The following is a 57671-nucleotide window of genomic DNA, read 5'->3' as shown; positions in this document are numbered from 1 at the left end:
GGACTCGGCGAGCGCGGTGACCTTCATGCGTGCGTGCCGACCGGGCTCCACCTCCACCGCGAGGAACGAGAATCCGGTGTAACGCACCCGCGACCACTCCACGGTCTCGACGGCCCTGCCGCCGCCCTTGACCACCTGGTACGTGTCCACGCTCTCCCGGTCCGCGACGTGCCCCTCGTAGCTGTCGGGTGCCGGGAAGTCGTACAGCGCCTTGCCCGCGCCGCCCGCCGTGACGTACACGATGCCGTCCCGCGTCGGATCGGTGCGCTCGCCGATCCGCACCTTGCGCCGGACCGCGTTCTTCAGGATCGCGTCGGTGCGCTCGTAGACGTGGTTGTGCCCGTTGATGACCAGGTCCACCTGGTGCTTCTCGAAGAGCGGCACCCAGGCCTCGCGCACCCCGCCGTCCGAGGCGTGGGCGTTCGTCGTCGAGAAGGCGCAGTGGTGGAAGAAGACCACCAGGAAGTCGATGTCGTGGCGTGCCCGCAGCTCGCCCAGGCGCCGGTCGAGCCAGCGGGTCTGCTTGCCGCCGCTGATGCCGAAGTTGGCGGGGATCTCGTACGAGACGTCGTTGGCGTCGAGCGCGATGACGCCGACGTTGCCGTGCACGAAGGAGTACGCCCCGGGCTGGTTCACCGGGTCCGGGCCGTTGTCCGGCAGGGTCCAGCGGGCGTTCTGGCCGCCGTAGCCGTCCGGCGAGTACCAGGCCTCCATGTCGTGGTTGCCGGTCGTCACCATCCACGGCACGGTCTTGGAGACCGTCTCGGTCTGCGCCAGGAACTGGTCCCAGGTGCGCGCGTCGTACGTGTCGCTCGGCCGGCCGGAGCCCGACGGGTCGGCGTAGCAGATGTCGCCGGCGTGCAGGTGGAAGGCGGGGTTCTGGCCCAGGATCAGCTGGTCGTTGCCGAGGGCGTGGTAGCTGACGCCCTGGTCGCCGAAGGCGGTGAAGGTGAACTTCGCGGCGCGCGCGGGCGCCGTGGTGAAGGTGCCGAGCGTGCCGAGGTTGCGGGTGTCGGCCGGGTCGAAGCCGTCGTGGCCGACACCGTAGTAGTACGTCGTGCCGGGCTTCAGCCGCTCCAGGGCCGCGTGCACGTAGAACTGCTCGGCCGCCGCGATCTTTCCGCCGTTCAGCAGCGGCGTGGTGAGGTGGCGCACCTCGGCGTCGATCTTCCGGCTCAGCGCCCACGGCTCGAGGCCGATCCGGATGTACGGGCGGCGCACCGCGAACGGGACCTGCCAGGAGACCGTCATCTGCGTCTTCGGGTCGGCGCCGTAGGCCAGGTGCCGACCGAACGGTGCGACCAGTGAACCGTCCACCCGGGTGGAGCTGTGCGAGGTGGTCACCGAGGGTGCGGCGTACGCGGGGGAGGAGGTGAGCGAGGTGCCGAGGCCCGCGCCGGCCACGGCCGCGGTCGCCACGCCCGTACGCAGCGCACCGCGTCGCGTCAGCCGGGTGCGGAGGTAGTCGTGCTGCTCGGCCATGCTCATGCGGTCGGCGAGCTTCTCGGGGATACCGAAACGAGGGATGTCCATGGGCGACAACCTCCACCCGTTCCCTGACGGCACTCCGTCGGGTAGATGAACGGTACACGTACAGCTGTCCATATGTCCGTATGGTGGACACGACATGTCATGGGGTGGGACGCGCAGTATCGTGCCGGACATGGCACCCAGCATCAATCTCGCAGTGATCCCCGGTGACGGCATCGGCCAGGAGGTCGTGGCCCAGGGACTCAAGGTCCTCAACGCTGTCCTCCCGCAGGACGTGAAGCTGGAGACCAAGCAGTACGACCTCGGCGCCCAGCGCTGGCACCGCACCGGTGAGACCCTCCCGGACGCGGAGCTGGAGGCCCTCAAGGGCCACGACGCCATCCTGCTCGGCGCGATCGGTGACCCGTCCGTGCCCTCCGGCGTTCTGGAGCGCGGGCTGCTGCTCAAGCTGCGGTTCGCCTTCGACCACTACATCAACCTGCGGCCGTCGAAGCTGTTCCCGAACACCGCGACCCCGCTGGCCGGCCGGCCGGACATCGACTTCGTCGTCGTCCGCGAGGGCACCGAGGGCCCGTACACCGGCAACGGCGGTTCGCTGCGCACCGGCACGGAGCACGAGGTCGCCACCGAGGTCAGCCTCAACACCGCCTTCGGTGTCGAGCGCGTCGTCCGTGACGCCTTCGAGCGGGCCGCCGCCCGCCCGCGCAAGAAGCTGACGCTGGTCCACAAGAACAACGTCCTCGTCTACGCGGGCCACCTGTGGAAGAACACCTTCGACAAGGTCGCGGCCGAGTACCCCCAGGTCACCACCGACTACCTGCACGTCGACGCCGCGACGATCTTCTTCGTCACCCAGCCCGAGCGCTTCGACGTCATCGTCACCGACAACCTCTTCGGCGACATCCTCACCGACCTCGCCGCGGCCGTCTCCGGCGGCATCGGCCTGGCCGCCTCCGGCAACATCAACCCGACGGGTGCCTTCCCGTCGATGTTCGAGCCGGTCCACGGCTCCGCCCCCGACATCGCGGGCCAGGGCAAGGCCGACCCGACCGCCACGATCCTCTCCGTCGCCCTCCTGCTGCGCCACCTCGGCTACGAGGCCCAGGCCGTGCGCATCGAGGACGCCGTCTCCGCCGACCTCGCGGAGCGCGACGGCAGTGCCCGTACGACCGACGAGATCGGCGACGCGCTCGCGGTACGCGTAGCGGGCTGATCCGACGACTTGCTCAGAAGCCGCCGGGTCGCACACGCACCCGGCGGCTTCTCCTGTGCGGCCCCGGGTGTCACCATCGAACCCTGGACCGCATTCACGTCATTTCGTGCACGGCCTCCCACGAGAGATAATCGAACGGGACCGTGGCTTGCCGCGAAGCTCGGACGTCCTGGCACCTGTCCGGCAGGAGCCGGCGTGGGCGTGGTCCTACACATACAAAACCGGTGAAGGACACGCACTCATGACGACGCCCACGATCGAGCTCAAGCCCTCCTCGAACCCGCTGTCCGACGCGGAGCGCGAGGCGATCCTGGTCAAGCCCGGATTCGGCCGCCACTTCACCGACCACATGGTGACGATCAAGTGGACCGAAGGCCGCGGCTGGCACGACGCCCAGCTCGTCCCGTACGCGCCGCTGTCGATCGACCCCGCCAACATGACCCTGCACTACGGCCAGGAGATCTTCGAGGGCCTCAAGGCCTACCGCCAGCCCGACGGCACGGTCGCCACCTTCCGCCCCGAGGCCAACGCCGAGCGCTTCCAGCGCTCCGCGAACCGGCTGGCCATGCCGGAGCTGCCCGTCGAGACGTTCGTCGCGGCCTGCGACGCGCTCGTCCAGCAGGACGCGGCCTGGGTGCCGGCCCACGGCGGCGAGGAGTCGCTGTACCTGCGACCCTTCATGATCGCGACCGAGGTCGGGCTCGGTGTCCGCCCCGCCAACGAGTACCTCTTCCTCGTCATCGCCTCGCCGGCCGGCGCGTACTTCCCCGGCGGTGTGAAGCCCGTCTCCATCTGGCTCTCCGAGGACCGTGTCCGCGCCGTCCCCGGCGGCATGGGCGACGCCAAGACCGGCGGGAACTACGCCGCCTCCCTCCTGGCCCAGGCCGAGGCCGCGGCCAAGGGCTGCGACCAGGTCGCCTACCTCGACGCCGTCGAGCACAAGTGGGTCGAGGAGCTCGGCGGGATGAACCTGTACTTCGTGTACGGGAACAAGATCGTCACCCCGGCCCTGACCGGCTCCCTGCTCGCGGGCATCACGCGCGACTCGCTGCTCAGGCTCGCCGCGGACCTCGGCTACGAGCCCGAGGAGAGCCGCGTCTCCATCGACCAGTGGCGCGACGACACCGCCGACGGCACCCTCACCGAGGTCTTCGCCTGCGGTACCGCCGCCGTCATCACCCCCGTCGGCACCGTGAAGAGCGCGGGCGGCGAGTGGACCCAGGGCGACGGCACGCCGGGCCCGGTCACCCTCCGGCTGCGCGAGCGCCTGCTGGACATCCAGCGCGGCGTCGCCGAGGACACGCACGGCTGGATGCACCCGCTCGGCTAAGGGCTGTCCCGCATCGCCTGTGGACGAAAGGCCGCACCCTCCGGTGCGGCCTTTCGTGCTGCCTGCACTTAGAGCGTCGCTCAAATGGGAGGGGGTTGAGGGTTCCTACTTCCCCGCCCAATGATTAGAGTGCTGCTCTAACACTGCTGAGTGCTGCTCTCGCACTGCTCGACCAGGAGGTGCCACGACGTGCGACTGACCCCGACCGAGCGCGACCGGCTGCTGCTCTTCGGCGCCGCCGAGCTGGCCCGGGCCCGCCGGGCCCGCGGCCTGAAGCTGAACGTGCCCGAGGCCACCGCCCTGATCGCGGACACCGTCTGCGAGGCCGCCCGCGACGGACTCCGGCTCAGCGAGGCGATCGAGGCCGCACACGGGGTGCTGAGCCCGGACGACGTGCTGCCCGGGGTCGCCGATGTCGTCACCGAGGTCCATGTGGAGGCCGTCTTCGACGACGGATCGCGGCTCGCCGTGGTCACCCGGCCGCTGGGCGCTGGTCTCGGCGACGCGGCACCCGGCGCGGTCGTGCCCGGCCCCGCCGCCCCGGAGCCCGAGCCCGCCGTGCGCCTGGGCGTCCACAACACCGCGACCGTCCCCGTCTCCGTGACCTCGCACTTCCACTTCTTCGAGGCCAACCCCCGGCTCGACTTCGACCGGGCGACGGCCTACGGGATGCGGCTGTCCGTGCCTGCGGGATCGTCGGTCCGCTTCGGGCCCGGCGAACGGGTCGAGGTGGGTCTTGTGCCCATCGGCGGCGACCGCGTCGCCATCGGGTTCGCCGGACTGGTCGACGGCCCCCTCGACGCGCCCGGCGCGCGCGAGGAGGCGCTGCGGCGGGCTGCCGCCTGCGGATACCTGGGAGCCGCACGATGAGCATCGACCCCCACGAGTACGCCTCCGTGCACGGCCCGCGCGCCGGCGACCGCGTCAGGCTCGGCGACTCCGGGCTCATCGTCAGGGTCGAGTCCGATGCCCAGAAGGCCGGCGAGGAGTTCCTCGCCGGATTCGGCAAGACCGCCCGTGACGGCCTGCACCTGAAGGCCGCCGCCGTCCGGGAGACCTGCGACGTGGTGATCAGCAACGTGTTGGTCATCGACGCCGTGCAGGGAATTCGGAAGGTGTCGGTCGGTATCCGCGAGGGCCGGATCTCCGCGATCGGCCGGGCCGGGAACCCGGACACCCTCGACGGGGTGGACGTCGTCGTCGGCACGGGAACCTCCATCGTGTCCGGAGAGGGCCTGATCGCGACCGCGGGGGCCGTCGACACCCACGTCCACCTGCTCTCACCGCGGATCATGGAGGCCTCCCTCGCCTCGGGGGTCACCACGGTCATCGGCCAGGAGTTCGGACCGGTCTGGGGTGTCGGCGTCAACTCGCCGTGGGCCCTGCGCCACGCGTTCAACGCGTTCGACGCCTGGCCGGTCAACATCGGCTTCCTGGGCCGCGGTTCCTCCTCGCACGAGGCGCCACTCGTCGAGGCGCTCGCCGAGGGCGGGGCCTGCGGCTTCAAGGTCCACGAGGACATGGGCGCCCACACCCGCGCCCTGGACACGGCTTTGCGTGTCGCCGAGGAGTACGACGTGCAGGTGGCCCTGCACAGCGACGGGCTGAACGAGTGCCTGTCGGTCGAGGACACCCTGCGCGTCCTGGAGGGGCGCACCATCCACGCCTTCCACATCGAGGGCTGCGGCGGCGGGCACGTCCCCAACGTCCTCAAGATGGCCGGTGTGCCGAACGTCATCGGCTCCTCCACCAACCCGACCCTCCCCTTCGGCCGGGACGCGGTCGCCGAGCACTACGGGATGATCGTCTCCGTCCACGACCTGAAGACGGACCTGCCCGGGGACGCCGCCATGGCACGCGACCGGATCCGCGCCGGCACGATGGGCGCCGAGGACGTGCTGCACGACCTGGGCGCCATCGGGATCACCTCCTCCGACGCCCAGGGCATGGGGCGGGCCGGTGAGACCGTCCGCCGCACCTTCGCCATGGCCGGGAAGATGAAGGCCGAACTCGGCCCGATGGAGGGCGACGGGCCCGCCGACGACAACGCCAGGGTGCTGCGCTACATCGCCAAGCTCACCATCAACCCGGCCATCGCCCACGGCCTCGCGCACGAGATCGGCTCCATCGAGACGGGGAAGCTCGCCGACATCGTGCTGTGGCGGCCCGAGTTCTTCGGCGCGAAGCCCCAACTGGTGCTGAAGTCGGGCTTTCCCGCCTACGGCGTCACCGGTGACCCGAACGCCGCCACCGACACGTGCGAACCCCTGGTCCTCGGCCCGCAGTTCGGCGCGTACGGTGCCACCGCCGCCGATCTCTCGGTCGCCTTCGTCTCGCAGGCCGCCACCCAGCTGGGGGCGGACGCCATGCCGACCCGCCGACGACGCGTCGGCGTCCGGGGCACACGCGGCATCGGCCCCGCGGACCTCCGCCTCAACTCCCGTACCGGCGCGGTCGACGTGGACGCGCGCAGCGGCCTCGTCACCCTGGACGGCGACCCGCTCAGCTCGGAGCCCGCCGACTCGGTCTCCCTCAACCGGCTCTACTTCCTGTAAGGACCTCCGCTCCCGTGACCTTCCGTATGCCGCCCGAATGGGCCCCGCACGAACGCACCTGGATGGCCTGGCCCGGCCCCAACCCCACCTTCGGCACCGCGGACGAACTCGACGAGGCCCGCCGCGCCTGGGCCGCCGTCGCCCATGCGGTCCGCCGTTTCGAACCCGTCACGATGCTCGTCGGCCCCGGCCAGGAGGACAGTGCCCGCGCCCTGCTCGGTGCGGACGTCGAGCTCGCCGTGCGCCCGCTCGACGACGCGTGGATGCGTGACATCGGCCCCACCTTCGTGACCGACGGAAGCGAACTGGCCGCAGTCGACTGGACGTTCAACGGCTGGGGCGCCCAGGGCTGGGCCCGCTGGGAACGCGACCGGCACATCGCCCGCTCCGTGGCCGAACTCGCCGAAGTCCCCGTGCACAGCTCGCCCCTGGTCAACGAGGGCGGCGCGATCCACGTGGACGGCGAGGGCACCGTCCTGCTCACGGAGACCGTTCAGCTCGGCAAGGAACGCAACCCCGGCTGGACCCGCGCGGACGTCGAGGCCGAGGTCCACGCCCGTCTGGGCACCCGGAAGGCGATCTGGCTGCCCCGCGGCCTGTCCGGCGACTACGGGACGTACGGCACGCTCGGCCATGTCGACATCGTCGCCGCCTTCGCCGGCCCCGGCACCGTCGTCGCCCACGTCCAGCCGGACCCGGCCCACCCCGACCACGAGATCACCCGGGAGACCGTCCGCGTCCTGCGAGCCGCCACCGACGCGAAGGGGCGGCAGCTGGAGGTTGTGGAAGTCCTGGCGCCCACCGTGCTGCGGGCAGGCGGGGAGTGGGTCGACTACTCCTACATCAACCACTACCTCTGCAACGGCGGCGTCGTCCTGTGCGCCTTCGGCGACCCGCGCGACGAGCTCGCCGCCGGGATCTTCCGCCGCCTCTTCCCCACCCGTACGGTGACACTCGTCGATGCCCGCGCGATCTTCGCCGGGGGCGGCGGCATCCACTGCATCACCCAGCAGCAGCCGAAGGTCTGAATCGTGCCCCCCGCCCCGCGCAGCCGTAACGCCGCCCCGCCCCGCGAGGACCTGCTCGCGGCCGTCATGGCCACCGTCGCCGAGCGCGGCCTCGACGGGCTCACCATGGCCGCCCTCGGCCGGGAGGTCGGCATGAGCAGCGGCCACCTCCTCTACTACTTCCGCACCAAGGACGAACTGCTGCTCCAGACCTTGGAGTGGAGCGAGAACCGGCTCGGGGCCGAGCGGCGCCGTCTGCTGTCCGGGCCGGGGACCGTCCGGGAACGGCTCGACGCATATGTCGCCCTCTACCTCCCCGACGGCCACCGCGACCCGCACTGGACGCTCTGGCTGGAGGTCTGGAACCGCTCGCGCGACGCCGACGACGACGCACGCGCCCGACAGGCCGCGATCGAGGGGGCCTGGCACCGCGACCTGGTGGCACTGCTCGCCGAGGGCGGTTCGCGCGGAGAGTTCCGCCGGGTCGACGCCGACCGCGCCGCCACCCGGCTGAGGGCCCTGCTGGACGGCTTCAGCGTCCATGTGGCGGTCGGCCTTCCCGGCACATCCCGGAACCAGGTCCTGGAACGAGTGACGGAGTTCATCGACGAAACGCTGACCGGCCCCCACTGACGTCACCCGGTCGTGAACGCAACGCACGTAAGTACGCGCGATCGTTGCGCCCTGCACCCTTGTTGGGGTCCCGGCTGTTCCGGCACGGTGGCCAACCATGGGACGAGAGCAATGGAAGAAAATCTGGGTCGGCTCGGCCGGCAACATGGTCGAGTGGTTCGACTGGTTCGTGTACGCGACCTTCGCGGTGTACTTCGCGGACTCGTTCTTCCCCGAAGGCAACGAGACCGCCAACCTCATGAACACCATGGGCATCTTCGCCGTCGGCTTCTTCATGCGGCCGGTCGGCGGCTGGCTCCTCGGCCGGATCGGTGACCGCAGAGGCCGCAAGGCCGCGCTCACCCTCACCGTCACGCTCATGTCGGCCTCCGCGGTCCTGATCGCGATCGCGCCGACCTACGACGTCGCCGGGTACGGGGGCGTCGCCGTGCTGATGGTGGCCCGGCTGCTCCAGGGGCTGTCCGTCGGCGGTGAGTACGCGGCCAGCGCCACCTATCTCACCGAGGCCTCCGCACCCGAGAAGCGCGGCTTCGCCTCCAGCTTCCAGTACGTGTCCATGACCGCCGGCCAGCTCGTCGGCCTCGGCCTCCAGATCCTCCTGCAGCGCAACATGTCCGAGGCGGCGCTGCACAGCTGGGGCTGGCGCATCCCGTTCGTCGTCGGCGCACTCGGGGCGGGCATCGTCTTCTACCTGCGCCGCTCCATGCTGGAGACCGAGGTGTACGCCGACTCCGGAGCCGCCGAGCAGCAGGACCGCGGCACGCTGAAGGTGCTGTGGCAGCACCGGCGCGAGGCGTTCCTCGTGATGGCGCTCACCATGGGCGGGACCGTCGCCTACTACACGTACACGACCTACCTCACGAAGTTCCTCTCCAAGAGCGCCGGCATGGAGAAGTCCACCGCCTCCCTCGTCAGCTTCTGCGCACTGTTCGTCTTCATGTGCATCCAGCCGCTGGCCGGGATGCTGTCCGACCGGATCGGGCGACGCCCGCTGCTGATCACCTTCGCGGTCGGTTCGACCTTCCTGACCGTGCCGATCATGACGATGCTCAAGCACGCGGACACCTTCTGGCCCGCCCTGGGCCTCGCGCTCCTCGCGCTGCTCGTGATCACCGGCTACACCTCCATCAACGCCTGCGTGAAGGCCGAGCTCTTCCCGACCGGCATCCGCGCCCTGGGCGTCGGCCTCTCGTACGCCGTCGCCAACGCGCTGTTCGGCGGCACCGCCGAGTACGTGGCGCTGTGGTTCAAGAACGCCGGCGCCGAGTCGGGCTTCTACTGGTACGTGGCCGGGTGCGCCGCGGTCTCGCTCGTCGTCTACCTGACCATGCGCGAGACCCGGGACATCGATCTGAACCGGGTCGCCGCCGTGCGGGCCGGGGAGGAGGCGTCGCCGGCCGGGGCGACGAGCGTCACGCCCGCATCCTGAGACGGGCCGGGCACGGAGGCGGTCCTGTGTCAGACTGCTTCCGTGTCCTCGTTCGTCATGATTATCGGCAACAGGCGCGCCGGTCCGCAGTGATCGTCCCGTACCACCATGTACGGCACGGCCACCGTGCCCCAGACCCGCGCGCAGACCTCTCGCACCCGCGAGGGGTTTTTTGTTTTCCGGCCCTCACCACCGGCCGGGACGAGGCACGCGGGATGATGGGGGCAAGTGGAGTCAGATCGTCCGGATCCACTCATCCGACAGGAGTCAGACCAGCATGACCACCAAGGCCAAGCCCACCGACGACAGTTTCCATGTCTTCGACACCACGCTGCGCGACGGTGCCCAGCGTGAAGGCATCAACCTGACGGTCGCGGACAAGCTGACCATCGCCCGGCACCTGGACGATTTCGGCGTCGGCTTCATCGAGGGCGGCTGGCCGGGCGCCAACCCCCGCGACACCGAGTTCTTCGCCCGCGCGCGCCAGGAGATCGACTTCAAGAACGCCGAGCTGGTCGCCTTCGGTGCGACCCGCAGGGCCGGCGGCAAGGCGGCGGAGGACCCGCAGGTCAAGGCGCTGCTGGAGTCGGGTGCCCCGGTGATCACGCTGGTCGCCAAGTCGCACGACCGCCATGTGGAACTCGCCCTGCGCACCACGCTGGAGGAGAACCTGGAGATGGTGCGCGACACCGTCTCCCACCTGGTCGCCCAGGGACGCAGGGTCTTCGTCGACTGCGAGCACTTCTTCGACGGGTACCGCGCCAACGCCGCGTACGCCAAGGCCGTCGTCCGGGCCGCCTCCGAGGCCGGCGCCGACGTCGTCATCCTCTGCGACACCAACGGCGGGATGCTCCCGGCCCAGGTCCAGGCCGTCGTCGCCACCGTCCTGGCCGACACCGGTGCCCGACTCGGCATCCACGCCCAGGACGACACCGGCTGCGCCGTCGCCAACACCCTGGCCGCCGTCGACGCGGGCGCCACGCACGTCCAGTGCACCGCCAACGGCTACGGCGAGAGGGTCGGCAACGCCAACCTCTTCCCCGTCGTCGCCGCGCTGGAGCTCAAGTACGGCAAGACCGTCCTGCCCGAGGGCGCGCTGGCCGACATGACCCGTGTCTCGCACGCCATCGCCGAGGTCGTCAACCTCACGCCCTCCACCCACCAGCCCTACGTCGGCGTCTCGGCCTTCGCGCACAAGGCCGGGCTGCACGCCTCCGCGATCAAGGTCGACCCGGACCTGTACCAGCACATCGATCCCGCGCTGGTCGGCAACACCATGAGGATGCTCGTCTCCGACATGGCGGGCCGCGCTTCCATCGAGCTCAAGAGCGTGGAGCTCGGCATCGACCTCGGCGGCGACCGCGAGCTCATCGGCCGCGTCGTCGAGCGGGTCAAGGAGCGCGAGCTGCGGGGCTACACCTACGAGGCGGCCGATGCCTCCTTCGAGCTGCTGCTGCGCGCCGAGGCCGAGGGCCGGGTACGCCGCTACTTCCGGGTGGAGTCCTGGCGGGCCATCGTCGAGGACCGCCCCGACGGGACGCACGCCAACGAGGCGACCGTGAAGCTGTGGTCCAAGGGCGAGCGGATCGTCGCCACGGCCGAGGGCAACGGCCCGGTCAACGCGCTGGACCGGGCGCTGCGCGTCGCCCTGGAGCGGATCTACCCGCAGCTCGCCAAGCTGGAGCTGATGGACTACAAGGTCCGCATCCTGGAGGGCCGCACCGGCACCGACTCCACCACCCGCGTCCTGATCACCACGGGCGACGGCACCGGCGACTGGGCGACCGTGGGGGTGGCCGAGAACGTCATCGCCGCGTCCTGGCAGGCGCTGGAGGACGCGTACACCTTCGGGCTGCTGCGGGCCGGGATCGAGCCGACGGAGTAGTAGCGCGGACGCGCCAGGACCGCGGGCCGGAGAGCCTGCCCGCGGTCCTGGCGCGTGCGGTCCCTATTGGAGGTGCCACTTCTGGTTGGCCGCACCCGTGCACGTCCAGATCTGTGTGCGGGCCCCGTTCGCCGTCGACCGGTCGGTCACGTCCAGGCACTTGTCCGCAGCCGTGTTGACGATGTCGCCGGTCGCGGAGTCGTACGTCCAGCGCTGCGCCGAGGTGCCGTTGCAGGTGTACAGCTGGACCTTCGCGCCGTTCGCCGTCGAGCCCGAGGTCACGTCCAGGCAGGCGCCGAGCGTACGGATGGTGCCGTCGGTCTGCACCGTCCAGCGCTGGTTGGCGCTGCCCGTGCAGTCCCAGAGCTGGACGGGCGTGCCGTCGGCGCCGGTGTTGCCCGTCGCGTCGAGGCACCTGCCGCCGGGTCCGGACAGGGATCCCGAGGTGGCCTCCGCGCCCGACTGCGTCCCGGACCAGGTGAAGGTCGCCGAGGTGCGCGCGGGCAGGGAGTAGGTGAACTTCTGGCCACCCCAGTTGACCGTCACCTGCTGGGCGGAGCCGCCGCCGTTGTACGCGATCAGTGCCTTGGAGCCGTCCGGGTTGCGCCAGGCGACGTTGGGCACGGTGGAGCTGGCCGTGGAGGAGATCCGGGAGGCGCCCGGACGGACGAACTTGGTCAGGTGGCCCATCGTGTAGTACTCGATGGTGTAGTCGACCTGTCCGCTTCTGCTGTCCCCGTTGTGCACGGTGATCAGCCCGTCGCAGGTGCCGCAGCCGCCGTTGTGCGGGCCGCGGTTCTGGTCCACCGCCAGGGACCACTTGGTCACCGACTTCGCCCAGTTGCGGGTGTAATCGATGATGTTCATCATGTCTTCGCGCTGCTGGTCGGCGATCCAGGTGCCGCCCGAGTGTTCGGTCTGGAACGCGTCCATCGACGGGTACTGGTTGTGCACCGTCGTCTGCTTGGCGATGTCACCGCCGTACCCGTGCCAGGCCACTCCGCCGAAGTTGGGGTGGTTGCGCACCGCCGCGTCGTCCACGGTGGCCGCGGCGTACGCGTCGTATGTGTCCCAGTTCCAGTCGTGCGCGAGCACCTTGGTGGCGAGCCCCGCCGATGCCAGCTTCGGCAGCAGCTCGCTCTTGGTGAAGTAGGCCAGTCCGGACCCGTTCCAGCTCATCGAGGGATAGCCGCCGCAGCACGTCGGCTCGTTCTGCGCGGTGACGTAGTCGACCGGAACGCCCTGGTCCCGGTAAGCCTGGAGGTACTTCACGAAATAGCCGGCGTAGGCGCCGTAGTTCTCCGCCTTCAGCCAGCCGCCGTCGAGCTGCCCGTTGTCCTTCATCCAGGCCGGGGCGGTCCAGGGGGAAGCCACCGTCGTCAGCGCCGGGTTGAGCTGCTTGGCCTGTTTCGTCAGCGGCAGCACGTCCTCCAGGTCGTGTGCGATCGAGAAGTTCGACAGCGACGGGTCGGTCTGTCCGGCCGGCATGTCGTCGTACGTGTAGCCGTAGCGCGCGAGGTCCGAACCGCCCATCGGATTGCGTACGAACGAGAGCCCGATCCCCTCCGTGGGGGAGAACAGCTTCTTCATCGTGGCATCCCGGGTCGCCTGGCTCAGGGCTCCGCTGCTCTTCATCAGGTACGCGGCGGTGTCGGTGAACGAGGCTCCGCCGCCGGTGAAGGTCTGGTAGCGGGTGTTCTCGTCGACGGTGATGTTCGTACCGCCGCCCCCGTTCCCGGCACCGAACGCGACCGGGGTCTGCGCCTGCAGTCCCCGGGTGACATGACGGCCGCCCGAGTCGTCGGTGGTGGTCAGGGCGATGTTCACCGTCTCGCCCGCGGCCTGCGCGGTGCCGGACGAGAGTCCGGTGAGGCCGGCGGTGGCGAGCACTGCGGCAAGCAGCGCTCTGGCCGCCCTTCCTGATCGGATCATGGCTGATGCCTTCCTCGGCGGGAGCGTGGGGGACGTGCCGTCGGACGAGACGGGAGTGAACTGCTCTTACGTGCCCACGTCAAGACTCTGTGCGTTCAGGACTTGAACGCACAGGTCGATTCGCGCCGCTCCGGAGATGGGTACGGACCAATCTCGGCGTGAAGTATTGACGGCCTTGTTCCAGCGGGGTTAACTCACGCCACCAACGCCGGTACCGGTTCCGGAACCGGTTGCGGTACCGGTTCCGTTGCCGGCCGCCCGCTCTGTCCTGCTGTGTCCTGGAGGCCCCCGATGCGTGTCACCATCGCTGATGTCGCCCGCGAGGCCGGCGTCAGCAAGACGACCGTCTCCCGGGTCATCAACACCAAGGGCGAAGTGGACAGTTCGACGGCCGCCCGTGTTCGTGAAGTGATCGCACAGCTCGGTTACGTACCCAGTTCGGGCGCCGTCGGTCTGGCCCGCGGCAGCAGCCGTACGGTCGGCATGCTGGTGCCCTCGCTGACCTGGCCGTGGATGGGCGAGGTGCTTCAGGGCGTCGTCGACACCGTCGAGGCCGCCGACTACGGGCTGTTGCTCTTCACCTGCAACCGCGGGGCCGAGTCCGTGGAGCGCTTCACCAGCCAGGTGTCGGCGCGCGCCTTCGACGGGCTGGTCGTGGTCGAACCCGAGAACACCCTCGACCACCTCACCGCACTGCACCACGCCGGCCTGCCGATCGTGTTGATCGACGATCGCGGCCACCACCCCGAATTCCCCTCCGTCGTGACCACCAACCACGAAGGAGGTGCGTCGGCCGCCCGTCATCTGCGGGACGCCGGCCGCACCAGGCCCCTGGTCATCACAGGCCCCCAGGACTTCGGCTGCGTACGTGACCGGCTGGAGGGATTCGTCTCCGTCCTGCCCACCGATCTCGTCTACGGCGGAGACTTCACCGAGCGCTGCGGCCGACTGGCGGTGGAGGAACTCCTCGCCGCCGGCACGGAGTTCGACTCGGTCTTCGCGCACAACGACATCACCGCAGCAGGTGTGCTGCGGGCGCTGCGTGCCGCGGGGCGGACTGTGCCCGGAGACATCGCGGTGGTCGGTTTCGACGACATCCCGATGGCCGAGCACACCGAGCCACCCCTGACCACCGTGCGCCAGCCCACCCGGCAGATGGGTGAGACGGCCGCACGGATGCTGCTCTCCCACCTCGGCGGCACGCCCGTGCCCGACGCACCACTCGTGCTGCCCACCGAACTGGTCGTGCGCCACTCGGCGCCCTAGCGCTGCGGCCCCCGGCCCGCACGCACCCGCACCACCCGCACCGCCCGTACGTACGTACCCGCACCGCCCGTACCCGGCGCGCCGAGCGCTGCCCGTTTCCGGATCTCCCAGACCCGCCAGTCCCTCCTGGAGTCGCCATGTCCGCACGCCGTCACCACACGCTCAGAGCGGTCGCGCTCGCCACCGCGGTGGTCGCGCTCGCCGCCGGATGCTCGTCAGCCAACTCGAACCGCAACAAGGGCGGCGGCGGCTCCGCCGCCTCGGGCGTGCTGAACCTGGGCAAGCCCGACGGGCCGCAGACGAACAACAGCAACCCGTTCCTGAACACCTCGGCGGGCGCCACCCTCGGCTACCGCTGGATGATCTACGAGCCGCTGGCGATGACGAGCCAGATCCGGCCCTCCGCGAAGGCCGACCCGTGGCTGGCGACCGACTGGAAGTGGGACCTCAACTTCACCAAGGTCACCTTCACCCTTGACGCCCGGGCCAAGTGGGCCGACGGCAAGGCGCTGACCGCCGAGGACGTCGCGTTCACCTTCGACATGCTGAAGAAGCACCCGGCGCTCAACGCCGACGGCATCGCGTGGGGCGGGGTCGAGGTGCAGGGCAAGAAGGTCGTCCTGACCTTCGACGAGTCGCAGTACGTCAACCAGAACAAGATCATCCAGCAGTACATCGTGCCCAAGCACATCTGGGAGAAGGTCAAGAACCCGGAGACCTGGCCCAACCGCACGCCCGTCGGCTCGGGCCCGTACAAGCTGAAGACGTTCACCCCGCAGACCACCACGCTGACCGCCACGCCCACCTACTGGAAGGGCGCGACGAAGGTCAAGGAGCTGCGCTACAGCACCTACAACGACAACAGCGCCGCCACCACCGCGCTGGCCAGCGGCAAGCTGGAGTGGTCGTTCGTCTTCATGCCGAACTACAAGCAGCTGTTCATCTCCAAGGACCCGAAGAACCACAAGCTGTGGTTCCCCTCCGGCCTCGGCATCCACGGCCTGTGGTTCAACACCGCCCGCAAGCCGTTCGACAACCCGGCGCTGCGCAAGGCCATGGCGATGGTCGTCGACCGCAACGCGATCTACACCCAGGCCGAGGCGACCCTCTACCCGGAGATCACCAACCCGACCGGCATCCCGCTGCCCGCCGGCAAGGCGTTCATCGCCCCCGAGTACCAGAGCGCCACCACCAAGCCGGACGTCGAGGGCGCCAAGAAGGTCCTGGAGAAGGCCGGCTTCACGCTCAGCGGTGGTGTGCTCAAGGACCCGAGCGGCAAGCCGGTGAAGCTGACCTTCACCGACCCGGCCGGCTGGAACGACTACATCACCGGTCTCGCGATCATCAAGGACAACATCAAGAAGATCGGCATCGAGGCCAAGGTCAAGACGCAGACGGCCGAGGCCTGGGGCGCGGACGTGGCCAACGGCAACTTCGACGCCACCCTGCACTGGACCAACAGTGGCGCCACTCCGTACGACATGTACCAGAACATCATGGACGGCGCGCTGCTCCAGCCCATCGGCAAGCCCTCCCAGCAGGGCAACTTCGGCCGCTTCAAGAGCACCGAGGCGACCGAGGCGCTGAAGGACTTCGCCGGCGCCACGACCGACACCGCTCGCACCGCGGCGATGAACACCCTGCAGAAGATCATGGTCGAGCAGGCGCCGATGATCCCGACCGCGGCCGCACCCATCGGGGCCGAGTACTCCACCAAGAACTGGGTGGGCTGGCCCACCGAGGCCGACCCGTACGCCGACCCGCAGCACACCCAGCGCTCGGCGCTGGAGATCGTGCTGAAGCTCAAGCCGTCCAAGTAGGACCAGGGATCCAGGTACCGGCCATGTCTGAACAGTTCGAAAAGAACCACGTCGTGCTCGAAGCACGCGGAGTCACCAAACACTTCGCCGTGCGGCGCACCGGCCGCGATCTCCTCGCGGGCAAGCGCCGCAGCGTCCACGCCGTCGACGACGTCTCGCTGCAACTGCGGCGCGGCACCGTCACGGCACTGGTGGGGGAGTCGGGCTCCGGGAAGTCCACCGTCGCCAGACTGCTCGCCCAGCTGTATCCGCTCACCGAGGGCGAGATCCACTTGGGCGGCCAGGAGGTGAAGGCCGGACGTGGCCGGTCCTTCCGCAGTTACGTACGCAGGGTCCAGCTCATCTTCCAGGACCCGTTCGCCTCGCTGAACCCGGTGCACACCGTGCGCTACCACCTCACCCGGTCACTGAAGATCCACGACCGGGCGGGCAGCGGCGACGCGGAACTGGAACAGAACCTGACCGCTCTGCTGAACCGCGTCCAGCTGACTCCTCCTCATCAGTATCTGGACAAGTTTCCGCACGAGCTGTCGGGAGGTCAGCGCCAGCGCGTGGCCATCGCCCGCGCGCTCGGCGCCGACCCCCAGGTCCTCCTCGCCGACGAGCCCGTCTCGATGCTGGACGTCTCGATCCGGCTCGGGGTGCTCAACCTGCTCAAGGACCTCAAGGACCGCATGCACCTCGCGATCCTCTACATCACCCACGACATCGCGTCGGCCCGCTACTTCGCGGACACCACGCTCGTGATGTACGCGGGCCGGATCGTCGAGGGGGGTGACAGCGAGACCGTCACCCAGCACCCCGCCCACCCGTACACCCAGCTGCTGATCGCCTCGGCGCCCGACCCGGACCGGGTGGTCGACGAGGAGGAGCAGGAGGAGACCGGCAGCGGCGAACCCCCCTCGCTCATCGACCCGCCGGCCGGCTGCCGGTTCCACCCCCGCTGCCCGAAGGCGATGGAGCGCTGCCGCACCGAGCTGCCGCCCCGCTTCGACCTGGCCGACGGCCAGTGGGCCGCCTGCTGGCTGTACGACGGCTCCGCCGGCGCGGCCCCCACCGACGACCACGAGAAGGAGGCTGCGAAGTGAAGTACCTGCTCCAACGGCTCGCCTTCTACCTGGTCACCGCCTGGGCCGCCATCACCATCAACTTCCTCATCCCGCGCATGATGCCCGGCGACCCGGTGCAGGCCCTCATAGCCCGCTTCCAGGGCCAGCTGGACACCAACGCCATCGCCTCGCTCAAGGCCCTGTTCGGCCTCGACAAGAAGCAGTCGATCTGGGAGCAGTACACCGACTACTGGTCGCACCTGTTCCACGGCGACCTCGGGCTCTCCTTCACCTTCTTCCCCACCCCGGTGAGCGAGGTCATCGCCCAGTCGCTGCCGTGGACGCTCGCGCTCGTCGGCATCACCACGCTGATCAGCTTCGTGCTCGGCACCGGCATCGGCGTCTTCACGGGCTGGCGGCGCGGCTCGTGGATGGACAGCCTGCTGCCCGTCACCACGTTCATCTCCGCGATCCCGTACTTCTGGCTCGGCCTCATCGCCATCTCGCTGTTCGCCGTGAAGTGGCCGCTCTTCCCAGCCGCCGGCGGCTACGACAACTCGCTGGTGCCCGCATTCGACTGGCCGTTCATCTCCAGCGCGATCTACCACGGGGCGCTGCCCGGCCTCACGATCGTGCTCAGCGCGGTGGCCGGCTGGATCCTCGGCATGCGCAACATGATGGTGACGGTCTCCTCCGAGGACTACGTCATGGTCGCCCAGGCCAAGGGACTCTCCGAGCGCCGGGTGATGTTCGGGTACGCGGCCCGCAATGCGATCCTCCCCAACATCTCCGGCTTCGCCCTCTCCCTCGGCTTCATCGTCGGCGGCACGCTCCTGGTGGAGATGGTCTTCTCCTACCCGGGCATCGGCTACCAGCTCTTCCAGGGCGTGGGCGCCAAGGACTACCCCCTCATGCAGGGCGTCTTCCTGATCATCACGCTCTCCGTCCTCGCGGCGAACCTCCTCGCCGACGTGCTCTACATGCTCCTCGACCCCCGTACCCGAAGGGAGGCCTAGGACAGATGGCCGTCACCGCCACCGAGGTCGCCGTGCTCGACGCGACCGAGACGCCCGCAGCGAGCAAGCGCAAGTTCCGCTTCCTGCGAGGCCGCAAGACCGTCGTCGGACTCTGCATCCTGCTCTTCTTCGTACTGATCGCCGTCATCGGCCCCTGGATCGCCCCGTACGACCCCGACACGATGAGCAACGCCCTGCTCCAGCCGCCGTCCGGGTCGCACTGGTTCGGCACCACCCAGACCGGTCAGGACGTCCTCTCGCAGATCCTCGTCGGCACCCGCGGCGTCCTGGTCGTCGGATTCATCGCCGGGATCATCGCCACGATCCTGTCCGTGCTGATCGGCGTCAGTGCCGGATTCCTCGGCGGCACCGCCGACGAGGTGCTCTCGCTGCTGTCCAACGTCTTCCTGGTCATCCCCGGACTGCCGCTGATCATCATCATCGCGAGCTTCGTCTCCGACACCGGCGACCTGCTGATCGCCTTCGTCATCGCCCTGACCTCCTGGGCCTGGGGCGCCAGGGTGCTGCGCGCCCAGACACTGTCGCTGCGCCGCCGGGACTACGTCGAGGCAGCCCGCGCCACCGGCGAGTCGACGTGGCGGATCATCTTCTTCGAGGTGCTCCCCAACCTGACGGCCGTCATCGCCTCCGGCTTCGTCGGCACGGTCATCTTCGCGATCCTCTCCGAGATCACCCTCGCCTTCATCGGCGTCGCCGACATCTCCAACTGGAACTGGGGCACCGTCCTGTTCTGGGCCCAGTCCAACCAGGCCCTGGCCCAGGGCGCCTGGTGGTGGTTCGTCCCGGCCGGCCTCTGCATCGCCCTGCTCGGCATGTCGCTCGCCCTGATCAACTTCGGCATCGACGAATTCGTCAACCCGCGCCTGCGCACCGAGACCGGCGGCTCCCGCAAGGTCCGGATGCGCGTCGGCTTCACCCCCGTGGCACGTACCGCCGCGGCCCCGCCCGAGCGCGGCCGGCACCACCGCACGCACGACAAGGAGTCCCGCTCATGAGCGAGCCCGTCCTCACCATCAGCGGCCTCAACGTGGACTACGGGACCGGCGCTGACGCCGTGCACGCGCTGCGCGACATCGACCTCACCCTGCACCGCGGTGAAGTCCTCGGCCTGGCGGGCGAGTCCGGCTCCGGCAAGTCCACCCTGGCCTACGCCGTCACCCGGCTGCTCTCCCCGCCCGGCGTGATCACCGGTGGCGAGGTCCACTACCACCGGCGCGACGGCGAGGCGCTCGACCTGCTGACCCTGTCGCCGCCCGAACTGCGCGCCTTCCGCTGGCAGGAGCTGTCGATCGTCTTCCAGGGCGCGATGAACTCGCTCAACCCGGTGCACACGGTCCACAGCCAGCTCACCGACGTGCTCCAGGCCCACCGCCCGGAGATGCGCAAGGCCGAGCGGACCGCGCGGGCCAGGGAACTGCTCGGCCTGGTCGGCATCTCCGCCGACCGGCTCGGCGCCTACCCGCACCAGCTCTCCGGCGGCATGCGCCAGCGCGTGATGATCGCGATGGCCCTCGCCCTGGAGCCCGAGATCGTCATCATGGACGAGCCCACGACGGCGCTCGACGTCGTCATGCAGCGCCAGATCCTGCGCCAGCTGGTCAAGCTCCGCGAGGAACTCGGCTTCTCCGTCGTCTTCATCACGCACGACATCTCCCTCCTCATCGAGTTCTCCGACCGGATCGCGATCATGTACGGCGGCCGGATCGTCGAGGAGGCCGGCGCGTCGGAGATCTACCGCGACCCCCACCACCCGTACAGCGACGGGCTGCTGCACTCCTTCCCCGCGCTGCACGGCCCCCGTCGCGAGCTCAGTGGCATCCCGGGCTCGCCCCCGCACCTGTCCGCGATGCCGGCCGGCTGTGCCTTCCACCCCCGCTGCGCCAAGAAGGTCGAGGGCTGCGACACCCACGTGCCGGTGCTCGCCGCGCCGGGCGGGGGCGACGGGTCCCGTTCGGTGGCCTGCTGGCTCCACAAGGAAGCCCCGGCGGCGGCGGTCGCCGCCCGCTCGTAGCGCCGTACGCCACGCACACCACAGGAGAACCATGAACCTCGTCACCCCCCAGGCCTACGCCCGCGAGCTCGCCGCCCAGGCCGTACCCGGTCTGCCCGCCGACTTCCGCTGGGGCGTCGCCACAGCCGCCTACCAGATCGAGGGAGCGGCGGCCGAGGACGGCAGAACGCCGTCGATCTGGGACACGTACTGCAGGGTGCCGGGCATGGTCGTCCGCGGTGAGAACGGCGACGTGGCCTGCGACCACTACCACCGGATGCCCGAGGACGTGCAGCTGATCGCGGACCTCGGCGTCGACACGTACCGCTTCTCGCTGGCGTGGCCCCGCATCCAGCCCGGCGGCCGGGGCCCCGTCAACGCGAAGGGCCTGGACTTCTACAAGCGCCTGGTCGACGAGCTGGAGGCCAAGGGCGTCACCCCGTGGATCACCCTCTACCACTGGGACCTCCCGCAGGAGCTGGAGGACGCGGGCGGCTGGCCGGCCCGTGACACCGCCTACCGCTTCGCCGAGTACGCCGCCCTCGCCTACGACGCCCTGGGCGACCGGGTGAAGCACTGGACCACGCTGAACGAGCCGTGGTGCTCGGCGATGCTCGGGTACGCGTACGGCAACCAGGCCCCCGGCCGGAAGAACTTCGGCGAGGCGATCCACGCCGTCCACCACCTGCTCCTGGGCCACGGCCTCGCCTCGCAGTACCTGCGGGAGCAGGCGGCCGCCCGCGGCAACGAGCTCGAGCTCGGCATCACCCTCAACCTGGGCACCGCCACCCCCGAGACGGGCAGCCACGAGGACGCCGAGGCCTGCCGCCGCGCCGACGGACTCGGCGCGCGGATCTACCTGGACCCGGTCGTCAAGGGCTTCTACCCGCAGGACATCGTCACCGACCTCGCCGCCCAGGGCATCGAGCTCCCCGTCCAGGAAGGCGACCTGGAGGTCATCTCCACCCCGCTGGACGTCCTCGGCGTCAACTTCTACCGCGGCTCGCTCTTCTCCGGCGTCACCGAGGAAGGTGCGACGACGGACGCCGACGGCCTGCCCGTCACCCGGGTCGTGGAGCGTGACCTGCCGCGGACCGACATGGACTGGGAGATCACCCCCACCGCCCTCACCGACCTGCTCGTCCGGCTGGAGAAGGACTACGGCCTGCCGACGGTCATCACCGAGAACGGCGCCGCCTTCGACGACACCGTCTCCGAGGACGGCGGGATCCATGACGCCGACCGCACCACCTATCTCGCCGACCACATCGCCGCCGTGGCCGCGGCCCGCGCACAAGGGGCCGACGTCCGGGGGTACTTCGCCTGGTCGCTGATGGACAACTTCGAGTGGTCCTACGGCTACGACAAGCGATTCGGCATCGTCCGCGTCCACTACGACACGCAGGTGCGGACGCTCAAGGACAGCGCCAAGTGGTACCGCGACACCATCCGCCTCACCCGCAACGCGTAGGGCGTGCCCGGCCGCGCCCCCGCGCCCCCATGGATACGAACGGGAGCCCCACCGTGACCTCTCGTACGACTCTGGCAGCCACCACCGCCGCTCTGATCGCCCTCGCCGCCCCCATGGCCTTCGCCGCCCCCGCCCCGCGGGCGGCGGCGCAGGCCGCGGCATGGGACACCGACCGGGCGGCCGCCGCCCACGCCGCCGACCCCGGATCCGTCACCGCCTCCGGCTCCGAGAACGGTGCCACCGGACCGGGAGCCGCCGCCGACGGCGACGGTGGCACCCGCTGGTCCAGCGACTTCGCCGACAACGCCTGGATCCGTGTCGACCTCGGCTCCGTGATCCGGATCAGCCGGGTCACCCTGGACTGGGAGGCCGCCTACGGCAAGAAGTACGTCCTGGAGGTGTCATCGAACGGCACCGACTGGACCACCTTCTACACCGAGGACGACGGCACCGGCGGCAGTGTCACCGCGCACACCTACCCGCAGGAGGTCACCGGCCGCTACGTCCGGATGCGCGGCATCCAGCGCGCCACCGCATGGGGCTACTCCCTCTACTCCTTCAAGGTGTACGGAGGGGAGCGGGCCCCCGCCTCCACGACGCGCGCCAACCTGGCCCTGAACCATCCCGCGTACGGCAACCTGTACCAGCACGCGGGCAATTCACCGGCCTTCGTCACCGACGGCGGCTGGCCGGCCGACCTGAAGGCGGACCAGTCGCGCTGGTCGAGCGACTGGAACGCGGACCGCTGGGTCGGCGTCGACCTCGGAGCCACCTCCAGGATCGACACGGTCGACCTGTACTGGGAGGCGGCGTACGCCGTCGACTACCGGATCCAGGTCTCCGACGACAACCGCACCTGGCGCACCGTGTACCAGCCCTCCGCCGCCGAGGTCACCGCCCGCCGCGCCGATGTGAAGGCGCCCGGCGAGGCCGCCGGACGCCACGACACCGTCACCCTGCCCACCCCGGCGACCGGCCGCTACGTCCGGATGCTCGGCACCGAACGCCGCTCCTTCCACAACCCCGCACCCACCACCGCCCAGTTCGGCTACTCCCTCTACGAGTTCCAGGTCTGGGGCACCGGAGGCAGCGCGAACGCGGCCTACCCCGCCCTGCCCAAGAACCCCGGTGGCGCCTACAGCACCACCTTCTTCGACGACTTCACCGGCTCGGGCCTGGACCGCTCCAAGTGGCGGGTGGTGCGCACGGGGACGGAGATGGGCCCCGTCAACGGCGAATCGCAGGCCTACGTCGACTCGACGGACAACATCCGCACCGAGAACGGTGCCCTCGTCCTGGAGTCCAAGTACTGCAAGGGCTGCACCCCCACGCCCAACGGCACCTTCGACTTCACCTCCGGCCGGGTCGACACCAACACCAAGTTCGACTTCACCTACGGCAAGGTCAGCGCCCGCATGAAGCTGCCGGTCGGCGACGGCTTCTGGCCCGCGTTCTGGATGCTCGGCAGCAACGTCGACGACCCGTCCGTCTCCTGGCCCGGTTCGGGAGAGACGGACATCATGGAGAACATCGGATACGGCGACTGGACCAGCTCCGCCCTGCACGGCCCCGGCTACTCGGCCGACGGCAACATCGGCAGGCAGCAGACCTACCCCAACGGCGGCCGCGCCGACGCGTGGCACACCTACGGCGTCGAGTGGGCACCCGAGGGCATGACGTTCACCGTCGACGACCGGGTCGTCCAGACGACCTCCCGCCAGAAGCTGGAGTCCACCCGCGGCCAGTGGGTCTTCGACCACAACCAGTACGTGATCCTCAACCTTGCCCTCGGCGGCGCGTATCCCGCCGGATGGAACAAGGTCACCCAGCCCTACTGGGGCCTTCCGCAGTCCAGCGTCGACCGAGTCGCCCAGGGCGGCGTCAAGGCCGAGATCGACTGGGTGCGGGTCGAGCAGAAGAAGTAGCGCCCCCCGCCCGCTCCGAGGCCCCCGTCCGCACCAGCGCCACCCCCCGCCCAGCAACGTCACCCCCCGGTCCCACCCGCACCCCCGCGCGCGGCACAGCACCGCACCCGTCGTGCCGCGCGCGGTCACCGTACGAAGGAGCCGCACATGCCACCACGCACCCGTCACCGGGCGAGACCCGCGACCGCCGCACTGGCCGCCGCCACCGTCCTGGCCGGCCTGCTCGCCGGGGCCGTCCCCAGCGCGGCGGCGCCCGCAGCGGCCGACGAACCGGCGCCTGTCGCCGTCGACCGGTTCGAGGGCGAGGTCCCCTTCGCGAACCAGCCCGCCGAAGGCATCTTCACCTGGGGCGGCGACGCGGACGACCCGCCCACCCTGGCGCTGAAGGAGCGCGCGGACGCGCCCGAGGGCGCCAAGGTCCTCGAAGGCACCTTCGACATCAGCGGCTACGGCGGCCTCAGCCACGACTACGCCGCCGACCAGCCCGCCCACGACTGGTCCGCACACAAGGGCATCCGCTTCTGGTGGTACGGCCAGAACACCGCGCCCCTGCCGCCGGGCTCGGGCAAGAAGATCAGCTTCGAGGTCAAGGACGGCGGCGCCAACGGCGAGGCCTCCGAGCTCTGGACCACCTCCTTCACCGACGACTGGGAGGGCTGGCACCAGGTCGAGATCCCGTTCGCCGACTTCACCTACCGCGGCGACTACCAGCCCGTCGGCGGCATCGACCAGGTCCTCGGCCTGAACGAGATGTGGGGCTACGCGCTCACCCTGCCGCCCGGTGCGCCCGGCAAGTTCGCCATGGACGGCGTGGAGCTCTACGGCAAGGCCGACGCGGCGCTGAAGGCGAGCGTCGTCACCGACGCGGCCGTGCACCCCGTCAAGCAGGGAGAGACCGCCGGCATCGACCTCTCCGTCTCCACCACCGGGTCGCTCCCGCTGGACGAGCCCGTCACCGTGGCGTACGAGACCAAGGGCGGCAGCGCCGCCTCCGGCACCGACTACGCGCCGGTCAACGGCACGTACACCTTCCCCGCGGGCACCGCCTCCGGCACCACGCACCACGTCGCGGTCACCACGAAGAAGATCACGGGAGCCGCCTCCGCGAAGACGGTCCCGCTCGAACTCACCGTCACCGGCGCCAGGCCGCCGAAGGAGAACCCGCAGGTCGTCATCGACGCCCACGGGCTGCCCTACCAGAACCCGAAACTGCCGGTGAAGCAGCGCGTCGCCGACCTGCTCGCCCGGATGTCGCCCGCCGAGAAGGCCGGCCAGATGACGCAGGCCGAGCGCAACGCGCTCTCCTCGCAGGGCGACATCGCCGCGTACGACCTCGGCTCGCTGCTCTCCGGCGGCGGCTCGGTACCCACGCCCAACACCGCCGCGGCCTGGGCCAAGATGGTCGACGCCTACCAGCTGCGCGCCCAGGCGACCCGCTTCCAGATCCCGCTGATCTACGGCGTGGACGCGGTGCACGGCCACAACAACGTGATCGGCTCGACGATCATGCCGCACAACGTCGGCCTCGGCGCGACCCGCGACCCGCGGACCGTCGAGAAGACCGGCGCCGTCACCGCGAACGAGGTGCGCGCCACCGGCATCCCGTGGGACTTCGCCCCCTGCCTCTGCGTCTCGCGCGACGACCGCTGGGGCCGCGCCTACGAGGCGTACGGCGAGGACCCGGCACTCGTCGAGTCCCTGGAGACGGTCATCCAGGGCATGCAGGGCGCCGCGTCCGGCAAGGACCTGGACCGTAACGACAAGGTGCTGGCCAGCGCCAAGCACTACGTCGGCGACGGCGGTACGGAGTACGGCTCCTCGACCACCGGTTCGTACCCCATCGACCAGGGCGTCACCAAGGTCACCCGGCAGGAGCTCGAGGCCGTCCACCTCGCCCCGTTCGAGGAGGCCGTCAGGCGCGGCGTCGGCACGGTCATGCCCTCGTACTCCTCGCTCGACATCCTCGGGGACGACGAGGGTCCGGTGAAGATGCACGCCAACGCCGAGATGATCAACGGTGTGCTGAAGGACCGGATGGGCTTCGACGGCTTCGTCATCAGTGACTGGCAGGCGATCGACCAGATCCCCGGTGACTACGCGAGCGACGTCCGCACCTCGATCAACGCCGGACTCGACATGATCATGGTGCCGACGGCGTACAAGGACTTCACGAAGACGCTCCAGGCGGAGGTCACCGCCGGCCGTATCACCCAGGCCCGGATCGATGACGCCGTCTCCCGCATCCTGACGCAGAAGTTCAAGCTGGGCCTCTTCGAGAAGCCCTACGCCGACACGTCCAACCTCGACAAGGTCGGCTCGGCCGAGCACCGCGCCGTGGCCCGCGAGGCCGCGGCCAAGTCCCAGGTGCTGCTGAAGAACGACGGCGGCGTGCTGCCGCTGAAGTCCTCGCAGAAGGTGTACGTCGCCGGCTCCAACGCCGACGACATCGGCAACCAGGCCGGCGGCTGGACCGTCAGCTGGCAGGGCTCGTCCGGCAACATCACCCCGGGCACCACGATCCTGTCCGCCATGAAGAAGGACGCCGCGTCGGTCACGTACTCCAAGGACGCCTCGGCCGCCACGGACGGCTACGACGTCGGGGTGGTGGTCGTCGGTGAGACCCCGTACGCGGAGGGCATCGGCGACGTCGGCAACGGCCACGACCTGGAGCTGTCCGCCGCGGACAAGGCTGCGGTCGACAAGGTCTGCGCCGCGATGAAGTGCGCCGTCCTGATCGTCTCGGGCCGCCCGCAGCTCATCGGCGACCGGATCGGCGACATCGACGCCCTGGTGGCGTCCTGGCTGCCGGGCACCGAGGGCGACGGCGTGGCCGACGTGCTCTTCGGCAAGCGGGCCTTCACCGGTCAGCTGCCGGTGACGTGGCCGAAGTCCGAGGCACAGCTGCCGATCAACGTGGGCGACGCGGCGTACGACCCGCAGTTCCCCTACGGCTGGGGACTCACCACGCTGAAGAAGCCCCCGGCCGGTGGCGAGCTCACGCTCGGCGCACTCGCGCTGGCCGCACAGGTCGCGGAGCGGACCGGCCTCGGCCGGACGGACGTGGGCCGGACCATCGTCGGGCAGGCACGTCTGCTGGTCCAGCAGAAGATCGGCGGAAAGCTGACGGAAGCGGTTTCGAAGCCGTTCGCCGACGCCGACCACCTGCTGCTCACCGGTGACCTGACCGGCGCGGTGGCGAAGCTGAGGGCGGCGTACCGGGCCGCCTGACCTACGGTGCGGGCGGGCGGACGGCGCAGGAGCCGGCCGTCCGTCCGCAACGCATTTCTCACCCGCCTGGGTTAACTTCGAAGTATGCGGAACAGGGCGTTCCCGAGCTTGGTGGTCCCGGCCTTCCTGGCGGGGCTGCTGCTCCTGCTGTCGGCGGCCGCCCTGCTCCTCGCCCCCGCCGCACCGGCCGCGACCGGCGCCTCCACCGTCGACGAGGTGGCCCAGGCGCTGCGCAAGGGCCCGGTGTACGTCGATCCGGCGGCGGCCGGTCAGCTGTCGCGGGGCCAGGCCGACGCCCTGACGAAGAAGATCAAGGACGCCGGCAAACCGGTCTTCGTGGCCGTGCTCCCGCAGAGCTCCGCCTTCCCCGAGGACAGCGTGCTGCGCAGCCTGCGCACCGACACGGGGATCACCGGCGTCTACGCGATCCGTCTCGGCGACGGATTCAACGCGGGCGCCGACCCGCAGGTGATGTCGCAGCAGGCCGTCCGGAACCTCACCGCCGCCGTGAAGGCTCCCGGCGCGGACACCAGTGCCGCGACCCAGCTGAACGCGTTCGTCGACCGGGCCGTCGAGCAGGCCCGGGGCAACGCCCCCGGCTCCTGGTCCGGCTCCTCGTCCGACAGCCGTCCGGCAGGGGCGGGGCTGATCGTCCTCGGCGCGGTGGTGGTCCTCGGCGGCGCGGCGGCGTACACGGTCGTGCGCCGCAACCGGAAGCGCAAGGAGGCCGAGGAGCAGGCCGCCCTGGACAAGCTCCGGGTCGTCGTCGACGAGGACATCACGGCCTACGGGGAGACCCTGGACCGCCTCGACTTCCACCCCGCGGAGCCGGGCGCCGACGACACGATGCGCGCCGACTACGAACGCGCCCTCGACTCCTACGAGAGTGCCAAGTCCCGGATGGAACAGGCCCGGCACCCCTCGGACGTGCGCGGGGTGACCCAGGCCCTGGAGGACGGGCGCTACTCCCTCGCCGTTCTCGACGCCCGCCGCGCCGGCGGCGAACTCCCCGCCCGCCGCCCGCCCTGCTTCTTCGACCCGCGCCACGGCCCCTCGGTGGCCGACGTCCGCTGGGCCCCGTCGGGCGGCGCGGCCCGCGAGGTCCCGGTCTGCGGCGCCGACGAGGTACGGCTGCGCAGCGGCGAGGACCCGATGAGCCGCACGGTCGACGTGGGCGACGGCAGCCGGCGCCCGTACTGGGAGGCCGGCCCTGCCTACGGTCCCTGGGCGGGCGGCTACTTCGGCGGCGGCCTGCTCCCGGGCCTGCTGGTCGGCACCATGCTCGGCTCGATGCTCTCCACCCCGGCGTACGCGGCGGAGTACGGCGGCGGCGACTTCGGCGGTGGTGACTTCTCCGGCGGCGACTTCTCCGGCGGCGACTTCTCCGGCTCCGACTTCGACTCGTCCGGCTTCGGCGGGGGCGGGTTCGGCGACGGGGGAGGCGGCGGGTTCGGTGACGGCGGCGGCTTCGGCGGGGGCGGTGACTTCGGGGGCGGGAGTTTCTAGCGCCTTCGTCCGGGTCACCGCGATTACTTCCGGGTGGCGTGGCAGTCTCTCCTCCCGTACATCTGATCCGCCGCACGAGGAGTGGGACATGCGCATCGTCATCAGCGAGTTCATCAGCCTGGACGGCGTCGTACAGGCGCCGGGCGGTGCCGAGGAGGACACGGACGGCGGCTTCGCCCACGGCGGCTGGTCGCACGCGTTCTTCGACGCCGAGGTGGTCGGCGGTTCCTTCAGCGCTTCGCTGAACGGGGCCGAAGCCCTGCTCTTCGGCCGCCGCACCTGGCAGACGATGGCCGCGGCATGGCCCGAGCGGGCCGGCGACCCCTTCGCCGACCGGATGAACGCGATCGAGAAGTACGTCGTGACCGACACCCTCGGCGACGACGAGCTGGCGTGGAACAACAGCGAGCGCATTCCCGGTGACAAGCTCGCGCCCCGCATCCAGCAGCTGCGCGAGAAGGACGGCGGTGATGTGCTGGTCATGGGCAGCCCCACCCTCGTACGCGGGCTGCTGGCCGAGGGCCTCGTCGACGAACTCCGGCTCGTGATCATGCCGGTACTGCTCGGTGGCGGGAAGTCGATCTTCCCGGAGGACGGCGGCCTTCGGACGCTGGAACTGGTCTCGCACGCCACGAGCGACGCGGGCGTGCAGGTGTGCACGTACCGGCCGGCGGCGAAGGGGTAGCGGGTGCGGGGCCATGGCCCCGCACCCCGTTCAGCGGTGTGCCCTGTCTCAGCGCCGACCGTCGTGGGCGCGTTCGAAGGCGGCGAAGGCCGCCTCCTGACGCCACTGAGTGGCGGCCTTCGGGCTGCCGTCGAGGTAGCGGGCGCAGCGCGGGCCCGGGCGGCCGACGCCGGGCCGGCTGCCCGCGCAGGCGGGGACCGGGCGGTAGCCCACCGGGGCCGAGCCCGCGGTCCACAGGCTGCGTCCGTCCCGGAAGGCGTACTCCAGCGAGGCGCGGGCCAGATCCTTCAGCGTGGTGTAGCCGAGGCCGTACGTCTTGGCCGCGTACTGGTACTCGTGGCTGATGTCGATCCGGGAGACACCCGGGTCGTCGGTGGACAGGACCACGGGGACGCCGTAGCGGCGGTAGGCGTTGAACGGGTGGTCGGCGCCCGCGATGCCGAGGATCTGCTTGTTGCTGGAGAACGGCACCTCGACCGCGACCTCGCGCCGCGCCATCGTCCGGGCGAGCTGCCGCCAGTCGTCCTCGTGGACCAGGTCCACGCCGTGTCCGATGCGTTCGGCGCCGGCGACGGAGACGGCCTCGTTGATGTGGAAGGTCAGGTCCTCGGGCTTGACCAGGCCGGGGGCCAGCTCACCGGCGTGCAGGGTGAGGTGGGCGTCGGGGTACTGGCCGCGCAGGTACTTCAGCATCCGCATCTGGAGGCTGTAGTTGCTCAGTGAACTGTCCCAGTCCTCGGGCTGTACGAGGTTGACCGCGACGAACCTCGGGTCGCGTTCCGCCAGCCGCATGCCGACCGCCATCTGCGTGAACACCCGCGCCGGGGAACTGCCCCGGGAGACCTGGGAGATCCAGCGGACGGGCAGCCGGCAGCCCGGGTCGGGACGGTTCGTGTCGCAGTGCGCGGTCGCCCGGAAGTCGGCGTCGCCGTCGTCGGCCTCCTTGACCGCCTCGTCCACGACCCGGTCGAGCTGCCCACCGGCCAGGAGCTTGCGGTGGAAGGCGGCCAGGTCGGCGTCGTAACCCACCTTCTCCGCAAGCGCCCTGGCGCTGTCCGAGGCGGGCGTGACCATGGTCTCCAGGTAGAACTGGTTCTGCTTCACCACGGTGTTGGCCACGTTGGCCAGGAGCTTGCCCCGGTCCCACGTCGCCAGGCCGAACTTGCCGAACGTGTCGAAGAAGTGGTCGTGCCCCGACTGGTCGGCCGGGAAGTCCTGCATGGACCAGGCCCGGATGATCTGCTGCCGGAAATCCGCGTCCGTCCGTGCGTCGGAGGCGGGCCGCGTGCCCGTGCCGCAGGGGGGCGCGACAGCCGTCATCGTCGCGTCGATGCACAGGCCCTTGTCGATCGCGAGCTTGATCAGGTACTCCGTCGAGGCCGCGCCCGACAGGTGGTTGTGGAGGTCGCCGCCCTTGGGCAGCTCCTTGAAGAAGGCCTTCAGCTGCTGGGGCCTGTTCTGCAGCGCATCGAGATAAGCGGCGGTCCTGCGTTCGGCCGCGGTCACCGCACGGGGCGAGGCGAACCCGGCGGCCTGCGGCGACGCGTCGTTCGCCGGTGCGGCCTCGGCGGGGAGCGCGGGGAGCAGCGTCAGTGCCGCGAGCGAGCCGAGCCCGGCCAGGAACGGGTACTTGGGACGGCGTGCCGTCCGGAAGGTTGAGATCACCGCCGAATGATCGCGCCCGGACCAGGTGGATATCGCCTGAACTGCACCTGTGGCCAGGCGTGTCCACTCGATCGAGTGGGGACCGCATGACGTTCGCCTGCTCCGCGCTGCCCCTTGACGTGATGTACTGCCAGAGTCCTATAGTGCTAGGACCCTAGATGAATAGAGGCGACGGTGATCGAGTTTCACCTCGATGCCCGGTCCGGCGTCGCGCCGTACCTGCAACTGGTGCACCAGGTCCGACAGGCCATGCGCCTGGGGCTGTTGTTCGAGGGGGATCGCCTGCCCACGGTCAAGGACGTCGCGGCGAAGGTGGCGATCAACCCCAACACCGTGCTCAAGGCGTACCGAGAGCTCGAGTACGAGGGGCTGGTGACCAAGAAGCCCGGCGTCGGCACCTTCGTGTCGAGCACCCTCAGCGACGCCTCACTGTCCCAACACGAGCCTCTGCGGCAGGAATTGCGCGGATGGCTGGCGCGGGCCCGGGCCGCCGGTCTGGACGAGGAAAGCATCGAGGCCCTGTTCCTGAGCACGTTCCGTACGGCCACCGAAGAGGAGCAATGACCGCCATTCTGGAAGCCATCGGCCTGGGCAAGCGATACGGCCGCCGCCAGGCACTCTCCGACTGCACGCTCAGCGTGCCCGCCGGCCGGGTGGTCGGCCTGGTCGGCCCCAACGGCGCGGGGAAGTCGACGCTCCTGCAACTCGCCTGCGGGCTGATCACCCCGACCTCGGGCACCATCGCAGTCGTCGGCGGACGCCCCGCTGCCGATGCGGCCCAGCTGGCCAAGGTCGGCTTCGTCGCCCAGGACACCCCCACGTACACCGGGCTGTCCATCGCCGACCATCTGCACCTGGGCGCCCGCCTCAACCCCACCTGGGACAAAGGGCTGGCGGAGGGCCGGATCCGGGACCTCGGCCTCGACCCCGCCCAGCGGGTCGGCGGGCTCTCCGGCGGTCAGCGGGCCCAGGTCGCGCTGACGCTCGCCGTCGCCAAGCGCCCCGAACTGCTGATCCTGGACGAACCCGTCGCCGCCCTCGACCCGCTGGCACGCCGCGAGTTCCTCCAGGGGCTCATGGAACACGTCGCCGAGCACGGCACCACCGTCATCCTCTCCTCGCACCTCGTCTCCGACCTGGAGCGGGTCTGTGACCACCTGATCTCCCTGGTCGCCTCCCGGGTCCAGCTCGCCGGAGACGTCGACGACCTGATCGCCACCCACTTCCGGCTGACCACGGCCCGCCGTGACGCGGAGAGCCTCCCGGAGGAGATGCGGGTGCTCCAGGCCACCCACACCGAACGCCAGAGCACCTTCGTGGTGCGTGCCGACACCGCCCTCCACGACCCCGCCTGGGTCCTGGAACCCCTCGATCTGGAGGACCTGGTCCTCACCTACATGGCCGAAGGCAGAACCGCCGCCGCCACGACGACCCCGGAGGTACGGCGATGATCTGGCTGACCTGGCGCCAGTACCGCGTGCAGACCCTCGTGGCCCTGGCGGCGCTGGCCGCCGTCGGGATCGCCCTCGCGATCACGGGGACGCAGATGCGGACCGCGTACGACGGCGATGTGGCCGGCTGCTCCACCACGTGCGAAGCGGCCAAGAACGCGTTCGTCCACGAGTACGAGACCCTGGCCGCCCTCGTCACGGGACTGCTCGTCGTCGTGCCGGGCGTCATAGGGATCTTCTGGGGAGCGCCGCTCATCGCCCGGGAGCTGGAGACGGGCACGCACCGGCTGATCTGGAACCAGAGCATCAGCCGCGGCCACTGGCTCGCCGTGAAGCTCACGGCCGTGGGCCTGTCGTCCGTCGCCGTCACCGGTCTGCTCAGCCTCATGGTGACCTGGTGGGCCCGGCCGCTCGACGAGATCACCAGCAACCGCTTCGATCCGCTGCTGTTCGACGGCCGGGGCGTCGCACCGCTCGGCTACGCCGCCTTCGCCTTCACCGTCGGAGTCTGCGCCGGCCTGCTGATCCGCCGGACGGTCCCGGCGATGGCGGTCACCCTCGGCCTCTTCGCCGCGGTCCAGATTCTCGTGCCGTACGCGATCCGGCCGCTGTTCATGGAGCCGGTGCGGGCGGAGGTGGCACTGGCAGGCCTTGGTATGGCGGCGCAGGAGGGGAGGCCGGCGGAGGATGCCGCCTGGAGCGCCACCGACATCATGCTGTCGGGCGACGGGGACAACGCCCAGGTGAAGGTCGGCCTGTCCAGGCCCGGGGCCTGGGTCCTGTCCGGCCTCGGACCCGTACTGAACTCCGACGGCCAGGAGATGCGCGGCAGCGCGGGCTGTGCCGCACGAGAGACGGACCCGGTGCGCTGCTTCGCGAAGTCGGACTTCCACGTGGCGGTGGAGTACCAGCCCGGGGACCGCTACTGGACCTTCCAGTGGATCGAGACGGGCATCTTCGTCGGGCTCGCGGGCATCCTTTCCGGCTTCAGTGCCTGGTGGCTGCGCCGGCGTCTGGACTGAGCGGGCACCTCAGGGGCCCCGGGCCCGACAGGTGGTGGCCACCAGCAGACGGTGGCCACCGGCCGCAGTCCGGTCCCGCCCTCGATGACGTGGGGTGTCGCGTCGCCTGTACGAGCAGCGCCCGCCACGGCTCCGGCCCGTACCGCGGAGCTGTCCGGAACCTCGTGCTGTCCGTCCGTCAGGGGAAACACCCGCTCGGCCGGACGCCACCTCACTACCATGTGACCATGCCGGACGAGCCCCCGCCCGCGCCGGAGCCCGGCAGCGCCGCCGACGTCATCCGCACATGGGACGCACGCGCCGACCACTACCTCCGGCTCTTCCGCCACGAGCTGGACGGCAAGCCGTTCGACCTGGCGGCCCTCCACGCGTTCGCCGGGCGGGTCACCGAGGGCGGCACGGTGTACGACGCCGGCTGCGGACCCTGCGGTCATGTCACGGAGTTGCTGGCCGCACGCGGTCTCGACGTGCTGGGAATCGATCTCTCGCCGCGCTGCGTCGCCCTCGCGCGGGAGGAGAAGCCGGGGTGCCGGTTCGCCGTCATGGATCAGCGGGAGATCGCGGGGGCACGACTGGACGGGCTGGTCTCGTACTACTCGCTCCACGACCAGCCCAAGCGCGAGCTCCCCGCCGCACTTGCGGCGTGGGCTGCGGCGCTCCGCCCCGGCGGGCAGCTCCTGATCGTGGCCAAGGAGGGGACCGGTGACCACGTGATCGACGACCCCCTGGGCAGCGGTCTCCGCGTGTACTGGGCGGAGTTCACGCAGGACGAGCTCCGCGCGGCGGCCGTGGCCGCCGCGTTCCGCGTCGACGACTGCACGGTCCGCGAGGCCTACGAGGGCGAGATCCCGACGCGACGCATCCACCTCGCGGCCACGCGGGCCTGAGCCCCCGTAGGTTCCGCGGCTCCGGCGGCGCACGCCGCGGTGAACGGTTCGGCGGCCGCCGCGCCGCGAGGACGCGCGCGGCCGGCCCCGGCTCTCCGCCGGCTGCGTCCGACGGGCCGAACCGCTGAGGGCCGTGACGGAGGGGCTCTTGCGTGGTCCATGCCACAGCCCATAAGTTACCGACAGGTAGTTCGTTGGGGGTGCCCTGTGATCGCATCAGGAGGGTCATCGCAAGGTCCGGCCCGCCCTCAGTCCGTGATCTGCCTGCCCACCCCCTGACCAGCCCGTACTGAGGGAGCCGGTATGCCCACGCTCGACCGCCAGGACAACGTCTTCGTTCTCGATCTCGGGGACGGCGAGAACCGGTTCCACCCCGACTGGCTCGCTGCCGTCGCCGCGGCGCTGGACGAGGTGGAGAAGGCCGAAGGGCCCCGCGCCCTGGTGACGGCCGCGACGGGGAAGTTCTACTCCAACGGCCTCGACCTGGACTGGCTGTTCGCCCATGCCGACCAGCACCGGGACTACGTCGTGTCCGTCCATGAACTCCTGGCCCGGACGCTGTCCCTGCCGCTCGTCACGGTTGCCGCGCTGCAGGGGCACACCTTCGCGGCCGGTGCGATGTTCTCCCTGGCCCACGACTTCCGTGTGATGCGGGCGGACCGCGGCTACTGGTGCCTGCCCGAGGCCGACATCAACATCCCCTTCACCCCGGGCATGTCCGCCCTCATCCAGGCGCGACTGGCCCCTCAGACCGCCCACCGGGCCATGCTCACCGCCCACCGTTACGGCGGCACCGCCGCGGAAGCCGCCGGCATCGTCGACCGTGCGGTCGCCGAGGACGCGGTCCGTACGGCCGCCATCGAGCTCGCCCAGGCGCAGGTGAACAAGGCGGGCGACACCCTCGGCACCATCAAGGCCCGCATGTACGCCCCCGCCCTGGCCGTCCTGCGCGACACGGCCGACCCGCTGGGCTGATCCAACCGCCCCGCCCGGGCGGCAGTGCGGGGTGGGGGAGCGGCATCCCGTCAAAGTCATCCCCGCGAGTTTGCCGCTTCGGCAAGGATCTTTGCCGAATTCAGGCGCGACGCGCACCATCTCCGTCAGATGGAGGTGTTTCGCATGAGCGACATGACGCAGACGTACGACGTGGTGGTCATCGGCGGCGGGGCCGCCGGCCTGAGCGGGGCTCTGGCCCTGGCACGGGCCAGGCGTTCGGTGCTGGTGATCGACGCGGGAAACCCGCGCAACGCACCCGCGTCCCACGTGCACAACTACCTCGGCCGGGAGGGCACCCCGCCCTCGGAGCTGGTGGCGACCGGCCGCAAGGAGGTGGCCGCGTACGGTGCCGAGATCGTCGAGGGTGAGGTCGTCTCGGCCGAGAAGCTGCCGGCCGGCGCCGGGTTCCGGGTCGTGCGGGGGGACGGGACCGCGGTCACGGCCCGGCGCCTTCTCGTCACCACCGGGCTCGTCGACGAGCTGCCGCCGATCCCCGGTCTGGCCGAGCGCTGGGGGCAGGACGTGCTGCACTGCCCGTACTGCCACGGCTGGGAGGTCCGGGACATGGCGATCGGCGTCGTGGCACTGACGCCGATGGCCGTCCACCAGGCGCTGCTGTGGCGGCAGTGGAGCGCCGACGTCACTCTCTTCCTCCACCACGCGCCCGAGCCGAGCGACGAGGAGTACGAGCAGCTGGCCGCGCGGGGCATCGCCGTCGTGGACGGGGAGGTGACCGGGCTGGAGGCCGGCGGCGACCGTCTCACCGGGGTGCGGCTGGCGGGCGGCCGGGTCGTTCCGCGCGAGGCCGTCGTGGTCCAGCCGCGGTTCACGGCGCGCTCCGGGGTACTCGACGGCCTCGGCCTGCACGCCATCCCGCTGGAGATGGGCGGGCACACGCTCGGCACGTACATCGCCGCCGACCCGACCGGGGCGACCGAGGTGCCCGGCGTGTGGGCGGCCGGTAACGTCGCCAGTCTGATGGAGCAGGTCATCGGTTCCGCCGCGGCGGGGCTCAAGGCCGGCGCCGCCCTCAACGCCGACCTCGTCACCGAGGACACCCGCCGCGCGGTCGAGGCCCGCCGCGCGCCCTTCTCGGCGGAGGCCGAGCGCCAGGTCTGCGAGAAGACCCTCGGAAACCGCCGGCACGGACTGCAGGAGACACGATGACGACCGACAGCACCGCCTCCGACGCGGCCGAGGTCTCCGACGCGGAACTCTGGGACGAGCGCTACCGCGAGAGCCACCGGATCTGGAGCGGGAACCCCAACACCGCTCTCGTCCGGGAAGTGGAGGGCCTGACCCCCGGGCGCGCCCTGGACCTCGGGTGCGGCGAAGGGGCCGACGCGGTGTGGCTCGCCCGCTGGGGCTGGCAGGTCACCGCCACCGACATCTCGCGCGTGGCCCTGGGCCGGGCCGCCGAGCACGCCGCCGAGGCGGGGGTCGCGGACCGGATCGACTGGCAGTTCCACGACCTCGGGGCCTCCTTCCCCGAGGGGGAGTACGACCTCGTCTCCGCACAGTTCCTGCACTCGATGGGCGACCTGCCGCGCGAGCAGATCCTGCGCCGGGCCGCGGCGGCGGTGGCTCCCGGCGGCGTACTCCTGATCGTCGGTCACGCCGGCTTCCCGCCCTGGGAGCACGACCACGCGGACATGGAGCTCCCGACCACGGACGAGGTGCTCGCCGCCCTCGAACTGCCCGACGGTGAATGGGACGTGCTGCTCAGCGCGGAGCACGAGCGGGTCCAGCACGACCCGGACGGCAACCCGGTCACCCGTACGGACAACGCGCTGAAGGTGCGGCGACGCTGAATTGGGGGTGAGCTCCGCCGGGGCCGGGTGACGCAAGCCGTCCGGGTCGTTCTCCGGTGCGCGGCGGCAGTCGGCGTCGCGCACCGGGGAGGCCCTCCGGCCGGACAGCACGGTGCGAAGGACGTGTGGTGCGCGGAACGGCGGAGCCGCACAGCGGCATCGACGCGGAGGCCCTGGACGACCGGATCGATGAACTGGCCGGGCTCGTGAGCAGGACGCGATGGGCCGGCGCCATCATCTGCACCGGCATCCGGAGCCGTCCAACGGCACGGTCGATCACCTGTCGGGCAGGATCTCCGGTCAAGGGTGGGGCGCTCCGCCGCTCGTCGGCACGCCCCAGCCACGACGCATGCCGGTCGTGACCGGAGGCACGCGCGGTGTCCGGCTCCCGCGAGCCGAATCCCGGTCTGTGAGGGGCGATTCGAGATGCCCCGCCCGGTCCGCGAGCAGCTCCCGGAAGGCGACGCATTCAGGTCGGGATCTGGCCTATATGGCTTCTAACGTGTTCCTTGACCGGCTGAGCAGGAACGACAGAAGGCAGCGATCATGACCGTCAGCGAGACGACCACCCGCGACGTGGCCGAGGCCCCGGCCCTCACCGGCGAGCGCGCCGATCTGCTGGAGATGCTGGCCAAGCACCGGCATTTCCTCCGCTTCACCACCCGTGACCTCACCGACGAGCAGGCCGGGCTGCGCACCACGGTGAGCGAGCTGTGTCTGGGCGGTCTCATCAAGCACGTCACCGGGGCCGAACGGAGCTGGGCGAACTTCATCGTGGAAGGCCCGTCGGCCATGCCGGACTTCACCGCGATGACCGAGGCCGACTGGGCGCGGCGGGCCGACGAGATGCGCATGCTGCCCGGCGAGACGCTGGCCGGCGTGCTGGGCGCCTACGCGGACGCCGCCCGCCGGACCGACGAGCTGATCGCCACCCTGCCCGACCTGGACGCCACCCAGCCGCTGCCCAAGGCTCCGTGGTTCGAGGGCACCGCGCACTGGTCGGCGCGCCGGGTGCTGATGCACATCATGACCGAGACCGCTCAGCACGCCGGCCACGCCGACATCATCCGGGAGTCGATCGACGGCGCCAAGACCATGGGCTGACCCCGGACCCGGCCGCGCCGTGCGCACACTCCGAGCGCCCGCCGTCCGCCCCGGAAGGGGTGGAAGGCGGGCGCTCGGCGCGGGGTGCTGCGGGGGATCAGGCCTGCGGGGCGGCGGCCTTGATCGCGGAGATGTCGAAGTTCAGCTTGACCTTGTCGCTGACCATCACGCCGCCGGTCTCCAGCGCCGCGTTCCACGTCAGACCCCAGTCGGAGCGCAGGATGTCCGCGCTGCCTTCGAAGCCGACGCGCTCGTTGCCGTAGACATCGGTCGCGGAGCCGTTGAACTCCAGGTCGATGGCGAGCGGGCGGGTGACGTCCTTGATCGTGAGGTCGCCGGTGACGCGGTACTTGTCGCCGCCGAGCTGCTCGGCGGCCGTCGAGCGGAAGGTCATGAGGGGGAACTTCTCGGCATCGAAGAAGTCGCCGCTGACCAGGTGGCCGTCGCGGTCGGCGATGCCGGTGTCCACGCTGGCGATCTTGACGTCGATCGAGGCCGCGGAGTTGGCCGGGTCGCTGCCGTCCAGCTTCAGGCTGCCCTCGTGCTCACCGAAGGAGCCGCGCACGTTGGTGACCATCGCGTGACGGACGGTGAAGCCGATGCTGCTGTGGGCCGGGTCGATGGCGTAGTCACCGGTGAGGGCGGCCAGGGCGGGGTCGACGGCGACAGTGGCGGCGGGGGCGTCGTTGTTCTTGCGGTTGAACAGAGCCATGGCTCCTCCTCGGGGACGTGATCGAGCGGGGCTCGAAGTAGTTGTTTAACCTTCAACGAGATTCACTCTAGACCCATCTTGTTCAAAGTTCAACATCCAGGGTTCCGACTGTTACGGAACGAGGCCCCGGCGCGGTCGCGTGTTCACGCGACCGTCACTGCGGGCCCTCTGGCGGACGCGCGTAGAACTGGGGCACTATCCTCTCTGTCTCATTGTCATGCACAGGAGGAGTCCCCCCATGGTGTCCCGTATGACGCTGCGCCCCGTCCTGACCGCTCTCGCCCTCGTCCTCGGAGTCCTCTTCGCCCCCGGAATCGGTGTCGTCGCCGGTGCGACGGACGCCTACGCCGTCACCAAGCTCACCCACAGCCAGGCGACCGCCAGATTCAGCTCGTCCGGCATCACCTGGTCCTCCTCCGGCGGCTGCTCCAACCGCAACGTCTCCACCTGCACCTCGTTCGACCAGCTCAACCTGCCGACCGCCCAGGGTGCCCAGACCCTCAAGAGCGCCACGGGCTGCGCGCTCAACATCACCGGCGGTACCGAGACCGGGCACGCCAGTGGCACGTACTCGCACTGGAACGGCTACAAGCTCGACTTCGGCAAGACCACCTGTCTCACCAACTACGTCCACGGCGTGTTCAGTTACATCGGTCTGCGCGGTGACGGCGCTCCCCAGTACAAGTCCGGCTCCGGCAACATCTACGCGGACGAGGGCAACCACTGGGACGTGACGTACTACAACTGCGGCGGCTGCTGATCGCTCCGGCCGCCCCGGACGCACGTGTGCCCCCGTCCGCCGGGACGGGGGCACACGTGCGTCGCGGCTCAGGACCCCACGGTCACCGTGAAGCGCCTCGGGTTGCCGTCGTTGGCCGCGCCCGAGACGTCGGGCTGGCCCTCGGGGCGCACGTCGTCGTAGGGGAAGGCGTAGCCGATCGGGCTGTTGGCGTGGACGATGCGCGACCAGTGGTTGGTCACCGCGCCCTGGTAGTAGTCGGCCACCGTGGTGCCGTTGGGCTGGTCGGGGTGGCTGAGCATGATGGAACGGTTGAAGCCGGCCGCGAGACGGGCCAGCAGGCCCTTCTTGTCGTCGGAGTCCGCCGGGTTGTTGGTGAACGGCCCGTGGTTGCAGGTGAAGATGTCCTTGGACACGGGCTTGGTGAACGTGTGCCCGCCGTTGAACGTCAGGGTGTCGCCGCTGACCCGCCCGGTGAAGACCCCGCGTCCGCCCTGCAGGTCGATCCGCAGGTCGGTCGAGCGGTACTTCTCCCAGACCTCGTCGATCTGCGCGGTGAAGAGATCGCGGAAGGGCATCTGGTCCGGCCGGTCGAAGAACGGGGCCATCAGGTTCTGCGGCGAGATGACCCGCAGCACGCTGCCGTCCGAGCCGCGCGTGACCAGCTTGTCCCACGGCTGCCCGTCGGCGGCGGCCTGCGCGGTGAGGCCGTCGGCGATCCGCTGTACGGCGCCGTCGGGGAGCGGGGCCACCGTGTGCGTGGTGTCGCCCTCCAGCTTCAGGCCGATGGGCAGGGCCGTCACCAGGTCGACGTAGCTGATGTTCGCGTACAGCTGCTGCGGGTTGAACGTGAACTCGCAGAACGACCAGGTGCGCCCGTAGTTCGCGTCCGTGGACGTGGCGAAGGCCGGCTCGACCAGCGCCGGGCCCGGGTTGAGATAGAAGTCGAGGGTGTCATCCCGGACGAAGTAGACCCGGGCGCCGTACATCTGCGGAAGTGTCAGGACGACCGGGGCGCCACCCGCCGCGTTCAGCGGGATGGCGCAGTCGACCGGCAGCGGGGTCTGCGGCGCGGCGGGGGAGTCGGGCCGGTAGACACTGCCGTCCGGCCGCAGCAGCACCCAGCGGTCGGTGCCCTGTTCGTGACCGGTGACGTAGGCGTTGACCCGGCCGGGCAGCGAGCGGTTCTCCAGGGCCAGTTCGCAGGTCGCGGCGGAGGCCGACGCGCTCGGACTCAGCGCGCTTCCCCAGAGGGGATAGGTGAGCGCGGTCGCGGAGGCGGCGACGCCGCCGGAGAGGAACATTCTGCGCGAAATCATCAGACGACTCCGGGTGTGTGGGGGGCCGCGGACGGGGTGATCGTGCGGGGAGACGGAGTGGGGGCGTCCGCGGTGCGCACCACTCTCGCGATGCTCGGGACAGTCGTCAAGACTTGTGACTGAGAGCGCTCTCAAAAGAAAGAAGTCTTCACAACTCGACGCAGGTAAACAGTATTTGGCGGGGTGACGGAGGGGCGGGTCGAGTGTTCGTGACCAGGAACTGAACACGGCGGCCGCGATGACCCGCGCACCCGCACTTGGACTAACGCGGCACGGTTGTTGGACTGGAGAGGCCCTCGGAGCCGCACCTCGTTGACGGTGTCACGACACGGCGACTACGCAGAGCACATGTCGCCAAGATTTACTTCGGTGGGCGCCGCAGCCGCCGCCTCAGCAGCCGTCCTGGCTCTGGTCGGGACCGCCCTGCCCGCCTCAGCCGCCGCCCCCGCCCCGGCCGGATCCGCCGCCCCGGCGGACGCCCCCGTCATCGGATCGGCGCAGCTCGCCGTCGCCGTCGCCGACGACTTCCCGCGCGTCCTCACGTACACCGACCGTGCCACCGGAGCCCAACTGTCCGGCAGTACCAGGCCGGTCGCCGCCGTCACCCTCAACGGCACCGCCCACCCCGTGCAGCTCAAGGGCGCCCCGGAGATCACCGCGTCGGCCGCGCGCTACACCCTCGTCTTCGCCGAACTGCCCGGCGTCGAGATCGACGCCTCGCTCTCCGTCTCCGGACGCGCCACCACCTTCGAGGTGACCGCGGTCCGCGACACCGAGGCGTTCCGGGTCGGCACGATCGACATCCCCGGCCACGACCTCGTCTCCGTCGCGAGCACCGATGCCGGAGCCGCCACCGCCTTCACGAAGCTCGACCCCGACTCGACGAGGACCGCCGACGTCTTCGCGAAGGTCACCGACGCCACCAAGGCCGACGCGGCGCCGGTCGGCGGCACCTACGCGATCGTCAACACCGGCTCCCTCGCGGCCGCCGTCGAGTCCAACTCCTCGTACGACAAGCCCTCGGGCGCCACGGGCGGCGACGACGCCCGATTCTGGCACCAGGCCCGCAAGGACGGCGACGGCGCCACCCGCGTCGGCGTCTGGTCCGGTCAGTGGACCTACCGCGGCGCCGGCGCACCGAAGCCGGAGAGCGGGGAGGGCCTGCCCTGGGCGAAGGTCGTCGTCACCCCCGACGCCAACGGCGACAGGACCGTCGACTGGCAGGACGGTGCCGTCGCCTTCCGCTCCATCGGCGTGGTCGCACCGGGCAGCGAGGACACCGCGGACCGAGTGGTCACCCACATCCCGTTCAACTTCGCCAGCCAGGCCACCCACCCCTTCCTGCGCACGCTCGACGACGTCAAGCGGATATCCCTCGCCACGGACGGCCTCGGCCAGCTCGCGCTGCTCAAGGGGTACGCCTCCGAGGGCCACGACTCGGCCCACCCCGACTACGGCGGCAACTACAACAAGCGCGCCGGCGGACTGAAGGACCTCAACGAGCTCCTCGAGGACGGCAAGAAGTGGGGCGCCACCTTCGGCGTCCACGTCAACGCCACCGAGGCCTACCCCGAGGCGAAGGCCTTCGACGAGAACCTCGTCGACAAGACCGCGCCCGGCTGGAACTGGCTCAACCAGAGCTACTACATCGACCAGCGCCGCGACATCAACAGCGGTGACCTGGCCAAGCGCTTCCAGCAGCTGCGGGACGAGACCGACCGCAACCTCAGCATGCTGTACATCGACGTCTACTACACGCACGGCTGGATCGCCGACAAGACCCTCCGGACCCTGCAGGCGCAGGGCTGGAACGTCTCCAGCGAATGGGCCGACAAGTTCGAGCGCGGCTCGCTCTGGTCGCACTGGGCCAATGACCTCGACTACGGCGGCGCGACGAACAAGGGCCTCAACTCGCAGATCATCCGGTTCATCCGCAACGGCGAGAAGGACGTCTGGAACAACCACCCGGTGCTCGGCCAGAGCGCCATCGACGAGTTCGAGGGCTGGACGGGCGAGACCGACTGGAACGCCTTCTACGACAACATCTGGCAGCGCAACCTGCCCGCCAAGTACCTCCAGCAGCAGAAGATCACGCGCTGGGACGGCAACGACATCACGTTCACCGGCGGGGTGAGCGGCACGGTCGAGGACGGGAAGCGGACCTTCTACGACCACGGCCGCAAGGTGCTCAGCGGCACCGACTACCTGCTGCCGTGGGACGGCGGCAAGAAGCTCTACCACTACAGCGAGTCCGGCGGCACGAGCACCTGGGCGGTCCCCGCCACGGGCGCGTACACGGTCTACGAGCTCACCGACAACGGCCGGGTCAGGACCGGTACGGTCCGTCCCGTCGGCGGGAAGATCACGCTGAAGGCGAAGGCCGGGCAGCCGTACGTCCTCTACCCGGCCAAGGCGCCGAAGGCCGCCGACCCCCGGTGGGGCCAGGGCACGCCCGTCGCCGACCCCGGCTTCAACGACAGCGGGCTGGGGGACTGGTCGAAGACCGGCACCGCCGCCCGCGACACCGACGACCAGGGCCGCAACAGCGCGAAGCTCTCCGGCACCGGCGCCGCCGCGGTCTCCCAGCGCATCGCCGGACTGACGCCCGGCGCGCGCTACACCGCGTCCGCTCTCATCGAGGTCCAGCCCGGCAGGACCCGGCACACCACGCTGACGGCCGGCGGGAAGTCCGTCGCCGTGGACCGCTCCACCGCTAAGGACTACGTCGCCGCGTCCGACTGGCACGGCACGTACTTCCAGCGGGCGAAGGTGAACTTCACCGCCCCGGCGAACGGGCGCACCACCCTGCGCATCGAGGCCGCCGACGGCAGCGCGGCGACCGTCCGCGCCGATGACGTACGCGTCGTCGCGAACGCCCCCGCCACGAAGAAGAACACCGTCGTCCACGAGGACTTCGAGGACGTCGACCAGGGCTGGGGCCCCTTCCTCAAGGGCGACGCGGGCGGCTCCACCGACCCTCGCACCAGCGTCTCCCAGCTGCACGCCCCGTACACCCAGGCCGGCTGGAACGGAAAGCTCGTCGACGACGTGCTAGGCGGCAAGGAGTCCCTCAAGGCCCACGAGGAGAACACCGGACTCGTCTACCGGACCGCCCCCTGGACCGTCCCGATGACCGGCGGCCACCGCTACAAGGTGGAGTACGACTACCAGTCCAGCCACGCCGGGGCCTACGCATGGGTCGACGGATACGACCGGATCACCGCGGACGGCACCCCCGACTCCGTCGAGACCCGGACCACCGCGATCGGCGCCCAGCACACCACCGGGCACTTCACCGAGACCGTCACGGCGGGCTGCGGCGACACCTGGACCGGGCTGCGCAAGCGTGGCGACGCCCCCGACGGCGCCGACTTCGTCCTCGACGGCTTCACCGTGACCGACCTGGGCGCGGCCCCCGCCGGTGAGCAGGCCGCCTGCGGCACACTCACCCTCGACCCGGTCGCCGAGACCCTGGAGCCGGGCACGGCCAACACCGTGACGGCTGACTTCACCAACTACGAGGACACCGCGGCCACCGGCGTATCGGTGCAGCTCACCCTCCCCGAGGGCTGGACGGCCGAGCCCGCGGAAGCCGTCACCTTCGACGCGGTCGCGCCCGGCGCCGAGGTCACCGCGAGCTGGCAGGTGACCCCGCCGGTGGACGCCGAGTACCGCACGTACCCGATGAGTTCCGAGGCCTCGTACACGGTGGGCGGCGCGCAGCGGACCCTCGGTGCGCAGACGTCCGTACGGACCCTGCCGCCGCCGCCCACCACCGACAGCTGGGCCAGTGACGTGGACTGGACCGCCACCTCGAACGGCTGGGGCCCGGTCGAGCGCGACCTCTCCAACGGCGAGACCGGCACCGGCGACGGCACCGCGCTGACCATCGGCGGCACGGTGTACGAGAAGGGCATCGGCAGCCACGCGCCGGCGAGCATCCGCTACTACCTGGGCGGGAAATGCACGTCCTTCACCGCCGAGGTCGGGGTGGACGACGTCCAGAAGAGCGCCGGCAGCGTGCAGTTCTCCGTACAGGCAGACGGTACGGAGAAGGTGAAGTCGCCGGTCCTCAAGGCCGCCGACGCCGCGTGGTCGCTGTCGGCGGACGTCACCGGCGCCAAGTACGTCGAGCTGATCGCCGGTGACGGCGGCGACGGCAACGGCAACGACCACGCCGACTGGGGCAACGCCCGCTTCCACTGCGGAGGCTGAACGGCTCCACGACGCGGGGGCGGGTCCGGCAGCGGACCCGCCCCCTTCCCGCACACGCAACCCCGTGTTAGACCAACCACCGCCAGGTCTGTACCACTTGCCCACCGGAGGTAGCCCCGTGTCACTCCTGCCCGCCTGGTCCCGCCGTGCCTTTCTCGCCACCGGCGGTGCCACCGCACTCGGACTGGCGCTCGCCCCGACGGCCCGTGCGGCACAGGACGAGTTCGAGACGCTCCGGCTGCGCTGGAACGACCTCTCGCTCGGCACCGGCTACGACCCCGCCACCGAGCCGTACGCCTCCAAGCTGGCCGAGACCGGTGAACTCGCCGCGGACTTCCGTTCGACGATGGCCTCCGCCACCGGCTCCCTCTGGCCCGGGCACACCTTCGACCCGCCGTCCGGCATCACCTGGAGCTACGGCCGGCTGTGGACGATGACCCAGGCGTACGCCCAGCAGGGCACCGGCCACACCGGCGACGAGGGCCTCCTCACCGACATCCTGCGGGGACTGGACCACCTCTCCGCGACGGTCTACAACACCACCACGGTCCGCTACGGGAACTGGTGGGAGTGGCAGATCGGCAGCCCGCGCCTGCTCATGGACATCGTCGCCGTCCTGCGCCCCCACCTCGGCGAGGAACGGGTCGCTGCCGCCTGCGCCGCCGTCGACCACTTCATCCCCGACACCATGCTCACCGACTACAGCGGCACCTCGACCGGCGCCAACCGCGTCGATCTGTGCCGCTCCGTCACCCTGCGCGGCATCCTCGGCCGGGACGCCGCGAGGACCGCGCTCGCCCGCGACGCGCTCTCACCCGTCTTCCCGTACGTGACGAAGGGCGACGGCCTCTACGCCGACGGCTCGTTCGTCCAGCACACCTGGGTCGCCTACTCGGGCACGTACGGCCAGGTCATGCTCGACGGCCTCGGCCGGCTCTTCGCCCTTCTGGCCGGATCCACCTGGGAGGTCACCGACCCCAACCGGCAGATCATCCTCGACAGCGTCGAACACGCCTACGCGCCGCTCATCCACGACGGCCTGATGATGGACAGCGTCAACGGCCGCGCCATCAGCCGGGGCCTCCTCAAGAGCGACGAACGCCGGATCATGCGCAGTGACCACTTCCACGGCCAGGGCCTGATCGCCGCCGTCGCCCTGCTCGCGGGCGGCGCGTCCGCGGCCGAGCGCGACCGGTGGAACGGCATGGTCAAGGGCTGGATCGAACGGGACACCGTCAGCCCGATCCTCGCCGCCCCGCAGCTGGGGGTCGCCGACCTGTCCCGCCTGCAGGCAGCGGCCGCCGCCCCCGTCCCGGCCGCGCCCGAACCCGTCGGCCACACCCTGTTCGCCGCGATGGACCGAGCCGTGCACCGCCGCCCCGGCTGGGTCGCGAACCTCTCCATGGCATCGGAGCGGATCAGCTCGTACGAGTGCGGCAACGGCGAGAACCCGCGCGGCTGGCACACCGGGGCCGGAATGCTCTACTGGTGGCAGGGCCGGGACGGTGGTGACCAGTACACGGACTGGTTCTGGCCCACCGTCGACTGGTACCGGCTGCCCGGCACCACCGTCTCCACCAAGCGCCTCGCCGACCGGGCCGGCGGCGAATGGGGCGAACCCCGCCCGGCCGTACGGTGGGTCGGCGGCACGCACGACGGTGAGTTCGCCGCCGTCGGACAGCATGTGAAGGGCCTCGGTTCCACCCTGGAGGCCCGCAAGTCCTGGTTCTGCGCCGCCGATACGGTCATCTGCCTCGGCGCGGGCATCACCGCCACCGACGGGGTTCCCGTCGAGACCGTCGTCGACAACCGCAACCTCGGCCCGGCCGGCAGCCAGCGTCTCACCGTCGACGACCGGGAACGCCCCCGCTGGGCCCACCTGGAGGGGCACGGTGGCTGGGTCCTGCCCGGGGGCGCCGCCCTGCACACCCTGCGCGAGGCCAGGACCGGAGCCTGGTCCGACATCAACACCACCAGCGCCACCGAGCAGCAGACCCGGCACTGGCAGACCCTCTGGCTCGACCACGGAACGGACCCCACCGACGCCGGCTACCTCTACCTCCTGATGCCGGGAGCCTCCCGGCGCACGGTCGCCGCCCGTGCGGCCGACGGCCACTGGCTGACGGTGCTCGCCAACACCGCCGCCGTGCAGGCCGTCGCCGTGCGCTCGCTCGGACTGACCGCCGCCAACTTCTGGCAGCCGGGTACGGCGGGGCGGCTCTCCGCGACCGGGCCGGCCGGCGTGCTCGTACGCGAGGGCAGGAGCACGACGGCCGTCCGGGTCAGCGGGCCCGACCGGAGCGGCACCCCGTTCGAAGTGGTCTGGGACCGGCCGGTGCGCCAGGTCGTCTCGGCGGGCCCGGGCATCGAGGTCCGCGCCACGGGCCGACGGCTCGTGCTCGGCGTGGACCCGGGCACGGCGGGGGCCACCCTGTGGTGCGACGTCCGGTGACCCGTTCGGACCGGAGTGTGTGCGGAGTCTGGGAAGGGTGGCTGTTGCACGCGTACTCTCGAGCGTTATGGGGGAGTTGAGAGCGGACTGGCGGCTCCGGTTACGCCGCGGAGGTGTGGACGGACCGGTGTGCGGGGCCGGAGTGCTCCTCACCCAGGACCGGATGCTGACCTGCGCCCACGTCGTCGGGGAGCCGGACACCCGCATGTGGGTGGAGTTCGCCGAGAGCCCCGGCATCCCGCCCGTCGGCGCCCGGGTCGCGCCGGACGGCTGGCTGCCGGGAGCGAACGGGGCCGCCGGTGAGGACATCGCCGTACTCGCGCTGGACAGCCCGCGCCCGCAGGCGGCGCCCGCGCCACTGGGACGGCGGCTGGAGCGGGGCGGCGAGGTGTGGATCGGCGGGTACTCCCAGAGCTTCGACGACGGGATGTGGCTGAGCGGCCGCATCAGCGGACTGCACGGCGACTGGGTGCAGCTCGACGCCGGGACCAACGCGGAGGTGGTGCGCCCCGGCTTCAGCGGCGCCGCCGTCCAGACCCGGGGCGAGCGGCCGGGGACGGAGGAGGTCGTCGGCCTGGTGGTCAGCTGGCGCGGCGATCTGGAACTGGCCCCGCCCACCGAGAACGACCTGGCGTTCTCCTACATGATCCCCGTCGACCGCATCGCCGAACTCGTCCCGCTGGTCGCCGAGCTGAGCGGCCCCGACGGCTGGGACCGGGCGCTGGAGCGGAGGCTGAGGCAGTGGTTCGCGGGCGGCGATGAGCCCGCCGTGCGGTTCGGCGTCGTCGCTCACGGCAGCGGCCGCGACCGCGCCCTCCAGCACCAGCTCCACCGGGCCCACCTGGTCTGCCGGGGCGGTGTCACCCGGCCCGAGGAGCTCGTCGAGACCCTGGTGGCGCAGCTGCGGCCGCCCCGGTACCAGCGCAACGCCTACCGCGACTGGCTGCTGGAGGGCGGCAACGTCCCCGACCGCTCGGAAGGCGGCAGGCCCGCCGGATCGGGGCCGGTGCTCGCCGTGATCGGTCTGGACGAGGATCCCGACCCCGGGGCTCTGGTGCGGCTGCTGACGCGCGTCAGGACGCTCGGGTTCCGGCTCCTGGTCGTCTTCCGCCGTGCCGACGGCGAGGGGCTGGCCGAGGTGGCGCGGCAGCTGCTGGTGCCCGCGCTGGAGGAGCAGGCGGAGACGCTGGTGCGCCGGGTCGAGCGCATCGAGGGGGAGTGGGCGGGGCTGCGGGGCATGGTGGACTCGGCCTCACTGGTCCCGCGCCCCGCGGTCGACGCGGCGGCTCGTCGCCACCGGCTGCGCGAACTGCGGCTGCTGGCCGACCCGCAGGACCGGCTGACCGAACTGAAGCAGCTGTTACGGGAGTTACGCGACGACCTGGGCCGGACGGAGGGGCCCGGGCGGCCCCCTCTTCCCGGCCAACGGCCCGGACGCGGCCCGGCGGAGCGGCGCCGATGAGGATTCCGTGCCCGCACCGCCGCTTCACCGGTGCTCCCTGCGGCGGAGCCGTCGAGCCGACCGGCTACTGCGACACCTGCGGCCGCGAGGAGAGCGCGCCGGGACTGCCACCGCTGCCCACCGCCCCCGAGCGGCACGGCCCCGCCGGACTGCTCGAACTGCCGCTGCTGGACCCGGGCAGGCCGGCCGAGCGCCTCGCAGCCGCCGAGCAGCCGGTGCGCATCGTGATGACGTGCTCGGCCGACGCGTGCCGCACCTCCTTCGTCCCGCCGCACACGGCGGCCCCGCCCCCGGACGAGGGGTACTGCCCGCAGTGCGGCGCCCCGTACTCCTACCGCCCCGAGCTGACGAAGGACGGGCCGCCGCTCCAGGACCAGTACCGGATCCGGGGTCCCATCGCCCACGGCGGCCAGGGCTGGGTCTACCTGGCGGAGGACACCCACCTGGAGGACTTCGTCGCGGTCAAGGGCCTCCTCAACCGGTACGCGGAACGCGGCGCCGTGCAGGCCGGTGAGGAGCGGCGCAGCCTGGTCGCCATCCGGCACGAACGCATTGTCCAGATCCGTGACTTCGTCAGTACGCGCAACGCCGACGGCACCGTCTCCGGCGGCTACATCGTGATGGAGGACGTCGGCGACCGGACCCTGACGGCAGTCGTCGAGTCGACCCGCCAGGGCGCCTTCGTCCTCGACATCGAGCACGTCATCACCTACGGCTGCCAGATCCTGGAGGCCCTCGCCCATCTGCACGGCATGGGATTCCTGTACGGCGACATGAAGCCGTCCAACGTCATCCACCACCTCGACGGGATCAAGGTCATCGACCTCGGCGGGGTCCGCAAGGCGGGGTCCGTCGATCCGCCGCCCGTGATCACCCCCTGGTTCGCGGCACCCGAGATGGACGGGACGGGCCCTCTCACCGTCGCCCACGACGTCCACACGGTCGGCGTCACCCTGGCCGAACTGGCCGGCTGGGCGGTCGGCGACGACGTGCCGGGGCTCGGTATCAGCTCCTTCCGGCTGGCCGTGGAGAGGGCCACCGCCCACGACCCGGAACACCGGTTCGGCTCGGCGGACGACATGGCGGGCCAACTGCGCGGGGTGCTGCGCGAGATCCGGGCCCTGCGCGGCAAGCGCGACCAGCCGGAGCCCTCCGCCTACTTCACCCCGTCCACCGAGCTGCTGGGCGCGCGCCTGGGCTCGGTGCCCGACTACGCCCACTGGCTGCGCCGCCCGCTGTACGGCCGCCGGGACACGCCCCCGGCGCCCGCGCTCGACTCCGGGCTGCCCACCCCGACCGAGATCGCCCGCAGACTGCCCGTGCCCCGGCCCTATCCGCGGGACCCGCAGGCCGCCCGGTTCGGGGTCAGCAGCTACGACCCCGGACAGCCGCTGACCCAGCCCGCCCAAGGGGAGCGGTCGGTGGAGATCTGCCTGCACAACGCCCGGCTGCTGCTCGGCCAGGACGGCGAGGAGGCACTGGCCGCGGCCCGGGAACAGGTCCAGGCCGCCGCCGCGATACCGGGCCCGGGGCCGGTCCGGCAATGGCGGCTCAGCTGGCACTGGGGGCTCGTCGCCCTGCGCAGCGCCGATGTGCTGCACGACCGGCAGCCCATGCTCGAAGCGGCCCTGGAGCACTTCTCCGCCGTACACCGTGCCCTGCCCGGTGAGTACGCGGCCAAGCTGGCGCTGGCGTACAGCGCGGAACAGCTCGGCGACGACCGGCCGGCCGCCGCGGGCCCCTCGGCGTACGAACTCTTCCGGGCCGTCCATGCCCGTAACCCCTCGCACGTCGGCGCGGCCCTGGGACTGGCCAGGCTCGCCCTGGCGCGCGGTGACCGGGCCGCGGCGACGGAGGTCCTGGACCTGGTGCCCGACGAGTCGCGTGACCACACCGTCGCCCGGATCGCCGCCCTGCGCATCAGGGCGGCCCGGCTCGCGACGGGGGACCGGCCGCTGCCCGTGGAGGCGGAGATCGACGCCTGTCTGACCGCGCTCGTGCCGCAGCCGGGCACGCCGTCCCCCGTGGTCGCGGGCGACGAGGCGGCATGGCTGCTGCGGACCGAGCTGTACGAGTGGAAGCTCGACGCCGTCCGTGCCGCGGGCCGGAACGCACGGCCCCGGGGCGGCCTGCTGAGGATCGGGCTGCCGCCCCCGCCCGTGCCCGGGGAGCGGGCGGTGCGGACGGAGCTGGAGCAGTGCTACCGCTGGCTGGCCCGGCAGCGGCAGGGACCGGCCGAGTACGAGCGGCTGATCGACCTGTCGCACGCGGTCCGCCCGCAGACCCGCTTCTGACGGCCGTGGCCCATGGGCCCGCCGACGCCGCACACCCCCCGTCCGAAACCCCTGGAGGCTGTCCCATGGGCGTTGACGCCCCGTCGTCCGGGCTGGAGTTCAAGGTGTCCCTGGACACCCGGCGCGACCAGCAGCCGCACCACGACGCCCGGATCGACGCCCACCTGCGGGTCAAGGCCATCGGCGTCGGCCCCCGCGACGAGGTGCCCGCCGTCGAACTCGCCGTCGTCATCGCGCTGGACGTCGCCGCCGTGCGCCGCGAGGCCGCGGCGGCCGCCCTCGCCGCCGCACTGCGCGCCCTGCCCGACGGTGTCTCCTTCGCCGTCCTGGGCGGCGTCGACGAGAGCGGGGAGCCGACGCGCTGCTACCCGCTGCGCGGCCGATGGGCACTGGCCGACACGATGGAGAAGCGCCGTGCGGCCTTCAGCGCGGGCCGGATCGCCCCGGCGGCGGACGGCCGTCCGCCGCCCGGCTATCCGGCCTGGCTCGCCGCCGCCCGCGAACTGCTCGCCGAACGCCCGCTGCCGCTGCGGCACCTGCTGCTGATCACCGATGGCAGTGGCGGGGACCCGGCGGACGACGCCGGGCCGGGCGGGCCCGGCGCGTTGCGGGAGGAACTCGCCTCCTGCGCACACGCGTTCACCGCGGATGTGGTGGCGGTCGGCGGGGACTGGGACCCCGCGCCGCTGCTCGCCGTCGTCGAGAGCCTGCACGGCACCGCCGAGCACGCCCCCGACCGGTTCGCCCCGGCGGTCACCGGGGCGCTGCGACGGCTGCGCCGGGTCCGCAGCCCCGAACTGCCCGTCGTGGTGACCGTACGTCCGGCGGTGCGCGCGGTGGAACTGACCGAGACCGCCCCCCGTCAGCAACGCCTCGAACCGGCCCCCCGCCGGCAGGAGCAGCCGCCGTCGCCGCACCGGATCGCATTCCCCACCCACCAGTGGGAGCCGGGCACCCGCGACTACCTCCTGACCGTGCACGCCGACGCGAGCACCGACCCGCTCGGCGTGCTGCTGCAACTGGCCACCGTCTCCGTCGGGGACGCCACCGCAGCACTGCTGGTGCGCTGGCTGCCGCCCGGTGTCGCCGTGGGCGCGGGGGCGACCGGCGGCGGGGGCGGCACCCTCCAGGCGATGAACGCCGCCACCCAGATGCGGACCGCCCTCAACCGCGGATACGCCGCACTCGACCCCATGAGCCGCGGCGAGGCCGAGGCGCAGTTCGGCCTCGCGGTCCGGCTCGCCAACGAGATCGGTGCCGCCTGGGTCCTCCAGGACGTGCGCCAGGTGGCCGACATCGTCGACGGCCCGCGCGGAGTGGTCCGGGTCGGCCCGACCGTCGACCGCGGCACCGTGCGCCGGGGACAGCTGCACATCGCCTCGGGCCACGGGCTGGAACTGCCCGGTCACACCACGGCGAAGAAGCCGGTGAAGTGCCCGCACTGCCGCCATCTCGCCGGGCCCCACGCCCGGTACTGCATTGCCTGCGGAAGGAGCCTGTGATGCCCTCGCCGATCCGGTGGACGCGCGCCTTCCGGACCCGACGCCGTACGCACTCACGCACGAGGCGGCTGCTGGAACGGCATCTGGCCGTCCTGGTGGTGACCGCGCTCGTCTCGATGACCGCCCTGCTCGTCTCCTACCGCGAGGTGCAGAACGCCGCCGGCGAGATGCGCACCCGCGGCGCCCCCGCAGTCCAGGGGGTCGCCGCCACCCAGCTCGCGCTGCTGCGCGCCCACGAGGAGGCGAAGAGCTCCCTCGACAACGGGATCGACGAGGTGGTCGGTGCCGGAGCGGGGTACGAGACCCAGCTGGCCGCCGCCGACCAGGGCCTCTCCCGGCTCTCGGACGTGCAGATCGACGGGGAACGTGGCCGCGGCGTCCTCAATACGGTCAACGGTGTGCTGACCTCGTACAGCACCTCCATCACGCCCGGCGCCGTCAAGTACGTGCACGACGACCTGATGCAGCGGGAGAAGTTCGGAGAGGCCCGAACCCTCCTCGAACGGCCGGGTACCGGGGTCGTGCCGCGCCTGGACGTCCTGCAGGAGCACCAGATGCGGCGCGTGGACCGGGTCAGTTCACTCGGAGCGCTTCAGCGCACCGGCTGGGCCGTCGCCGAACTGGGCCTGCTGGTCCTGGCCCTGACCTGCCTCGGCGCCCTGTGGGTGCTGCGCACCCGTTGCGGACGCAGCCACGACCCCTGGCTGCTGGCGGCGCTGTTCGTCACCGTCGCGCTCGCCGTCGTCCCGCTGTGGGCCACCGTCCACACGCAGGAACGGCTGGACACGGCCCGCCACCGGCTGGTCGCGATCGACCGACAGGCCCAGGACCACACGAACCTGACCGACTCCCAGACGTACGTCACCGACAAATCCGCCGCCCTGCGCGACCGGCTGGCCGCCCACAGCTGGCAGAGCTGGACGTACTACGGAGCGCTGGGCGGCGGCGCCCTGACCGTCCTGTTGCCGGCCATCGGCATCGTCCGGCGCCTCAACGCCGACTACTGGAGGGCCGGATGAACCCGTGCGCCCGCGCACTCCTGCTCGTGCTGACCCTGCTCATGACCGCGGCCGGCTGCGGACTCGCGGCCCCCGGCGGCAGCGACGCGGAACCGGAGGTGACGATCCTCGGCCCGTGGACCGACGCGCAGGAGGAGCGGTTCAAGCATGTCCTGGACGGCTTCGGCATCCCGTACACCTACCAGGGCACCGCCGCGACCCGCGAGGTGCTGCTCGCCGAGGTCCAGGCGGGCGACCCGCCCGACATCGCGATCCTGCCTGGCGTCGGCGAACTCGTCGAGTACGCGGACGAGGGCCGGCTGCGCTCCCTGGAGGGGCTGTACGAGCCCGAGGAGTACGGCAATCCGTGGCAGCCCGAGGCTCAGGACATCGCCGACGATCTGTGGGTACCGCTCAAGGCCGACCTCAAGTCCATCGTCTGGCACCGCGAGGGCACGGCCCCGGGCCGCCGCCCCGCACCGCTGGCCTCGTGGTGCATCGGCATGGGCGACGACGGCGCCTCCGGCTGGCCCGGCAGCGACTGGATCGAGGACCTCATCCTCCAGCGCGCGGGCCCGGTGCTGTACGCGCGCTGGGCGACCGGTGACCTGGACTGGACCGACGACCGCGTGGTGGCCGCCTGGACCACCTGGGCCGGGATGCTCGCCCGGGACCCGGACCGGGCCGGCGACATGCTGCTGGCCGACCACCGCGGACCGGCAGGGGGCCAGGGACTGCTCTTCGGCGGCGGCTGCGACCTGGAGCACCAGGGCTCCTTCGCCCGCGCCTTCTACGGCGACGACAAGGACCGGGCCACCTTCGTGGACTCGGCTCCGCTGCTGCCCGGCGGCCCCTATACGGTGAAGGCCCACGAGGTGTCGGCCGACTTCGCGGCGCTCTTCGGCCGCAGCGGCCCCGCCCGTGAGATGATCCGACGGCTCGCCTCCCGGGACGCCCAGGAGGAGTGGGGCCGCACGGGAGGGGTGTTCTCGGCCAACGCGGCCGTCCCGCCCAAGAAGGGCGCGGTCGACAAGCAGGTGAGCCGCCGCTTCGCGGACCAGCGGGTGCCGCTCTGCCTGGACGCGTCGGACGTCATGCCGGCAGCGGTGCGGGACGCGTTCTACGAGGCCGTGCTGCTCACGATGGCGCACCCGGCGGAGCCGGTACGGTCGAGGCTGGCGGACATCCAGAAGGTCCAGGACGCCCAGCTCCCGGACACCCCCCGGCTGACCGGGGTGTGCGGCAGACCACAGTGAGCCTTTGTGGGACTTCCACAAAAGGGGGCGGGTGCGGGCTGGTACTTCGCCTGCATGGCCCAAGGCTTCTGTCAGGCTCCACCAGGAAACCGGGCAGGAGACTGTACGGAGTCGACGGCAGGGTTTTCTGGGTGGTGTTCGTAGGGTCGATACATGACCGTTGTGGACGAAACCCAGGGCGAGCCGAGCGACACCCGTGGTCGTGTGGCGGAACTGCTGGCGCTGCGCGAGCAGGCCCGGCGCGGACCGAGTGACCGGGCGACCGAGGCGCAGCACGCCAAGGGCAAGCTGACGGCGCGCGAGCGCATCGACCTGCTCCTGGACCCGGGTTCGTTCAAGGAGGTCGAGCAGCTGCGCCGGCACCGGGCGACCGGTTTCGGCCTGGAGGAGAAGAAGCCCTACACCGACGGTGTCATCACGGGCTGGGGCACGGTCGAGGGCCGTACGGTCTTCGTCTACGCACACGACTTCCGGATCTTCGGCGGCGCGCTGGGCGAGGCCCACGCCACGAAGATCCACAAGATCATGGACATGGCCATCTCGGCCGGTGCTCCGCTGGTCTCGCTCAACGACGGCGCCGGCGCCCGTATCCAGGAGGGCGTCTCCGCCCTCGCCGGCTACGGCGGCATCTTCCAGCGCAACACCCGGGCCTCCGGTGTCATCCCCCAGATCAGCGTGATGCTCGGCCCGTGCGCGGGCGGTGCGGCCTACAGCCCCGCCCTCACGGACTTCGTCTTCATGGTCCGCGAGACCTCGCAGATGTTCATCACCGGACCGGACGTCGTCAAGGCGGTCACCGGCGAGGAGATCACGCAGAACGGCCTCGGTGGCGCCGATGTGCACGCGGAGACCTCCGGCGTCGCGCACTTCGCGTACGACGACGAGGAGACCTGCATCGCCGAGGTCCGCTACCTCATCGGGATGCTGCCCTCGAACAACCGGGAGAACCCGCCCGTCGTGTCGAGCGACGACCCGGCCGACCGGCGCGGCGACGTCCTCCTGGACCTGGTCCCGGCCGACGGCAACCGCCCGTACGACATGCACAAGGTCATCGAGGAGCTCGTCGACGACGGCGACTACCTGGAGATCCACGAGCGCTGGGCCCGCAACATCATCTGCGCGCTGGCCCGGCTGGACGGCAAGGTCGTCGGCATCGTCGCCAACCAGCCGCAGGCCCTGGCCGGTGTCCTGGACATCGAGGCGAGCGAGAAGGCCGCCAGGTTCGTCCAGATGTGTGACGCCTTCAACATTCCCATCGTCACTCTTCTGGACGTCCCCGGCTTCCTGCCCGGTGTCGATCAGGAGCACGGTGGAATCATCCGGCACGGCGCGAAGCTGCTGTACGCCTACTGCAACGCGACGGTGCCGAGGATCTCGCTGATCCTGCGCAAGGCGTACGGCGGTGCCTACATCGTGATGGACAGCCAGTCCATCGGTGCGGACCTCACCTACGCCTGGCCGACCAACGAGATCGCGGTGATGGGCGCCGAAGGTGCCGCCAACGTCATCTTCCGTCGGCAGATCGCCGACGCCGAGGACCCGGAAGCCATGCGGACCCGCATGGTCAAGGAGTACAAGGCCGAACTGATGCACCCGTACTACGCCGCCGAGCGCGGCCTGGTCGACGACGTCATCGACCCTGCCGAGACCCGCGAGGTCCTGATCGCCTCGCTCGCGATGCTCCGGTCCAAGCACGCCGACCTGCCGTCCCGCAAGCACGGCAACCCCCCGCAGTAGTCCGCGGCCCCGCAGCAACCCTGCAAGGCCCCCGCGAAGACCTGCCGAGTAGACGGAGAGACATTCATGAGCACTGCCACCGAGTCCGTGCTGCGCGTCGAGAAGGGTCTGGCCGACCCCGAGGAGCTGGCCGCCATAACGGCGGTCCTGCTCGCCCGCGCGGCCTCCCGGCCCGCCGACGCCCCCGCCCACCTCGGCCGCAACACCGCGGGCTGGCGCCGCCTGGAGCGCACCCCGGGCTTCCGCGCCCCCCACAGCTGGCAGGGCTGACCCCCGGCCGCCGGCCCCGTCGAACCCGTCCGGCGACTTGAGGACACGGCACGGCCCAAGGCCCGGCACACCACACGAGAGGCCCCGCACTCCACCAGGAGTGCGGGGCCTTGCGTGTACGCGGGGCGCGGGGCCCGGGAGGGCCCTACCGCAGGCGCGCCATCAGCGCGTGCTCCACCAACGTGATCAGCGCGCTCTTCGCGTCCGCCCGGTGCCGCGCGTCCGTCGTCAGGATCGGGGTGTCGGGTCCGATCTGGAGGGCTTCGCGGACTTCGTCGGGGGTGTAGGGCTGGTGTCCGTCGAAGCCGTTGAGGGCGATGACGAAGG

At 71.0% G+C, this 57671-nt stretch carries 42 protein-coding genes and 1 pseudogene (1 of these 43 running past the window's edge); 37 read left to right on the top strand and 6 right to left on the bottom strand.

Translation table 11 applies throughout. From position 1 onward, the window contains the following. Positions 1–1533, bottom strand: partial view of a metallophosphoesterase family protein gene (locus ABZ434_RS17930; protein ID WP_359137119.1) — the 5' portion only. 39 nt of this gene lie to the left of the window's left edge; 1533 of the gene's 1572 nt are visible here — the first part of the coding sequence; it begins with the start codon at positions 1531–1533; its stop codon lies off the left edge, out of view. A 130-nt stretch (positions 1534–1663) separates the two neighbouring features. On the opposite strand from ABZ434_RS17930, the gene ABZ434_RS17925 reads away from it, so the two are divergent. The 8 genes from ABZ434_RS17925 (at position 1664) to cimA (ending at position 11543) form a co-directional block, all read left to right on the top strand. After that, the gene (locus ABZ434_RS17925) at positions 1664–2704 is read left to right on the top strand and encodes a 3-isopropylmalate dehydrogenase (protein ID WP_359137116.1); all 1041 of its coding nucleotides are present in this window, start codon (positions 1664–1666) and stop codon (positions 2702–2704) included. Between the two features lie 241 nt (positions 2705–2945). Next, entirely contained in the window at positions 2946–4034 is a 1089-nt protein-coding gene (locus tag ABZ434_RS17920) for a branched-chain amino acid aminotransferase (protein WP_359137113.1), read from the top strand. A 189-nt stretch (positions 4035–4223) separates the two neighbouring features. After that, positions 4224–4904: an urease subunit gamma gene (ureA, locus tag ABZ434_RS17915; protein ID WP_359137110.1), complete on the top strand. Its 681-nt coding sequence runs from the start codon at positions 4224–4226 to the stop codon at positions 4902–4904. Next, the gene (locus tag ABZ434_RS17910) at positions 4901–6589 is read left to right on the top strand and encodes an urease subunit alpha (RefSeq protein WP_359137107.1); all 1689 of its coding nucleotides are present in this window, start codon (positions 4901–4903) and stop codon (positions 6587–6589) included. The genes ureA and ABZ434_RS17910 overlap by 4 nt, the downstream gene beginning before the upstream one ends. A gap of 26 nt (positions 6590–6615) precedes the next feature. Beyond that, positions 6616–7617 carry an agmatine deiminase family protein gene (locus tag ABZ434_RS17905; protein WP_359137307.1) on the top strand — a complete coding sequence of 334 codons (1002 nt, stop codon included), beginning with the start codon at positions 6616–6618 and terminating at the stop codon, positions 7615–7617. 3 nt (positions 7618–7620) lie between these two features. Further along, positions 7621–8229 carry a TetR/AcrR family transcriptional regulator gene (locus ABZ434_RS17900; protein WP_359137104.1) on the top strand — a complete coding sequence of 203 codons (609 nt, stop codon included), beginning with the start codon at positions 7621–7623 and terminating at the stop codon, positions 8227–8229. A 97-nt stretch (positions 8230–8326) separates the two neighbouring features. Continuing rightward, positions 8327–9658 carry an MFS transporter gene (locus ABZ434_RS17895; RefSeq protein ID WP_359137101.1) on the top strand — a complete coding sequence of 444 codons (1332 nt, stop codon included), beginning with the start codon at positions 8327–8329 and terminating at the stop codon, positions 9656–9658. A gap of 277 nt (positions 9659–9935) precedes the next feature. Beyond that, complete coding sequence (gene cimA, locus ABZ434_RS17890) at positions 9936–11543, top strand: citramalate synthase (RefSeq protein WP_359137098.1); 1608 nt, start codon at positions 9936–9938, stop codon at positions 11541–11543. Between the two features lie 63 nt (positions 11544–11606). Here cimA and ABZ434_RS17885 read toward each other — a convergent pair whose 3' ends face one another. Next, entirely contained in the window at positions 11607–13475 is a 1869-nt protein-coding gene (locus tag ABZ434_RS17885; protein ID WP_359137096.1) for a lectin, read from the bottom strand. 291 nt (positions 13476–13766) lie between these two features. Between ABZ434_RS17885 and ABZ434_RS17880 the strand changes: the two genes are divergently transcribed. The 11 genes from ABZ434_RS17880 (at position 13767) to ABZ434_RS17830 (ending at position 29452) form a co-directional block, all read left to right on the top strand. Continuing rightward, positions 13767–14741, top strand: coding sequence for a LacI family DNA-binding transcriptional regulator (locus ABZ434_RS17880; RefSeq protein WP_359137093.1), 975 nt, complete (start codon positions 13767–13769; stop codon positions 14739–14741). Positions 14742–14878: 137 nt separating this feature from the next. Then, positions 14879–16561 (top strand): ABC transporter substrate-binding protein, encoded by a 1683-nt coding sequence (locus ABZ434_RS17875; RefSeq protein ID WP_359137090.1) that lies wholly within the window; start codon positions 14879–14881, stop codon positions 16559–16561. 23 nt (positions 16562–16584) lie between these two features. Beyond that, positions 16585–17649 (top strand): ABC transporter ATP-binding protein, encoded by a 1065-nt coding sequence (locus tag ABZ434_RS17870; RefSeq protein WP_359137087.1) that lies wholly within the window; start codon positions 16585–16587, stop codon positions 17647–17649. Next, entirely contained in the window at positions 17646–18626 is a 981-nt protein-coding gene (locus ABZ434_RS17865; protein WP_359137086.1) for an ABC transporter permease, read from the top strand. Before ABZ434_RS17870 ends, ABZ434_RS17865 begins: the two co-directional genes overlap by 4 nt. Before the next feature lie 5 nt (positions 18627–18631). After that, on the top strand, positions 18632–19642 hold the full coding sequence (locus ABZ434_RS17860) for an ABC transporter permease (RefSeq protein WP_359137083.1): 1011 nt from the start codon (positions 18632–18634) through the stop codon (positions 19640–19642). Further along, positions 19639–20658, top strand: coding sequence for an ABC transporter ATP-binding protein (locus ABZ434_RS17855; protein ID WP_359137080.1), 1020 nt, complete (start codon positions 19639–19641; stop codon positions 20656–20658). Before ABZ434_RS17860 ends, ABZ434_RS17855 begins: the two co-directional genes overlap by 4 nt. A 31-nt stretch (positions 20659–20689) precedes the next feature. Beyond that, positions 20690–22108 carry a GH1 family beta-glucosidase gene (locus tag ABZ434_RS17850; RefSeq protein WP_359137077.1) on the top strand — a complete coding sequence of 473 codons (1419 nt, stop codon included), beginning with the start codon at positions 20690–20692 and terminating at the stop codon, positions 22106–22108. Positions 22109–22161: 53 nt separating this feature from the next. Further along, entirely contained in the window at positions 22162–24033 is a 1872-nt protein-coding gene (locus tag ABZ434_RS17845; RefSeq protein WP_359137074.1) for a discoidin domain-containing protein, read from the top strand. Positions 24034–24180: 147 nt separating this feature from the next. Further along, the gene (locus ABZ434_RS17840) at positions 24181–27261 is read left to right on the top strand and encodes a glycoside hydrolase family 3 N-terminal domain-containing protein (protein ID WP_359137071.1); all 3081 of its coding nucleotides are present in this window, start codon (positions 24181–24183) and stop codon (positions 27259–27261) included. Between the two features lie 84 nt (positions 27262–27345). Then, entirely contained in the window at positions 27346–28767 is a 1422-nt protein-coding gene (locus tag ABZ434_RS17835) for a hypothetical protein (RefSeq protein WP_359137068.1), read from the top strand. Positions 28768–28855: 88 nt separating this feature from the next. Next, on the top strand, positions 28856–29452 hold the full coding sequence (locus ABZ434_RS17830) for a dihydrofolate reductase family protein (RefSeq protein ID WP_359137066.1): 597 nt from the start codon (positions 28856–28858) through the stop codon (positions 29450–29452). Positions 29453–29500: 48 nt separating this feature from the next. On the opposite strand, the gene ABZ434_RS17825 is transcribed toward ABZ434_RS17830, so the two are convergent. Then, positions 29501–31117 (bottom strand): adenosine deaminase, encoded by a 1617-nt coding sequence (locus ABZ434_RS17825; protein ID WP_359137063.1) that lies wholly within the window; start codon positions 31115–31117, stop codon positions 29501–29503. 174 nt (positions 31118–31291) lie between these two features. Here ABZ434_RS17825 and ABZ434_RS17820 point away from each other — a divergent pair, with 174 nt between their 5' ends. The 8 genes from ABZ434_RS17820 (at position 31292) to ABZ434_RS17785 (ending at position 38388) form a co-directional block, all read left to right on the top strand. Then, positions 31292–31681 (top strand): GntR family transcriptional regulator, encoded by a 390-nt coding sequence (locus tag ABZ434_RS17820; RefSeq protein WP_359137060.1) that lies wholly within the window; start codon positions 31292–31294, stop codon positions 31679–31681. Next, positions 31678–32568, top strand: a complete 891-nt coding sequence (locus ABZ434_RS17815; RefSeq protein WP_359137057.1) for an ABC transporter ATP-binding protein — start codon at positions 31678–31680, stop codon at positions 32566–32568. Before ABZ434_RS17820 ends, ABZ434_RS17815 begins: the two co-directional genes overlap by 4 nt. Next, positions 32565–33590 (top strand): ABC transporter permease subunit, encoded by a 1026-nt coding sequence (locus tag ABZ434_RS17810; RefSeq protein WP_359137054.1) that lies wholly within the window; start codon positions 32565–32567, stop codon positions 33588–33590. The genes ABZ434_RS17815 and ABZ434_RS17810 overlap by 4 nt, the downstream gene beginning before the upstream one ends. Positions 33591–33817: 227 nt before the next feature. After that, entirely contained in the window at positions 33818–34477 is a 660-nt protein-coding gene (locus tag ABZ434_RS17805; protein WP_359137051.1) for a class I SAM-dependent methyltransferase, read from the top strand. 303 nt (positions 34478–34780) lie between these two features. After that, positions 34781–35452 (top strand): enoyl-CoA hydratase-related protein, encoded by a 672-nt coding sequence (locus tag ABZ434_RS17800; RefSeq protein ID WP_359137048.1) that lies wholly within the window; start codon positions 34781–34783, stop codon positions 35450–35452. Positions 35453–35596: 144 nt separating this feature from the next. Further along, positions 35597–36640, top strand: coding sequence for an NAD(P)/FAD-dependent oxidoreductase (locus ABZ434_RS17795; protein WP_359137045.1), 1044 nt, complete (start codon positions 35597–35599; stop codon positions 36638–36640). Continuing rightward, positions 36637–37284 (top strand): class I SAM-dependent methyltransferase, encoded by a 648-nt coding sequence (locus ABZ434_RS17790; protein WP_359137042.1) that lies wholly within the window; start codon positions 36637–36639, stop codon positions 37282–37284. The genes ABZ434_RS17795 and ABZ434_RS17790 overlap by 4 nt, the downstream gene beginning before the upstream one ends. Positions 37285–37830: 546 nt before the next feature. Further along, entirely contained in the window at positions 37831–38388 is a 558-nt protein-coding gene (locus tag ABZ434_RS17785) for a DinB family protein (protein WP_359137039.1), read from the top strand. Between the two features lie 97 nt (positions 38389–38485). Here ABZ434_RS17785 and ABZ434_RS17780 read toward each other — a convergent pair whose 3' ends face one another. Beyond that, a complete protein-coding gene (locus ABZ434_RS17780; RefSeq protein WP_359137036.1) occupies positions 38486–39100 on the bottom strand; it encodes a YceI family protein in 615 nt (204 codons plus the stop codon). A gap of 238 nt (positions 39101–39338) precedes the next feature. Here ABZ434_RS17780 and ABZ434_RS17775 point away from each other — a divergent pair, with 238 nt between their 5' ends. Continuing rightward, positions 39339–39860, top strand: coding sequence for a hypothetical protein (locus ABZ434_RS17775; protein WP_359137033.1), 522 nt, complete (start codon positions 39339–39341; stop codon positions 39858–39860). Positions 39861–39928: 68 nt separating this feature from the next. On the opposite strand, the gene ABZ434_RS17770 is transcribed toward ABZ434_RS17775, so the two are convergent. Continuing rightward, complete coding sequence (locus ABZ434_RS17770; protein WP_359137030.1) at positions 39929–41158, bottom strand: glycoside hydrolase family 64 protein; 1230 nt, start codon at positions 41156–41158, stop codon at positions 39929–39931. A 348-nt stretch (positions 41159–41506) separates the two neighbouring features. Between ABZ434_RS17770 and ABZ434_RS17765 the strand changes: the two genes are divergently transcribed. From ABZ434_RS17765 to ABZ434_RS17725, 9 genes are all read left to right on the top strand, one after another. Then, positions 41507–45373: an endo-alpha-N-acetylgalactosaminidase family protein gene (locus ABZ434_RS17765; protein WP_359137027.1), complete on the top strand. Its 3867-nt coding sequence runs from the start codon at positions 41507–41509 to the stop codon at positions 45371–45373. A gap of 184 nt (positions 45374–45557) precedes the next feature. Beyond that, entirely contained in the window at positions 45558–47825 is a 2268-nt protein-coding gene (locus ABZ434_RS17760) for a polysaccharide lyase 8 family protein (protein ID WP_359137304.1), read from the top strand. A gap of 67 nt (positions 47826–47892) precedes the next feature. Then, the gene (locus tag ABZ434_RS17755; RefSeq protein ID WP_359137022.1) at positions 47893–49287 is read left to right on the top strand and encodes a serine protease; all 1395 of its coding nucleotides are present in this window, start codon (positions 47893–47895) and stop codon (positions 49285–49287) included. Continuing rightward, a complete protein-coding gene (locus ABZ434_RS17750) occupies positions 49284–51581 on the top strand; it encodes a tetratricopeptide repeat protein (protein ID WP_359137020.1) in 2298 nt (765 codons plus the stop codon). Before ABZ434_RS17755 ends, ABZ434_RS17750 begins: the two co-directional genes overlap by 4 nt. A gap of 65 nt (positions 51582–51646) precedes the next feature. After that, on the top strand, positions 51647–53083 hold the full coding sequence (locus ABZ434_RS17745; RefSeq protein ID WP_359137017.1) for a zinc ribbon domain-containing protein: 1437 nt from the start codon (positions 51647–51649) through the stop codon (positions 53081–53083). Further along, positions 53083–54102, top strand: a complete 1020-nt coding sequence (locus ABZ434_RS17740; RefSeq protein WP_359137014.1) for a hypothetical protein — start codon at positions 53083–53085, stop codon at positions 54100–54102. Before ABZ434_RS17745 ends, ABZ434_RS17740 begins: the two co-directional genes overlap by 1 nt. Then, positions 54099–55337 (top strand): carbohydrate ABC transporter substrate-binding protein, encoded by a 1239-nt coding sequence (locus ABZ434_RS17735; RefSeq protein ID WP_359137011.1) that lies wholly within the window; start codon positions 54099–54101, stop codon positions 55335–55337. The genes ABZ434_RS17740 and ABZ434_RS17735 overlap by 4 nt, the downstream gene beginning before the upstream one ends. A 153-nt stretch (positions 55338–55490) precedes the next feature. After that, positions 55491–57074, top strand: a complete 1584-nt coding sequence (locus tag ABZ434_RS17730; RefSeq protein ID WP_359137008.1) for an acyl-CoA carboxylase subunit beta — start codon at positions 55491–55493, stop codon at positions 57072–57074. A 66-nt stretch (positions 57075–57140) separates the two neighbouring features. Continuing rightward, positions 57141–57344 (top strand): acyl-CoA carboxylase subunit epsilon, encoded by a 204-nt coding sequence (locus tag ABZ434_RS17725; RefSeq protein WP_359137005.1) that lies wholly within the window; start codon positions 57141–57143, stop codon positions 57342–57344. A 145-nt stretch (positions 57345–57489) separates the two neighbouring features. Here ABZ434_RS17725 and ABZ434_RS17720 read toward each other — a convergent pair. Next, a pseudogene (locus ABZ434_RS17720) lies at positions 57490–57671 on the bottom strand (ATP-binding protein); the annotation flags it as partial.

Origin of the sequence: Streptomyces sp. NPDC005761, assembly GCF_040630635.1 — a bacterium.
Lineage (GTDB): Bacteria > Actinomycetota > Actinomycetes > Streptomycetales > Streptomycetaceae > Streptomyces.
The sequence above is the reverse complement of the archived record's forward strand: the minus strand, read 5'-3'. Positions and strand labels throughout refer to the sequence as shown.

Bases quoted from the DNA above. Each gene is read 5' to 3' on its own strand.
- ABZ434_RS17925 (WP_359137116.1), top strand. From the start codon at position 1,664: ATGGCACCCAGCATCAATCTCGCAGTGATCCCCGGTGACGGCATCGGC.
- ABZ434_RS17920 (WP_359137113.1), top strand. From the start codon at position 2,946: ATGACGACGCCCACGATCGAGCTCAAGCCCTCCTCGAACCCGCTGTCC.
- ABZ434_RS17910 (WP_359137107.1), top strand. From the start codon at position 4,901: ATGAGCATCGACCCCCACGAGTACGCCTCCGTGCACGGCCCGCGCGCC.
- ABZ434_RS17905 (WP_359137307.1), top strand. From the start codon at position 6,616: ATGCCGCCCGAATGGGCCCCGCACGAACGCACCTGGATGGCCTGGCCC.
- ABZ434_RS17895 (WP_359137101.1), top strand. From the start codon at position 8,327: ATGGGACGAGAGCAATGGAAGAAAATCTGGGTCGGCTCGGCCGGCAAC.
- cimA (WP_359137098.1), top strand. From the start codon at position 9,936: ATGACCACCAAGGCCAAGCCCACCGACGACAGTTTCCATGTCTTCGAC.
- ABZ434_RS17885 (WP_359137096.1), bottom strand. From the start codon at position 13,475: ATGATCCGATCAGGAAGGGCGGCCAGAGCGCTGCTTGCCGCAGTGCTC.
- ABZ434_RS17880 (WP_359137093.1), top strand. From the start codon at position 13,767: ATGCGTGTCACCATCGCTGATGTCGCCCGCGAGGCCGGCGTCAGCAAG.
- ABZ434_RS17875 (WP_359137090.1), top strand. From the start codon at position 14,879: ATGTCCGCACGCCGTCACCACACGCTCAGAGCGGTCGCGCTCGCCACC.
- ABZ434_RS17870 (WP_359137087.1), top strand. From the start codon at position 16,585: ATGTCTGAACAGTTCGAAAAGAACCACGTCGTGCTCGAAGCACGCGGA.
- ABZ434_RS17860 (WP_359137083.1), top strand. From the start codon at position 18,632: ATGGCCGTCACCGCCACCGAGGTCGCCGTGCTCGACGCGACCGAGACG.
- ABZ434_RS17855 (WP_359137080.1), top strand. From the start codon at position 19,639: ATGAGCGAGCCCGTCCTCACCATCAGCGGCCTCAACGTGGACTACGGG.
- ABZ434_RS17850 (WP_359137077.1), top strand. From the start codon at position 20,690: ATGAACCTCGTCACCCCCCAGGCCTACGCCCGCGAGCTCGCCGCCCAG.
- ABZ434_RS17840 (WP_359137071.1), top strand. From the start codon at position 24,181: ATGCCACCACGCACCCGTCACCGGGCGAGACCCGCGACCGCCGCACTG.
- ABZ434_RS17835 (WP_359137068.1), top strand. From the start codon at position 27,346: ATGCGGAACAGGGCGTTCCCGAGCTTGGTGGTCCCGGCCTTCCTGGCG.
- ABZ434_RS17830 (WP_359137066.1), top strand. From the start codon at position 28,856: ATGCGCATCGTCATCAGCGAGTTCATCAGCCTGGACGGCGTCGTACAG.
- ABZ434_RS17815 (WP_359137057.1), top strand. From the start codon at position 31,678: ATGACCGCCATTCTGGAAGCCATCGGCCTGGGCAAGCGATACGGCCGC.
- ABZ434_RS17810 (WP_359137054.1), top strand. From the start codon at position 32,565: ATGATCTGGCTGACCTGGCGCCAGTACCGCGTGCAGACCCTCGTGGCC.
- ABZ434_RS17805 (WP_359137051.1), top strand. From the start codon at position 33,818: ATGCCGGACGAGCCCCCGCCCGCGCCGGAGCCCGGCAGCGCCGCCGAC.
- ABZ434_RS17800 (WP_359137048.1), top strand. From the start codon at position 34,781: ATGCCCACGCTCGACCGCCAGGACAACGTCTTCGTTCTCGATCTCGGG.
- ABZ434_RS17795 (WP_359137045.1), top strand. From the start codon at position 35,597: ATGAGCGACATGACGCAGACGTACGACGTGGTGGTCATCGGCGGCGGG.
- ABZ434_RS17790 (WP_359137042.1), top strand. From the start codon at position 36,637: ATGACGACCGACAGCACCGCCTCCGACGCGGCCGAGGTCTCCGACGCG.
- ABZ434_RS17785 (WP_359137039.1), top strand. From the start codon at position 37,831: ATGACCGTCAGCGAGACGACCACCCGCGACGTGGCCGAGGCCCCGGCC.
- ABZ434_RS17780 (WP_359137036.1), bottom strand. From the start codon at position 39,100: ATGGCTCTGTTCAACCGCAAGAACAACGACGCCCCCGCCGCCACTGTC.
- ABZ434_RS17775 (WP_359137033.1), top strand. From the start codon at position 39,339: ATGGTGTCCCGTATGACGCTGCGCCCCGTCCTGACCGCTCTCGCCCTC.
- ABZ434_RS17770 (WP_359137030.1), bottom strand. From the start codon at position 41,158: ATGATTTCGCGCAGAATGTTCCTCTCCGGCGGCGTCGCCGCCTCCGCG.
- ABZ434_RS17765 (WP_359137027.1), top strand. From the start codon at position 41,507: ATGTCGCCAAGATTTACTTCGGTGGGCGCCGCAGCCGCCGCCTCAGCA.
- ABZ434_RS17755 (WP_359137022.1), top strand. From the start codon at position 47,893: ATGGGGGAGTTGAGAGCGGACTGGCGGCTCCGGTTACGCCGCGGAGGT.
- ABZ434_RS17750 (WP_359137020.1), top strand. From the start codon at position 49,284: ATGAGGATTCCGTGCCCGCACCGCCGCTTCACCGGTGCTCCCTGCGGC.
- ABZ434_RS17745 (WP_359137017.1), top strand. From the start codon at position 51,647: ATGGGCGTTGACGCCCCGTCGTCCGGGCTGGAGTTCAAGGTGTCCCTG.
- ABZ434_RS17740 (WP_359137014.1), top strand. From the start codon at position 53,083: ATGCCCTCGCCGATCCGGTGGACGCGCGCCTTCCGGACCCGACGCCGT.
- ABZ434_RS17735 (WP_359137011.1), top strand. From the start codon at position 54,099: ATGAACCCGTGCGCCCGCGCACTCCTGCTCGTGCTGACCCTGCTCATG.
- ABZ434_RS17730 (WP_359137008.1), top strand. From the start codon at position 55,491: ATGACCGTTGTGGACGAAACCCAGGGCGAGCCGAGCGACACCCGTGGT.
- ABZ434_RS17725 (WP_359137005.1), top strand. From the start codon at position 57,141: ATGAGCACTGCCACCGAGTCCGTGCTGCGCGTCGAGAAGGGTCTGGCC.